The following is a 55,664-nucleotide window of genomic DNA, read 5'->3' on the forward strand; positions in this document are numbered from 1 at the left end:
AACCTCTTCCGACCCTGCGGCCGACGATCGCTGCGAACCTCGAACATCACAACCCCTGACACGATCAGGCGTTGCAACGATCCCTAGAACCCGAGCGCTATGCGTTAATAAGGGGCCCTTCCTTTCACCCCAGCAGGGTGTCGACCTCGGCTGCGGTGGGGGCGGTGGCGGGGCCCCGCCGGGTGACGGCGAGCGCTGCGGCGGCATTCGCCCGGCGTACGGCGTCGACCGGGTCGAGCCCCCGGGCGAGCGCCGCCGTGAAGGCGCCCACGTGGGCGTCCCCGGCGCCGTTGCTGTCCACCATCTCGACCGGGAAGGCCGGTACGACGACCGGCGCCGCACCCGGCAACACCAGTACGGCACCGTCCGGCCCGGTGCGGACCAGCACCCCGGCCCGTCCGGTCCGGGTGGCCAGCGCCGACGCGGCGGCACCCGGGTCGGCGAGTCCGGTCAGCAGTTCCGCCTCCCGCTCGTTGCAGCTCCACCAGTCGGCGCGTGCCAACGCCGCCGCCAGCACCGGCGCCGGTATCTCGGCGACCAACGGGCCGGGGTCGACCACGACGGTGATCGCCGGGCCGAGCGTCGGCAGCCAGTCGGCGAGCGCGGCACCGTTCGACGGGTAGGCCAGGCTGTAGCCGGAGACGTAGACGACGTCGCCGTCGCGCGCTGCCACCCGCGCCAGGTCGGCCGGGCCGAGCCGGGCCTCGGCGCCGAGGCTGGTGGCGAAGGTCCGTTCCCCGCCCGGTTCGACCATCGCGACACTGAAGCCGGTGTCGGCGTCGGGCGACGGCGGCTGGAGCAGTTCGATCCCGGCCTCGGCGAGTTGCTCCCGGGCCAGGTCGGCGAAGGGGCCGGTGCCGTGCGCCCCGGCGTACGCGACGGCCAGGCCCTGACGGGCGGCGGCGACCATCACGTTCAGCCCTCCCCCGGCGGTGATCCGGCTGCCCGTGGCGAGCACGTCACCGCCGGTCTCCGGGAGCCGGGGCAGGTACATCACCACGTCGATCACCACGTTGCCGGTGTGCACCAGCCGCCCGCCGCCGACGCCCGTACCCGGTCCGGTCGGGCTCTCCACCGCGGAGCCGGGCCGGACGGCACTCACGGCCGCACCGCCGCGCGCTCACCGTCGACCGCGGACTCACCGTCGACCCGCGCGCGCTCACCGTCGACCGGCACGGGCCCACCGTCGACCGGGTTGTCCGGTCGGTCGGCCTCCGACGCGGTGCCGAGCCGGCGGGCGCTCGCCGCCCCGAACAGCAGGTAGAGGGCACCGGCCACGACAAACGCGGCCACCCAGCCGAGCCCGTTGCGGCCCATCCACGAGTCGGCCAGCGGGCCGCTGAACCAGACGTCGGTGGCCGAGGTGGAGGCGGTGGTGAAGAGCAGGCCGACGACGATGCCGAGGAGCCAGGGCAGCACCGCCGACCAGCGGAAACCGCCCCGGTACCAGTAGACACCGGTCGCGGTGGTGTCCATCAGGCCACGGGGGTCGTACCGCCGACGGAAGATCATGTCGGCCAGGAAGACCGCGACCCAGGCGGTGATCGGTACGGCGAGCAGCGAGATGAAGGTGATGAACGGTCCGTAGAAGTCCCCGGCGATCAGCATGAAGTAGATGCCACCGGCCAGGGTGAGCACGATGTCCAGCCCGACGGCAACCACCCGGCGGGCCCGTACGCCCAGGGTGATCATCGTCAGTCCGGCCGAGTAGACCGACAGGTTGTTGGAGAGCAGCAGTCCACCGAAGGCGGCGAGCAGGTACGGCACCGCCATCCACGACGGCAGCATGACCTGGATCGCGGAGACCGGGTCGCTCGCCGAGGCGAGACTGCCGTCACCGGCCGAGAGCAGACCGCCGAGTCCGATGAGCAGGAAGAGCGGCACCCCGGCACCGACCGACGCGGCCGCCACGATCCGCCCGCCCGGTACGTGCCGGTGCTGGTAACGGGCCATGTCCGCGCCCGCGTTCGCCCAGCCGATCCCGGTGCCGGCGGCGATCACGCCGATCCCGGCGACCACGACGCTGACCGGGGCGGCCGGGGCGCTCGCCACCGCGTCCCAGTCCACCTTCGTGATCAGGAACGCGCCGACCAGGATGTTCAGCGCGCCGAAGAGGTACGTCGCCCACTGCTGGATCCAGACCAGGGTGGCGTGTCCGAGTCCGGAGACCACCAGGGTCAGCGCGACGAAGGCCAGCAGGCTGATCACGGTCAGTACGGAGTTCGAGCCGACCCCGAAGATGATGCTGATCAGGGCCAGCAACGCGTACGCGGCGGTGGTGGTGTTGACCGTCTCCCAGCCGACCCGGGACAGCCACGAGACCACGGTCGGCCCGTGGTTGCCCCGTGGGCCGAAGACCGCCCGGGAGAGGGTCATGCTCGGCGCCCCGCCCCACTTGCCGGCCACGCTGATCAGGCCGACCAGGGCGAACGAGCCGAAGGAGCCGAGCGCGGCGACGAGCAGCGCCTGCCAGATGTTCATGCCGCGCAGGGCGACCAGGGTCGCGCCGAGCGGCAGTCCCAGAATCGAGATGTTGGCGGCGAACCACACCCAGAAGAGCTGGCGTGGCCCGCCCGTACGCTCGTCGGCCGGCACCGGTTCGATGCCCCGGGTCTCGATCGCGCCGACCCGGTTGGCCTCGGCCGGAGCGGTTCCGGCCAGTTCGGTCGCGGACATCATTGTCCTGCCTTTCCCCTGCGGGTTCCGGCGTCGGCCTCCCGCCCCGGGTCAACGTCGTGACCGGGGTCGGCAGCCTGACGGAGGGCGAGCAGGTTGATCGCCATGTGGTGCAACGGAAGGTGGTTCACCGCGTCAACGGTTGTCAACGCGGCGGGTGGGAACGCCCCGACGCCGTGGACGGCACCGGCGACGGCCCCGACCATGGCGGCGATGGTGTCGCAGTCGCCGCCGAGGGAGGCGGCGAGCAGGACGGCCCGCCACGGGTCGTCCGGGTGGACGGCGAGCACGGCGAACGCGGCCGGCACCGACTCCTGCGTCGCCACGCTCGTGCCGACCAATCGGTAGATCAGTTCGGCCGCCCGTTCCGGCGACGAGCCCGCTACCAGACCGGTCGCCCACTCGATCCGGGCGCCGATGTCGGCGGCGGCGATCCAGTGCCCACGGCTGCCGGCGAGTTCCGCCGCGCGTACGGCGGTGGCGGTCGCGGCGGCGAGGTCGGCGCCGTCGAGCGCGGCGCTGACGGCGGCGGCCACGGCCGCCGCGCCGGCCAGCGCGACCCCGGTGTTGTGGGTCACCCAGCTCGCCTCGACCACCCGCTCCACCAGCAGGTCAAGGTCGTCCGAGGGTACGGCGAGACCGACCGGCGTGATCCGCATGGCGGCGCCGTTCGTGGTCCCGAAACGGCCCGCCTCCTCGATCGGGCGGCCGGCGGCAACTGCGGCGACAGCGGCCCGGGTGGAGGGGCCGAGCAGGTCCAGCGACCCCCGGCGCCGCATGTCGTCCTCCCAGGCGAGCAGTTGCGCGGCGAGGCGGTGGCCGTCGATCCGGCCGTCGCCGTCGAGCAGCAGCCGTCCCAGCAGCATCGCCTGTTCGGTGTCGTCGGTGACGGAGCCGGCCGGCATGTTCGGGGCGATCGGCTGGTCGGGCGGCCCCGGTTCGAAGCCGGTGAGCTGGCCGTACCGCTGCCGGATCCGCTCGCGCGGCAGTGACTGGGTCGGCATCCCGAGCGCGTCGCCGATGGCGAGCCCGGTCAGCGCGCCGACCGCCCGCGCTTCGCGCGTCACCGGCGTGGTCATGCCGACTCACCGCCGAAGCGCAGGTGCAGCCGGAACCGGTCCGGGTCGAGCAGGCTCTCGACGTGTTCGACCAGGTCGCCCCGGCGGTCCCGGCTGAGTCGCCGGGTGTGCAGCCAGAGCTTGCCGGCCGCGCATCCGAGCAGGTCGGCGTCGAGGTCGGTGGCCCGGGTCAGCTCCACCCACTCCTCGCCCCGGTCCGGCACCAGGCCGGCGTCGCGCAGGGCGGCGTAGAGCGAGCCGTCCAGCCCACGCTCGGGGAGTTTGCGCAGCTCACCGATTGCCGGGATGCGACTGCGCTCGATCGAGATGGCGGGTCCGTCGGCGAGTGAGCGGAGCCGGTCGACGGCGACGTACTCGGTGCCGGGCAGGTCGAAGCGGGCGGCGAGTTCGGGTTCGTGCACCAGTTCCAGCCGGAGCACCCGTACGGTCGTCGGCACGCCCTGTTCGGCGAGCGCGCGGGCCCAGCCGAGCCGGTCGTCGAGCGTACGTCCGTCGAAGGTGACAAACGAGCCCTTGCCGGAGTGGGTGGAGATCAACCCGCGCCGGCCCAGCTCGGTCAGCGCCTGCCGGACCGTGTTCCGGCTCACCTCGAACCGCGCGGCGAGCGCGTGCTCGCCGGGGAGTTGGGCGCCGTTGGCGAGCCGGCCGCCCCGGATGTCCCGGGCCAACTCGTCGGCGATCCGCTGGTGCTTGAGCCGGATAACCTGTCCAGACATGTCCAGGACGATAGCTCTGGCCTGCGCCGTCGACAACCGGAGCACCGGAGGTACGGATCATGGAAGCGAGCGGGCGGCGGGCCGGTCCGACGCCGTGGACAAGGTGATCCACACTCCAGCGCATGAGCGCTCCCGTCGATACCAGCGCCGGCCGGTCGGACCGCCGCGACCGGTTCCAGGCCCTTTTGCTCGTCGTCGCGGCGGCCGGGCTCGCCACGCTCTGGCTGGTTGCCGGTGGCTGGCGGCCGCCGGAGTCATGGCCGTTCCAGGCGCACCTCGCCCTGAGCGTGCTGCTGCCCTGGCTGCTGGTCTTCGGGCTGATGGGACTCGGCGTCTGGCTCCCGTCGCGTGCGAAACCGGCCGCCCTGCGGGTCCGCACCGACCCGGCCGATCCGGCCTTTGTCGCGCCGCCGCACCACCTGACGCTGGCGACCCTGGCGTCGGCACAACTGACCTTCGCGGCGGCCAACGCCGGGTCACAACTGATGATCTTCTCTGACGGCGACACCCCTCCCCTGTTCCGCGCCCTCATCCTGGTCACCTTCGCCGGCTCGGCGGCGCTGGCGGGGCTGGCGATCCGTCAGGTGGTGGCGATCATGCGCGACGGGATCCGGCTGGAGTTGCGTCCCGACGGGCTACTGGTGGTCGGCCTGCTCGGGCGGCAACGGGTGCCGTGGGAGGCGATAGCGGTCGGGCCATCGTCGACCGCCAGTCGCTGGAGCGCCAGCCCGATCGGCATCGGCCGACCGGACCTGGTCCGCAGCGGCCGTTGGATCAGGCTTTTCCCGCAGGTCCTGCTCCCACTCAACCAGTTGTGGGTACGCCCCGACTTCGTCACCAACGCGATCAACCATTACCTGTTCCACCCCGAGTTCCGGGCCGCCATCGGCACCGAGGCGGAGTACGGACGACTCCGGCAAGAGCTGGCCACGTACAGCAGTTGACCTGTTGATATACGGCTGTTCACCGGCCTGGTGGCGAGGATCACTTCACTTGGTAAAAGTTTGCAGGGCGCGAAAGTTTGCTCGTACGGTATCCGGGTGACCAGCGTCGACGAGGCCGCCACCGGGCGCCGGGACCGCAAGAAGCGGCAGACCCGGGACGCGCTGGCAGCCGCCGCGTTGCGCCTGGTCGCCGAGCGAGGGCTCGACCAGGTGACCGTCGAGGAGATCGCCGAGGCCGCCGACGTCTCCTCCCGTACGTTCTTCAACTACTTCTCGTCCAAGGACGAGGCGCTCATCGGTGACCCGGCGGTCGACAGCGCCCGGGTGCTGGCGGCCCTGCACGCCGCACCGCTGGAGGTGCCGGCGCTCGACGCCATCCGGCTGGCGCTGGCCGACATGATCGACGAGATGCAGGCCGACGCCGGCATCTGGGTGCTGCGGATGGAGGTCATCGCGCAGAACCCGGCGCTGCTGCCCCGCCTGGTGGCCAGCAGCACGGAGACCGAACGGGCGATCACCGGCGCGCTCGCCGCGCGTACCGGACTCGGGCCGGACGACGGCTATCCGGCGCTGGTCACGGCGGTCACCGGGGCCGCGTTCCGGGTCGCGATGATCCGCTGGGCGGCCAGCCGTGGCAGGCTTCCGCTGGCCGACCTCGTGGACGAGGCGTTCGGCGGGATCGCCGCCGGCCTGCCCGACCCCCGTTCCACCCCCTGACCCACCCCCACGGTTCCCACCCCGGTACGCGCGCCGGGGCCACCAACCCTGTTCCACAGTGAGGAAGCGTCGATGACCACAACCGCCGCGCCAGCCGACAACCCCGACGTCGGCGCCGACGCCGGCCCCGGTCGCATGTCCCCCCGGGAAGTGCTCCAGGCACTCTCCGGCCTGATGGTCGGCATGTTCGTGTCGATCCTCGCCTCGACGGTGGTGGCCAACGCACTGCCGCGCATCATCGCCGACCTGCACGGCAGCCAGACCGTCTACACCTGGATCGTCACCAGCGAACTGCTGGCGATGACCGCCACCGTGCCGCTCTGGGGCAAGATGGCCGACCTCTACAGCAAGAAGCTGCTCATCCAGCTCTCGCTCACCCTCTTCGTGGTCGGTTCGCTGATCGCGGGCTTCACCCCGAACGTCGAGGTGCTGCTGGTCAGCCGGATCGTCCAGGGCATCGGCGCGGGCGGCATGAGCGCGCTCGCCCTGATCGTGATGGCCGCGATGATCCCGCCCCGCGAACTGGGTCGCTACTCCGGTCTCTTCGGCGCGGTGTTCGGCGTCGCCACCATCGCCGGCCCGCTGATCGGCGGCCTGCTGGTCGACACCTCGTGGCTGGGCTGGCGCTGGTGCTTCCTGATCGGCGTGCCGTTCACCCTGCTCTCGATCTTCCTGCTCCAGCGCACCCTGCACCTGCCGGTCGTACGCCGGAAGGTCAACATCGACTGGTGGGGAGCCGCCCTCATCATCGCGGGCGTCTCCACCCTGCTGATCTGGTCCTCGCTCGCCGGGCACAAGTTTGCCTGGGGCTCCGGCTGGACCGCGCTGATGGTCGGCGGCGGGCTGGTGCTGCTGGCCCTGGCCGTCTGGGTCGAGTCGCGGGTGGCGGAGCCGATCATCCCGCTCAACATCTTCCGTAACCGGACCGTCTCGCTGGCCACGGTCGCGAGCGTGCTGGTCGGCGTCGCGCTCTTCGGCGGCACGGTCTTCCTGTCGCAGTACTTCCAGGTCTCGCTCGGCAAGTCACCGACCGTGGCCGGTCTGCTGAGCCTGCCGATGATCTTCGGTCTGCTCGTCTCCTCCACCGTCGCCGGCCAGCTCATCACCAAGTACGGCCGGTGGAAGATGTACCTGGTCGCCGGTGGCGCCATCATGACCGTCGGCATGGTGCTGCTCGGCACCATCAACGCCGACACCAGCGTGCCGATGCTCTCGGTCTACATGGCGGTGCTCGGCATCGGCGTCGGCATGCTGATGCAGAACCTGGTGCTGGCGGCGCAGAACGACGTACCCGCGCAGGAACTCGGCGTGACAACCTCGGTGCTGACCTTCTTCCGCAGCATGGGCGGCGCCATCGGCGTCAGCGCCCTCGGTGCGGTGCTGGCCAACCGGGTCACCTCGCTGCTCGCCGAGAAGCTCGGTCCGGCGGCCGACGGCGGCAGCGGCACCGCGGCCGTACCCGACCTGTCCCTGCTGCCCGAGCCGGTGCTGAGGATCGTGCAGGACGTGTACGGCACCGCCACCGCCGACCTGTTCCTGGTCGGCGCGCCGATCGCCTTCCTCGCGTTCATCGCCGTGACCTTCATCAAGGAGAAGCCGCTGAGCACGCTGAGCGGCACCGAACGGCTGGCCGAGGAGGAGAGGGCGGCGGCGACGCTGCCGGCGGCACACTGACCCGCGTACCCCCCGGAACAACGCGGCGGCCCGCACCTCCCATCGAGGTGCGGGCCGCCACGTGTACGGGCTTCCTACACTCGGGCGCATCCGGACACGTCGATGCCCCTGGGAGTCAGGTATGTCAACGTCCATCCGCCCTGCCGCTACCGGAATGCTCCTGCTCGGCCTGCTGACGAGCCTCGCCCTGGCCGGCTGCGCCGACACCGAACCCAAGGCCCAGGACCCGCCCACCGCCACGGCCGCCCCGAGCGCGTCGGCGACCACGCCCCCGAGTAGGGCCTCCTACACCGCGCTGCCGCCGTGCAACGTGCTGCCCGAGTCGATGCGCGGCACCTTCCAGGGCAACATCCTGATGATCGACAAGAAGCCGCAGTCCTCGGACGACTGGACCGAGGGGGTCTCCTGCCTCGGCCTGCTCGCCGGCCGGACCGAGGCGCTGACCACCACGCTCTGGCTCTTCCAGGCCGACTCGGGCACCGAGCCGGTCTCCGCCCTCGCCCGGACCGAAGCCGGCAACGGCGAGCCCGCCAGCGGCTGGGGTGACGAGGCATGGTGGAACCAGAACACCTGCTCGCTCACCATCCGGTACGGCAACCTCGTCGTCTCCTACGCCCAACGCGCACCGACCGAGGGCTGCCGTACGGACGTGGAACGGCTCGCCACCGCCTTCGCCGAGCAGCACCTGAGCCGGTGACCGGACCGTCCCGGCCCCGATCGGGGCCGGGACCGCGTGCTCAGCGGACGAGTGTGCCGACGAGGTCGGCGGCGTCGAGCAACTCGACCCGTCCCGCGTCCAACCGGGACCGACGCAGCGCGTACGCCCGCGCCCCCTCGGCCAGTTCCACGTCCCCGTCGACCAGGGCCGCGAAGCCCGGCAGCGGCAGATCCGACTCCACCACACGCTCGTCGAACAGGTGCTCGTCGGACCGGTGCTCGTCCGGCGGGCCGAACGCGGTCAGCCGGGCGGCGAACGCCGCCGCCGGCTCGGCCCGCCCGCGCCGGTAGCCGACCACCTCGCCGTTACGGTGACGTACCAGGACGGTGCCGGCCCGGCCCGCCGCGTGCCAGCAGGCCAACTCCCACACGCTGATCCGCCGGCCGCCGTCGAAGTAACGGTCGGCGGCGACCGTGAGCCGGCCGAGCGTACGCGAGTACCGGTACACCGAATGCTGGCCACCACTGCCGGCGAGCACCGCGTCGACCCAGCGCAGCCGGCCCTCGTTCAGGTCGATCAGGAGCGGGGTGGCGGTCCGGATCGCGCCGGTCAGGTCGAACCGCTGCTCGACCCGGCTCGGGTCGAACACCGCCCGGCCCCGGTCGGGATCGGCCATGAACCCGGCGAAGGCGTCGGTCATCGCGTCGAACGGCACGTCGTTGTAGCTGAACACCACCATGGTCAGGTAACGGATGCCCAGCTTGCGCAGGGCGACCACGTCCAGGTCGACAAACTCGCTCGCGCCGAGCGGGGCCGGTGCCGAGGTGAGGTCGCCGGAGTGCACGGCGGCGCGCTCGCCGAACTGGAGCCGGGTGTAGTCGCACCAACCGACAAATCCGCCTTCGGCGTCGTACATCGCCACCGACAGGTCCAGGTCGACCCGGGTGTCGGTCGGCTCGGTCCAGTGCAGGAACAGCCGCAGCACCCGGCCGTCCGGCAACGGCTGGCTGCTGCCGCGCGGCAGCCGTACCAGGGCGGACGACGCGGTCCGCTCGGCGAACGGGGCGACAAGATCGACCAGGCCGGCGTCGAGCAGGGCAACCTCGACGGGCGGCAGTTCGGCGGCCCGTCCGAGCAGTTCCCCGCTCAGCGTCGACTCGAGCGCGGCACCGAGGTCCGGGGCGAGTCGCGGTCGGTTGTCCGGCTCGGTCCAGAGCCGGGACCTGCCCCCACGCGGAAAATAGAGCCGGGTCCCGGCGGGCCAGGTCGCCGCGCGCACGGCACCGAGCGCGGCGACCAGCACCCCGGGCGAGACCGTACGCAGCGCGGTGCCGGCCGTCGCCAGCAGCGCCTCCGGATCGTCCGTACGGTAGGCGAGCTCGACCAGCCGACGGGCCAGCATCCCCGGGCGCCCGGCGAGCAGGTCGACCGCGGCACCGGTCTTGCCCGCGACGAGCGCCGTCTCGACCCGCGCCGCCCAGCCGGAGGTACGCAACCGGCCCCGGTACAGGCGCAGCACCGCCGGGTGCTCGGCGGCCACCCCGGCCAGCAGCCGGCCGAAGTCGGTGGTGGTGTCGACCGACGTGCCGCGCAACGTGGCGAACGCCGCCGCGACAGCCGGGTGCCGGGCCGCCCGCTCGTACGGGTGCAGGTTCTCGGCCAGCCGCAGCCACGCCTCCCCGTGCCGGTGCAGGTCCTCCACCAGCGCGGGGAGCGGGAGCGCGGCGAGCCGGCTCAGCAGGATCCGGCGCAGCCGACGGGACAGCGACGGGCGCTTCGGCGGTGCGGTGACCAGTCCGGGGTCACCGGCGCCGAGCACGTAGAGCAGGCGAAGCGCGTCGGTGGCCGTACCGATGTGGGCGTTGACCAGGTCGGGAACCCGGTCGGTGAGGCCCGGGTCGGCGACCAGCCGGCCGAGCACCATCGCCCGGGTCTCCCGGACCGGGATCCCGTCCGGCAGCCAACCCAGGTCGCCGTGTCCGACGTGGTCCAGCATCGCGCAGAGGTCGTCCCGGTCCTGCGGCGAGAGCGGCGTACGCCGAGCCAGCATCGTCGCGACCGTCCGGTACACCGACGCGTCGAGGTCGTCGACGAGTTCGAGCACCGCGAGCCGCCGCGCCGACGGCCGCTCGGTGCCGTCGCCCGCCGCCGCGCGGTCCTGCCCGCCGATCGCGGATGCCCGGTCGGGGTCATCGATCGCGGACGCCCGCTCGGGGTCGTCGCCGACCGGCCGAGCCAACCGCAGTGCCCGCTCCCGGCACTGCTCGCAGTCATCGTCGTCCAGGTTCTGCGGGAGCCGCTCCAGGAACGGATTGTCCAGGTCGATCCGCCCGTGGCAGATCGGGCATCCCGAGTAGTCACCGAGGTCCCAGCAGGCGACGCAGACCAGGTGCGCGCAGGGGTTGAGCAGGTGGACCGTGCCGACCTCCCCGCAGAGTACGCACGGCTGGCGCGACTCCTGGAGCAACAGCGCGAAGAGACGGTGGACGTACAGTTTGTAGGTGTCGTCGGGGACGCTGCGCGGGAAGTTACGGAACAGCGGTACGTGCGGCTTGTCCGCGCCGACGGTCGACTCCAACCCGGCGAGCAGCCCGAGTCCGATCGCGCCGAGCCGCTCCGCCTCCTGACCCGCGAGGTATCCGCGCAGGCGTGGCCCGATCAGGTAACCGAGGGCCAGCACGTCGGACTCCAGTGCCAGCAGGCCGTTGCGAAGCGGCACCGAGCGGCGCCCCGCCCGCTTGACCTTGCGTCCTCCGGCGAGCAACCCTGGCGCGACCAGGCCGGACCGCCGCAGCAACGCCAGCGCCACCGGGTTCACGGTGGCCTGCTTCTTTCCCGTCCCGACCACGACGGCCACCCCGACCACCCCTCCTCCGATGTAGACAGACGGCAGGTAGAACAACCCCGGGCAAGACAGCGCGAGGTAGACAAACGGCGAGGGCGGAGATCGGGCGCACTAGGTTTCCACGAAGAAGTTGGAAGAAGGAAGCACGCCCAGGAGCCGCCCTCGCCGTGGACCGGAACGTTACCGCCACGGCTTTCCCGTACGCATCCGGGTTTCCGGCCCCCACGAGGGCTGGACCTGGCCAACCACACTCCAGATCATGGCCGTGTCCAGGAGTGTCAGCGACGCTCGTCCGTCGGACGGTGGCGCGCTCACCGCCTGGCTGCTCCACGGCACGGTGGTCGCCCTCGGGCGGAATCATTTGTGCGTCGTGGCACTACTACTAGACCGGTGTTTTCGTCGTGATTTGGCGTAGAGTCATCTGAAGATGCACCACAAGCGCAAGGAGACGACGGTGTTACTGCGGTTTGAAGTCGCCAACCACCGGTCGATCAAGGACCCGGTGGAGTTGTCCATGATCGCGGTCGACGACGACAGGCCCGCTGCACGCTCCTTCGAATCACTCGCCGAGCGGGTGCTCACGGTCGCCGGCATCTACGGACCCAACGCGTCAGGAAAGTCCAACGTCATAGACTCTCTGGCCTGGCTCTCGATAGCCGTGGCGAGGTCTCTCCGCACCTGGGACGAATTCATCCCGCGCGACCCCTTCAAATTCGAACATGGCCCCGACGAGCCATCCTCTTTCGAGGTCGAAATGATGGTCAGTGGTGTCCGCTACTCGTATGCGCTCGAACTACGCAACACCGAGGTCGTATTCGAAGGCCTCTACAGCTACCCCGAGAAACGTCGGCGCTCACTCTTCGAGCGAGACGGAATGGACCTCCACTTCAGGCGAGGACTGGGCGGCCTGGCCGGGGTTCGTGAGTTGCTCACACCAACAACTCTCGCACTCTCCGCCGCGATGCGATTCGACCGCGAAGACGTCCGGGCGTTCGGGAGAACGCTCGCGAACATCGGCATTCTCGGACCCCGTTCCCGCCGGCCCAACCGCAGGCTCGATCCCGCCTGGCACTCCCCGACCAGATTTCACAGCACACAGAGGATGTTCTACAACGAGGTCGAGACAGAGGCGCCAAGCTCAGCGGCCACGCGGGGATCCGAGACGTATGATGACCGGGATGCCGCCCTGACCCTCCTCCGGTTCGCTGATCTCGGGATTGAGGACATCGAGGTCACCGAGGAACAGATCTCCAACGAGAATCTGCCGGGCATCACCGGATCACGTTTCCACCTCCGACTGATACATCGGGCCGCAGGCCAACAGGTCCCGTTCGAAATCGCCGAAGAGTCGGAGGGCACACAGACCTGGTTCAGACTGATCGGTCCCACGCTGCAGGCGCTACGAACCGGTCAGACGCTACTGTTCGACGAAATCGACGCCAGCCTCCATCCTCGGCTCTCGGCGAAGCTGCTCGAACTGTTCCAGGATCCCGAGACCAATCCGCGTAACGCCCAGCTAATCTTCACCACTCACGACACCAGCCTCCTCAACCACTTGAACCGGGACGAGGTGTGGCTGACAGAAAAGGGCCCCAACGCCGCCACAACCCTGACCGCGCTCGCGGAGTACGGTGGCGACAAGGTGCGACGCTCTCTGAACCTCGAAAAGGCATACCTCCAAGGACGGTTCGGCGCGGTGCCCGAGCTGGATCAACAGCTACTGCGTCGAGCCCTCGGCCTGACTCCAGAGGGGCGCTGATGGGGCGGGACCGCCACCGCAGGGGCAGTTCACTGAAACGAAAGGTCGCGATACGAAGTCCCCGTAGGACATTCGCCATCTTCTGCAAAGGCGAACGCACCGAACCCGAGTACCTCGAAGCGCTGAGGCGAGAACCCGCCGTTCGTGATGTGGCAGCCGTCGACCTGCGGATCGAGACCGACCATGGCGGCTCCGTACCGCTGACGCTCGTACGGATCGCCATGGAAGCGCAGGAACGGGCGCGTCGGGAGGAGGGCGAGGTCGACGAATTCTGGTGCGTGTTCGACGTCGAGTGGCCGAAGAACCATCCAGGGCTGCCGGAAGCATTGGCACTCGCCCAACGCCACGGCATCAAGATCGCCGTCTCGAATCCATGCTTCGAGCCGTGGCTCATCCTCCACCACAAGGCACAAGCGGCGTGGCTCGACAACAACGAGGCGCGGAGGCTACGCCGGTCCCTGGACGGTCAAGCGGCCAAGAGCCTGGTGGGCGCGGACTACATGGCACAACGAACCGTGGCGGCAAAGCGCGCGGCGGCCCTGGACCGCGCACACCAAAGAAGCGGCACCACCTTTCCACACGACAATCCGTCGTCCGGAATGCACCTGCTGATCACGGCCGTAACCGCCCTTCCCCCTGGATAGCTCGCGCCACCGGGGAAATCGCAAGCGGTCATCGGTATCGAACGTCGAGCCGACCCGTCGACCACGCGCACCCCGAGACCCCGTCCGGCGGAATCCAGCGGGATCTCTCGTCCGGACACTCAGGGTGCGCGTGGTTCGTTCAACGAGGGTCAGCCCAGTTCCTTCAGCTTCGCGGCCACCGCGTCGGCGAGCGTGGTGGTGGGGCGCCCGAGCAGGCGGGACAGGTCGTCGCTGGTGGTGAAGAGGTCACCCCGCTCGGTGCCGACCCGGGTGTCCGCGTAGATCTCGGCCAACGGCCGGGGCAGCCCGAACCCGACCAGCATCTCGGTGTACTCGCCCGGGGTGAGGTTGCGGTAGGCGATCGTACGTCCGGTCTGCCGGCTCACCTCCTCGGCCAGCTCGGGCAGGCTGAAGCTGTGGTCGCCGCCCAACTCGTACACCTTGTTGTCGTGGCCCTCGGTGGCCAGGACCGCCGCCGCCGCGTTGGCGAACTCGACCCGGGTGGAGAGGGAGAGCCGGCCGTCGCTGGAGGCGTCGACCAGCGCGCCGTGTTCGAGGGCCGGGCCGATGTTGTCGGAGTAGAGGTCGAAGTAGAAGCCGTTGCGCAGGAACACGAACGGGATGCCCGACTCCAGGATCAGCGCCTCGGTCATCTTGTGGTCGTCGGCGAGGGTGAGCTGACCGGTTTCGAGGTTCAGGAGGCTGGTGTAGACGATCTGCCCGACGCCGGCCGTACGGGCAGCGGCAACCACGTTGCGGTGTCCATCAGCCCGGTGGCCGGGCTCGGAGCCGGAGACAAACAGCACCTTGTCGGCGCCGGCAAACGCGGCGACCAGACTCTCGGGCTCGGTGTAGTCGGCCCGGCGCACCTGCACGCCCCGCTCGGCGAAGCCTGCGGCCTTCTCCGGGCTACGTACGGCGGCGACGATCTCCCCGGCGGGCACGCCGCGCGCCAGAAGATCCTCGATGACGATGGAACCGAACTTCCCGGTGGCCCCGGTAACGACGATCATGTGTAGCTCCTCGGGAGGATCAACATTGAGTTGCCTGCCAGGAAGCATGTACTAACTTTTCGAAAGTGCCGAGTAAAAGTGAGCACCTTCACTAACGACAGCGTTCGGGACGCGGCTACCGTTGTGCCCATGAATGACTCCACCCCTGCCGAGGACGGGTACGACGGCGACGACGCGATGATTGCCGACGTCTTCGCCCGCGACTGCTCGTCCCGGCGGATCGTGGAGAACTTCGCCGGCAAGTGGGGCATGCTCGCCCTGGCCGCACTGCACGAGGGGTCGTACCGCTTCAACGCCCTGCGGCGGCGGGTCGACGGGGTCAGCGAGAAGATGCTCGCCCAGACCCTCCAAGGGCTGGAACGCGACGGCCTGGTCCTGCGCCACGTGCAGACCACCATCCCGCCGCACGTCGAATACAGCCTGACCCCGTTCGGCGAAAAGGTCGCGGAGGGGATCGTCCGCCTGATACGGCTGGTGGAGACCGAGGTCAACAACACCAACCGCGGCTAGCACCCGCGTCCTACCGTGCGGGGATGCACATCATCCAGACGCTGTTCTACGCGCTACTCCTCGGGGTGTTCGGGCTGATCGCCCTCTACAGCGTGGTCCGATTCGCCGTACGTCACGCGCTCGAGGACGCCGACCGCCGCCGCGCCACCGAGCGCCGACAGAGCGGCTTCTGAACCCCGACACCCGCAACACCGCTCCGCGACACGGTTGTTAGGTTCCCGGATTGCCGATCATGACGGCGACGCGGTGACCACAGAGCTGTTCGAGGGGACACAATGGACGGTACGGACCAGCAGAAAATCTCCTGGCAAGAGGTCAAGCAGCAGCGCTGGGACGAGCGGTGGCCGGAATACGGCGCCGGCTACGGCATCGACGTCGGCCAGCCCGACGCCGACGGCGACGGCTTCATCTCCTGCACCAACATGTCCCGGGTCGACGAGGACGACGAGCGGCACCCGAGCGTGCTGATCGAACTGCACCAACCCGACGCCACCACCGACGGGTTCGGCTGGGGCCAGGTCATGCTGCCCTTGCAGGAGGCCCACCTGCTGCACCAGCGCCTCGGCCGCCTGCTCTACCAGGCCACCTACGGCGGAGAGATGGAGTAACGCCAGCTCACCGCCACCACCCCCGGGGGATGCAACCCTCGTCGTGGTCGGCGGGGAGCAGGCAGCGCCGGCCCGCGCCCAGGAACCGGTCACAGAAAACCCGATGATGTACGCCCTGCTCGTCCTCGTACGACACGGTGATCTCGCCCGGGTCGACGTGGGGCAGAATGCGCATCGTCCGCCCCATCACCCGGGCCAGACGCTGCGCGCCGGCCAGGTCGTGGGCGAGCAACGGCAGGCGTACGACAAAACGCTCCCGGTCGGCCATCAGTAGCGGTCCGAGACGTTTGCCGTACGCGATTGGCGCGACTGCCATTGCCGGAGCGCGGCCTTGACCCGGATGGTCTCGTCCCGGCTCTTGGCAAGATCGTCGTAGAGGCCGGTCAGGTCGGTGGCGACCCGGTCGAGGAACTGCTCCACCTCGTCCGGGTCGAGCCCACCCCGCCCGAACCACCCGACCGTGCGAAACCGCCGGCTCCGCACCTGCCACGGCCGCAACGGCGCGTACGCCGCCGACCGGTAGTGGGCTCCCCTGTTGGTCCGCTCCTGTCCGCGCCCACGGAACCGCGCCAAGAGGTTACGCATGCCTGTGCCTGCCTTCCGGTCGGGTTGATCTGGAAGGGGTGGCCCACCCATCCGCCGCGAACGGGCGGACCACCCCGCCCCACCACCGCAGCCTCGGGTCAGCAGTACGGCAGCAGGGCCGCTCATCGGCCATGCCAATCGAGCCCTCGGGACGTGGGCAGTAATCCGAATTCGCCCACGACCGGGGTTCGATCCTGCGTCTATACAGACAGGGGCACAGGGGCACAACCAGTCCGGGCCACGGGGGAACAAGACTCATGCGGTATGACCATCGATCCGCGCTCGCACACGCCGGTCTACGTGCAGCTCGCTGACCTGATCCGCGAGCGCGTCGAGTCCGGCGAGTTGGCGCCGGGCACGACGCTGCCGAGCGAGGCGCGGCTGACCCAGGAGTACGGCATCGGCCGCGAAGCCGTACGAATGGCGGTGTCGCTACTCCGCTCCGAGGGTCTGGTCAGCACCATCCGGGGCCACGGCACCCGCGTACGCGAGACTCCGGAACGCACCAAGGCTGAGCTGCCGGCAGGCGGGTCGGTGGTCGCACGGATGCCGACCGGTCGGGAGCGCCGAGACATGCAGCTCGATGAGGGTGTGCCAGTACTCGAAATCCGCCACCCAAAGGGCGATGTAGAGGTTCAACCAGGCGATCAGGTCGAACTAACCCGGCCAAAGAGCATTTAAACCAGACACTTGAGACCGTTACCGATCGCGGACCCACGGCAGCACTACCGCCCGGCGTCGGCGGTCGAGAGATTACGACCTTCCGGATCCGACCTCGGCCGAGGTGGCCGAGCCGCTGAGCGTACACCGCTGAAGCCGCCACGCATGTAACCGACACATCTACTTTGATAAGCCCAATGAGATCGCAGCCTACGAACGGATTCGAAGCAGCTCACCACACCGACCCTTGATTACGGAGGAGGCAACCCATGTACGGGAGACCCCCGAAATGCACGAGGGGCCGAGCTGCCGGCGGGCGGATCAGTGGTCGTATGGATCCCGAACGGCAGCGAGCACTGGAGCATGCAGCTCGGTGAGGGGTGAGGGCGGAACCCCACGTAGGGCACCGACCACGATCGTTCGCAGTTCCTCTCCACACAAGGGTCGGATGAGTCTCGGGCAGGAAGCAGCGGCGTCGATATCGCGTGTCGCAGATTCAAAAGAAACTTGGGGACATATACCTGTCGTCATCTGCCGCAGCGATGACGAACCGGTCAAGCGGGGCCGAAATATCTTCCTATCGTGTACTCGGACGCATCAATGTTCGATCGACCCCTCAACATTTCCGGACCCCCTTGCGGCAAATACATTAGAGGAGACCAAACGACATGACCTCTCGGCCGCCGGGACTCCCCAGACAGGACCAAAGGGAGTCCTTGCCGCACCACTCACTGGGGAAGAACGTGACCCAGAACAGACGCCACACTTCACCTAACCGACTTAGGAACGCCGCTCATTGACTGCCGAACAGGGCGCCCAGAATGACCAGACTGCGTAGGCACTGACCTCACGGCCTCCACCGATTCCTCGATGCCTGCGGAGGCCCAACCTTCGACGATAGAATCCACATCGGCGACCAACTGCTTCCAACTTGACAACTGAGCGACCGGACCGTTGCGATCCAGCCGCTCCAATAGCTGCTTGCGATTTTGATTAAATCTTTTCGCCAACCGGTCGCGCCGACGCCCCGCCACATCTGCAGCCCGCAACAAAGCGGACGCAAGAGTACTCTTGGGATCGGGCTGACTCTCAACCTCACGAGGTTTAGGCAGACCAAGATCGGCTTTCCCTCGGGGATTACCTGCGACAAGTCGAATGGCCGCCTCATCCAAAAGAAGCCAAGCCTCGGTCATCCGCACAGGAATTACGGGAACAATTTCTGGATTGGTCGCAAGCGACTCGACAGCATAACATATTTCCCGTCGACGCGCGTCGTAACCCGCATTGTCGGCGTCGCGGTGCACGACAACGAAATCGATGGCCTCGTCGGATAGCTTCTCCCCAGCAAGAAGGCGAGAGCGAACATCTTTTGGCACCTTACCCAAGAGCCCAAAATCAGGCTTCCTAAGGTGAACGGAAACCCCTCTGTCGAAAAACATCAGTTCCACAATATCGGCGATCGGCATGTCGGAGCTACCTTCGGCGACAAACAGGCCATTGAACGCAGCGGCGCTCATCCGAGCATCTCCAAGGGAAGCTGCAACTGCGCACCCTCGGGCGCAGCGAGATAGTAAACGACGTCAGCGCGAGTGAACACCGGCACGGGAGGCACAGCACGCCACGAGTTCGAGTAGGGAAGAAGCGACAACGCTCTCGTCACTTCACCCTCCTGCGTCCGATGAGTCTTTATATCCGCCAACAAGAGATCATCGGGATCACAGAGCTGGACAACACCCGGAGAATGAGTGTTAACTATGACCTGACGGAACGGATTAGCGTCGTCCGGGGGTTCGTTTGGATCCACCGCTAGGTCTTTGACCAGGTCGAGCATTGCGGGCAGATTAGCCGGGTGAATACCGTTCTCCGGCTCTTCCATGCACATTAGCCCAGTAAAACTGGGGTCTTCCAACAGAACACAAAGAGCCAAAAATCGCAAAGTCCCTTCAGATAAGGCCCTGGCAGGGAGACGCAAGCCACCCTTTTCTTGCAGAAATAGCGTAAACACTTCGCGCACCCTATCCAGCTCGACAGCCAGACCTTCTACGCCAACACCAACCAAATCCGAAAGTCTTCCGGCCACCCGGGCATAGACAGCCTCCGAGTCAACCCGCCCACTGATCGGGTCTTTCTCATTCGCAATCCGGTAAAGCGTGGCCGCCAAATGGCGGCCATCAACATCCAGGGAACGAGGATCAGTAAGGCTATCGGGCGCCCTAAGCGCCGAAGGTTCAAGTGCAAGGCGCCGCCAACTTTGCATCTCCCGCCGAGCGGCGAGGATTGTTGGGTAGTCATTTGTGGTAACCGTACTTAAAACAGTCCTTCCGGCACGGACCGCAGCACGTGGTTGTGGTTTGCCGAAGCTTCCACCATCACCGTGAACATTGATTACCGTGCCACCCTCTCGAACTTCCGTTGACAGAAAGGCGCCACCACGACGCTGACCCAGGACCACCGCGTTTCTAAAGTTCTTCACACTATGCCGGAACCGGATGTGCTTTGTAGCTTCCCCTCGATTTATGTGTCGCAGCTCTTCACCAAGAAGACTTAACCTTCCCACGCTCCCCTCCCCTTCGGGAGCCGAATAGCCGAGGGTCACTTCATAACGAAGGAACGTAGTAGTGGCTGCAGCCGAGGCCCCAAGATCATCTTCGACCACTGCGGGCACAATCATTTCTGCCGCTAACGTGATCTTACGTTGGTGGTCTCGATAGCCATCCCAGAAGAGGTCACGAGGATCGCCCCCGCGAACGCCGGATGCCCCACGAACCCGCTGCGATGATTCGACTAACGAATCAGTTGCCAGGTAGGAGAGAAACTCTATGGCGTCAAATATGTTGGATTTGCCGATGCCATTGGCACCAGCAATACATGTGAAGGGACCAAAATCCACCTGCACGTCTAGCAAGTTCTTAAAGCCTTGCACCTCTAGCCGGGTAAGCATGCCAGCAGCCTACCCACCCACAGGACGCTGGTACACGAGGTGGAGCCTAAAGTTGCGCTCAAGCGCCCACGACACCCACCGAGACGTTAGAGCTCAAGCAAGCAATCGCACAGAAGTCAGGCTGGTATCAGCCGGGCGAGGCCAGCCTCCTTGGCTGCTGCAAGACATTGGTCAGGTTGAGTCAGAGACGATCGCCTTGGCCCTACGACTCTGCACCACTTGCTACTGCCACCTCGCATCGTCTGTCTTGGGCGGTCGAGAGCGGCGACGCGCAGCAGCCGGGACAGCGGGTGGGCGTACGGGTGGTTAGGTTGCTTGGATGAATAAGCTGGGGCGGGGGATTTACGAGCACCTGATCACGTACGGGGTGGCTGGTCAGCTTGACGGGGTTGCGGCTGAGCTGGTGGAACGTACGGATCTTGATCCGGTGGACGCGCACGAGGTGTTGAGTCGGCATATTGCCGGGCTGACCGCTCGGGCGCTGCGGGCGGTTGGTGGCTCGGATCGGGAGAGTCTGGCTCGGCAGGTCGCGATGGCGAACCAGATCGCCGAGACGATCGCGGCGATCGAGCCTCGGGCGGTCGACGGCACCGACCGGGTGACCGACGTACACAAGCTGCTCACCGCCATCGCGGACCCGCCCGTCCCGCCGGCAAAGCCAAGTTTCCCCGTACGCCCGCGCACTCCACTCTCCAGCGGCGCGCTGCTGGTCAACGGGCGCCATCAGCCGCGCATCGGGCACGAGGTGGCGACCGAGATGGCGTCGGCCGACCAGGTCGACCTGCTCTGCGCGTTCATCAAGTGGTACGGGCTGCGCCTGGTCGAGCGCCCCCTCCGGGAGTTGATCGATCGTGGTGGTCGGGTCCGGGTCATCACCACCACCTACCTCGGTGCGACCGACCAACGGGCGCTGGACCGGCTGGTCGAGTTGGGTGCCGAGGTGAAGGTTTCCTACGAGACCAGGACCACCCGCCTCCACGCGAAGGCGTGGCTGTTCCGGCGGAACAACGGGACCAGCACCGCGTACGTCGGGTCTTCGAATCTCTCGAAGGCCGCGCTGGTCGACGGCCTGGAGTGGAACATCCGGGTCTCCAACATCGAACAGCCCTCGGTGATCGACACCTTCGAGGCGACCTTCACCGATTATTGGAGCGACCCGGCGTTCGAGGCGTATCACCCGGCCGAGGACGGCGACCGCCTACGCCGCGCGCTGCGCAACGAGCGCAGCGACGGCAGCACAGCCACCGAGTCCGACGTCGAGATCACGAATATCGACGTCCGGGCGTACGGATACCAGCGCGAGATCCTGGCCGACCTCGCCGCCGAGCGGCTGGTCCACGGCCGGCACCGCAACCTGGTGGTGATGGCGACCGGCACCGGCAAGACCATCGTGGCCGCGCTCGACTATCGCGAGCTGCGCCAGCGTGGCACGGTCGAGTCGCTGCTGTTCGTGGCGCACCAGGAACAGATTCTGCGGCAGAGCCGGTCGGTCTTCCGGCACGTGCTGCGCGACGGCAGCTTCGGTGAGGTGCTGGTCGGCGGCGAGCGGCCGACCCAGTGGCGACACGTCTTCGCCTCGATCCAGTCGCTGAGCCGGCTGGATCTCGACCCGACCCGCTACGACATGGTGATCGTGGACGAGTTCCACCATGCCGAGGCGCCAACGTACGCCAGGTTGCTGGAGCGGGTGCGGCCTCGCGTGTTGCTCGGGTTGACCGCGACGCCCGACCGGGCCGACGGCGGCGACGTACGCCGCTGGTTCGACGGACGCACGGCCGTTGAGCTGCACCTGTGGGAGGCGTTGGAGCGGCAGTTGCTGGCTCCGTTCCAGTATTTCGGGCTGCACGACGATGTTGACCTGTCGACGCTGGCCTGGAAACGCGGTCAGGGTTATGAGACCGCCGACCTGGACCGGGTTTTCACCGGCAACGATGCCCGCGCCCGCACGATCCTGCAAGCCGTACGCGACAAGGTCGATCTGGGCCGCATGCGGGCGCTCGGCTTCTGCGTCAGCATCGGGCACGCGGAATTCATGGCGGACTGGTTCACCAGGGCTGGTGTGCCCGCTCGGGCGGTGACCTCGCGGGTCGATGCCGCCGGTCGCCGCACGCTGATCGACGCCTTCAAAGCCCGAGAGGTACGCGTCCTCTTCACCGTCGACCTGTTCAACGAGGGTGTCGACCTGCCGATGGTCGACACGATCCTGATGCTCCGGCCGACCGAGAGTGCCACCATTTTCCTCCAGCAGCTCGGCCGTGGGCTGCGCCTGGACGACAACAAAGCGTGCCTGACCGTGCTCGACTTCATCGGTGGGCAGCACGCCAATTTTCGCTTCGACCTGCGCTGGCGTGCCCTGACCGGGATCAGTCGCCGGGCGGTCGAAGTCGCCGTACGCGAGGATTTTCCGACCCTGCCGAGCGGCTGCCACATCGAGCTCGACCGGGTGGCGAAGGAGATCGTGCTCGGCAACCTGCGCAACGCCCTGCCCAGCTCGACGAAGAACCTGACCGCGGAGTTGCGTCAGCTCGGTGACGTCAGCCTGGCCGAGTATCTGCACGAGACCGGGCTGGAGGTCGAGGACCTCTACCGGCGTAAGAGTTTGGGCGGCTGGGCCGGGTTGCGCCGGCTCGCCGGGTTGGAGACCGCCGCGCCCGGCCCGGACGACCGGGTGCTCGGGCCGGCGATCGGCCGGATGCTGCACCTGGACGATCCGGACCGGCTCGGTCTGCTCCGGCAGATCGCCGACGGCGAGACCCCCGCCCCCGGGCGGCTGGCCGACCTGATGCACCTCGGCCTCTGGGGGCCGAAGGTGGCGGCGTCGGAGCGGGAGCAGCGGTTGGCCCGGCTCTGGTCGCAGCACCCGGACCGACGGGCCGAGTTGGGGCAGCTCCACGACGTGCTGCGGGAGCGGATGCACCGGGTGGTCGGGCCACCCGCGTCGGCGGGTGTGCCGCTGCGGGTGCACGCTCGCTACAGCCGCAACGAGGTGTTGGCGGCGTTTGGCGTACCGGACCCGGCGTCGATGCGGGAGGGGGTGAAGTGGGTGGAGGCGGAGCAGGCCGACATCTTCTTTGTCACCCTGCTCAAGTCGGAGCGGCACTACTCCCCCACCACCATGTACGCCGACCGGGCCATCACCCCGGAGCTGTTCCAGTGGGAGTCACAGAGCACCACCTCGTCGGCGTCCCCGACCGGTCAGCGCTACGTCAACCACGCCAAGCGCGGATCGAGCGTGCACCTGTTCGTACGCGAGACCAAGGAACGCGACGGCGACCTGGGCGTACCGCCCTACCTGTACGCGGGCCCGATGACGTACGAGTCCCACACCGGCGATCGTCCGATGCGTTTCGTCTGGCGCCTGGAACGGGACCTGCCACCGGACGTTTTCCACGCTGCCCGGGTCATAGCGGCCTGACCAGTGCACAAAAACGCCACCCCCGCCACGTTCGGTACGTGACGGGGGTGGCGCTTGGTCGTACGGTCAGACGATGGTGCTGCGGCGGGTCTTGGCCGCGCTGTCGACGAGGTCCCAGATCATGATGGCGGCCATCCCGATGACGATGCCGCCAGCGAGGGTGGTCAGGTTGTCGCCCTGGGAGAACCAGTCGAAGTGGTCGACCAGGGCCGGGCTGAACAGTCGGTGTTCGAACAGCAGCCAGGCCACCGGCACCGTGAACGCCAGGGCGAGCAGGACCTTGACCCCGTAGAGCGGCCAGGTCCAGCGCCCGACGCGGTACTTGACGAACTCGAAGACTCCGCTGGCGGCCAGGACCGCGATGATGACCGGGAGCCAGGAGGTCCAGAGCGCCGGGTCGATGATCGGGATGTTGGTGCCGTCTGCGCTCTCGACCCACGACTGGAAGTGCTGGAGCACCAGGTAGCCGATGGTGAGGGCGAGCATGACCACTGAGGCGACGGTGTCGCTGAGGCTGATCTGGCGCTTGACCGGCACGTCGGGGAGCTGGTCGATGTTCCATCCGGGCAGGTCGAGTGTGGTGTTGGTGCGGTCGAGGATGGCGAAGACCAGGGTGGTCCAGAAGCCGATCTGGACGACCGTCTGGAGCGTGGCCCAGATGGCGGTGCCGATCGCACTGCCAACCGATCCTCCCTCGGCCGCGGTGACCACCGCGACCACGGTGCCGACGATCGCCGGTACGAAGCTGAGCAGCAGCCGCAACAGCCGTTCCCACATCAGGTAGTAGGCGGGGCCGATAAGCTGTAACCGGCGGTCGGCGTAGCGGGCGGCGAGCAGTGACGGGTTGCCGAGTTCGGTGAGGACTTCCCGTTCGGCGGAGGTGGGGTCCTGCCCGTTGCCGGCCCGGTCCTCGATCATGTCTTCGATCGAGCCGCGCAGTTCGGCGGCGATCTCGTCGCGTCGTTGGGCCGGGACCGACTGGAGGGTCGCGGCGAGGTAGCGGTCGGTGAGGGTGTTCATCGGTCGACTCCTTCGATCAGCCCGGTCATGGAGGTCTGGATGGCCGTGAGGTCTTCGAGGAGTCGGCTCAGGATCGCCTCACCCTCGTCACTGGTGCGGTAGAACTTGCGCGGCCGGCTCTCGTCGGTGTTCCACTCGCTCGTCAGCAGTCCCTGTTCTTCGAGCCGGCGAAGCAGGGGGTAGAGGGTGTTCGCGTCCACCGGGAAGCCGTGCTCGGTGAGGCGCTGGAGCAGTGCGTATCCGTAGCCGGGCTGTCGCAGCGCGACGAGGCTCGCCGCGACCACCGTGCCCCGCCGCAGCTCCTGGAGGTGCGTCCGCAGGATGTCATCACTTCCCATGCATCACACCATAGTGTGTGCCACACACCATTGTCCAGCACCACATCGTTAGCGCCGGACAGAGCATTGGGTCAGCGCCGAGCCAGCTCGACCGCCCGTTCCTGAACCGGCAGCTCACGACGGGTACGGACCGGGGAGAACCAGACCGGCAGGAACGCGGTCGCCATGAAGGCGGCGCCCACCCAGAGCGTGATCTGCACGCCCGCCAGCTCGCCGACCAGACCCGCCACGGCGGCACCGAGCGCCAGCGCCCCGGTGAGCAGGAACCGGAACGTGGCGTTCATCCGGCCGAGCAGATGGTCCGGCGTCATCCGCTGCCGCAGGCTCACCCCGAGTACGTTGTCCAGCCCGGTCTTGAACAGCGCCAACGCCCAACCTGCGGCGGCCAGCCAGAGCCACGGTCCCCGGTCGAGCAGCGGCACCAGCAACCCGGCCGGCGCCATGCAGATGCCGACCAGGCCGAGCGTGCGGCCGAAGCCGAGCCGGGCGGCGATCGGACCGGCGCAGCGGGCACCGACCAGCAGCCCGGCCCCACCCGCCGCCCAGAACAGGCCGAGCGCGCCGGCCGGCAGGCCGAGGTCGCGTACGAAGAGGATCGGCAGCATGGTGTTGACGATCTGCGAGCCGAGGTTGCCCAGCGCGGCGGTGAGCGCGAGGGCGCGCAGTTCCCGGTTGCCGAGGACGTGCCGCAGTCCGGCCCCGATCTGCGCCCCGAGCCGGACCCGCGACCGTGGTGCCGGCGGCGGAGGCGGCGTACGGCGGATGGCGGTGAGGCGCAGGGCGGAGGCCAGGTAGGCGAGCGACGTACCGGCCACGGCGAGCGGGGCGGTGAGCGACTGGACCAGCGCGCCACCGGCACCCCGCCCGGCGACGTTGCCGGCGGCGATCAGGCTCACCACGGCCGCGTTCGCCTGGACCAGGCCGTCCCGGCCGACGAGTTGCGGCAGCACGCTCTGCGAACCGACGTCGAAGAAGACGGTGGCGCCGCCGGCCAGTAGGACGACCAGGTAGAGCTGCCCGAGGGTGAGCGCGTCCAGCGTCCAGGCCAGCGGTACGGAGGCGAACAGCGCGGCTCGGGCCAGGTCGGCGACGATCAGCACTCGGCGCTGCCGCATTCGGTCCACCCAGGCTCCGGCGGGCAGTCCGATCAGGAGGAAGGCGATGGTGCTGAGGCTGGCCAGGGCGCCGACCTGTGCCGGGCGGGCGTCGAGGGCGACAACCGCGATCAGCGGTACGGCTACGTAGCCGACGCTGCTCCCGAGCTGGCTGAGGACGGTGGCGCCGAAGAGGACGCGGAAGTCGCGGACCCGCCAGGGTGAGTGGGCGTGCACAGAACGTCCGTTCGCTTGTTGGATTGATCGCGGCTCGGTGGATTGGTCCGGCTCAGGGCGACGCCGACGAGCACGATCGCCATGCCGGCGACGATGCGGAGGCTGAGCTGTTCGTCGAGGACGAGCGCGCCGAGCGCCACCGAGACGACCGGGAGCAGGTAACCGACGGTGGCAGCGGTGACCGGGCCCTCGGTGGCGATGAGCCGGGCGTTGAGGTGGAACGTGACTCCCGTACCCAGGGTGCCGAGCACGACGACCGCGACGATCGCGGTCAGGGTGGGTGGCTGCGGCCCGCCGGCCCCGGCCGGCAGGGCGATCGTGGTCAGGCCGGTGGCGGTGAGCAGTTGGGCGGCGGAGAGGGCGAGCGGTCCGGTCGGCCCTCCGGTCAGGTGACGGGCCATGTAGGCGAACGCGACCGCGTAGCTGGCCGCCGCGCCGAGCAGGAGCAGGGCGCCCCAGCTTGTCAACCCGGCCCGGTGCCAGGGGGCGAAGATCAGCAGGGTGCCGCCGAAGCCGAGCCCGAGACCGGTCAGCCGCAGCGGGTGGCGGTGGCGTTCGGTGCCGAGGGCGAGGCCGATCAGCAGGGACCAGAGCGGCGTGGTGGCGTTGAGCACCCCGGCCACTCCGGAGTCGACGGTCTGCTCGCCGACGCTGAACAGGAAGAACGGCAGCGCGTTGCAGAAGAAGGCGGCCACGACCAGGTGCGACCAGGTCCGGCGGTCGCGCGGCAGGCGCTGGCGGGCGGCGTACGCGAGCGCCAGCAGCACCCCCGCGCCGAGCGCGCAGCGGATGACGGTGATCTGGAGCGGGGTGAGCCCGCCACCGAGGGCGACCTTGATCCAGAGGAAGCCGGAACCCCAGAGCAGGGCGAGCACGGTCATCCGTACGAGGGTTCCGCGCGGGCCGCTGAGCACCGTTGCCTCCTGGGGTGTGGACCGGCATCCACCGTGTCCCGGAAGCAGGTGTAAGACAAGCGAAAAGATCCGAAGTGGGCGTTAAGCTGAGCTACATGCTTGACGTACGTCGGATGCAGTTGCTGCGCGCGGTCGTGACCAGCGGTTCGGTCACTGCGGCAGCCCGCGACCTGGGCTACACCCCGTCGGCGGTGAGCCAGCAGATGACGGTGCTGGAGAAGGAGGCCGGGATCGCGCTGCTGGAGCGGACCGGGCGCGGCGTACGCCCGACCGACGCCGGCCGGCTGCTGAACGCGTACGCGGCGGCGATCGGTGAGCAGGTCGCGCAGGCCGAAACCGCGCTCGCCGACCTGCGGGCGGGGCGGACCGGGCGGCTCTCGGTCCGCTACTTCGCCACGGCCGGGGCGAGCCTGGTGGCACCGGCGGTGGCCCTGTTCCGCCGCGCCCACCCCGGCGTACGGGTGGAGCTTCGCCTGAGTGAGCCGGAGGAGTCGCTCCCGGAGTTGAAGCAGGGCGGGGCGGACCTGGCGATCGTGGTCCACCCACCGGACCGGGTGACCGGTGACGGCATCCGCTTCGCGCACCTGCTCGACGACCGGTACGTCGCCGTGCTGCCCCGGGGCCACCGGCTCGCCGCGAAGCGGACGATCGACCTGGCCGACCTCGCCGACGAACCGTGGGTCGGCAGCGAGTGGCCCGGACCGTGCCTCGACGCCGTGCTCGGCGCCTGCGACTCGGCCGGCTTCCGCCCGGACTTCGTGGTGCAGAGCGAGGACTACGCCACCGCCCAGGGCTTTGCCGCCGCCGGGCTCGGCGTCAGCCTGGTGCCGGAGTTGGGACTCGGCAACCGCCACCCGGCCGTCGTCGTACGCAGGGTCCGCAACCCGGTCCCGGTCCGCGTCATCTACGCCGCCGTACGCGAGTCCTCCCCCGCCCAGCCGGCGCTGCAAGCCCTGCTCGACGCGCTACGACAGGTCACGACCGCTTCCAACGGTTGAGGGGTGGTGCTGGTACGCGCGGCGGGTACGGGGCCGGCGGCGCGGTCGCCGCCGGCCCCGTACCCGGTGGTCAAGCGTTGGTGATCGCGTTGGCGTGGATGGCCTGGTTCAGGTAGGCCGCCATGCCGGGTTTGATGTTCTCGTAGTACGCGGTGAACCTGGGATCGGCCAGGTACATGTCGGCCAACCCGGTGTGGGCCTCGTACGGGCACTCGTAGAACCACCGGGTGATGAGCTGGCGGTGCTCCTCGGCCAGCGCCATCGCCTGCGGGCCGTCGGCCGGGGCGCCCGAGTCCATCAGGGCGACAAACCGCTCGCCCCAGTCCGCGTTCTCCGCCTTGTTCCGCAGCCAGTCCTCCTTGCTGTACTGCCCCGCACGCCGGGCCGACTCCCGGTACGCCTCGGTGCCGCCCCAGCGCTGCTCGGCCTCGGCGGCGTGCTCGTCCGGGTCGAAGTCGCCGAAGACCTCGAACCGCTCCTCCGGCGTCAGTTGGATGCCCACTCTCCTCGCCTCCATCGCGAACTCGATCGCGGTCACCATCTCCCGTAGCCGGTCGATCCGGCCGGTCAGCAGCTCGTGCTGCCGGCGCAGGTGCTCGTTCGGGCTGGCCGACGGGTCGTCGACGATCACCGCGATCTCTTCCAGTGGAAACCCCAGCTCCCGGTAGAACAGGATCTGCTGCAACCGTTCCAGGTCGGCGTCGTCGTACCGGCGGTAGCCGGCGGGCGTACGGCCGCTGGGCGAGAGCAGGCCGATCTCGTCATAGTGGTGCAGCGTGCGTACGGTCACACCGGCGAACTGCGCCACCGCCCCTACCGAATACTCCACGGGTTCCCTCCCTTCCGAGAACCAGGCTCGCGCCTTCCGCTACGTGAGGGTCAAGCGGTTAGGAGGGGGCCCTTCCTATACAAAAAGCGATAACAAGGGGCCCTTCCTTACACATCGAGGGGTGGGCCGCCGTGGGTCCAGGGGGTTTCTTCGCGGGTGGGGAAGGTGCCTGGGGGGACGTAGCTGTCCGTTAGGGTGGTGTAGCAGAGGCGTTCGCCGATTTCGGGAACGGTGCCTGGTGGGGCGGTGAGGCCGCGGCCCATGCCGCCGGAGAGTTCGAGCACCACCTCGGTCTTTGAGCCGTCGGTGGTCGGGGTGACAAAGACGACCTTCGCCTTCTGGGTCGGGCGGGCCGGCGAGGAGAGCGCGGTGCCCGGCTGGACCAGCACCGGGTCGGTGGTGACCAGCATGATCCGGGGCCGCAGCACCGGGCGTTTGCCGGTGTCGTCGACCCGGTTCGGGTCGGCCAGGGTCACCTCGCCGACAAACGCCTCACCGGTCAACCGGTGGTCGGCCATCACCAGCGGATCGTCGTACGCGCGCTGGACGGCGTACGAGCTGAGGGCCCGTTCCAGCCGGTGCAACCGCTGCGCGGCGGCGACCGCCCCGTCGCGTCGGGCCTGCGGCTGGCCACCCTCGTCGAGGTGACGGGCGTAGTCGGTGAACGCGTCCCGGTCGGCGTCCCACCGGCCGGTGACCCTGGCCCCGGGAGGCAACCGGTGCAGCAGCGACAGTCCCCGCCACATCAGCCGCCAGGTCGGTTCCACCTGCCCGCGCAGCGCCCGCGTCATGGTCGCGTACGCCCGCTGCCGGGCCGGCTCGTCGTCGGCCGCGACCGCCGCCTGGTACGCCGCCATCAGCGGGGTGAGTACGTCGTTGTCGAACTCCGGATCGGTGGCCGGTCCGGCCGGTGGCCAGATCGACGGGTCCTCGGCCTCGGCGGCGGCCACCGCGCCGGTGACCCCCGGCGGCGGGTCGATCCAGCCGAGTTGGGCGGCCAGGCTCAGGTCCTCGATCCCGCTCTGCCCGGTCGCCCAGTGCAGCCCGAGCGCGTCGGTCATCGCCACCAGCAGGGACGAGCCGGGGTGCTCGGACCGTTCGGCGAGGAAGGTCAGCCAGCGCCCGACCAGCGGCACCGACGCGTCGACCGGGTAGTCCCCGTCGGTACGCCGGAACCGGGTGTTGCGGCCGAGCAGGCGCAGGAAGGTGATCCCGGCCTGGTTCGGCACCAGCACCTGCGGTGCATCGACGTAGCGGTAGCGCACGTCCCGGCCCCGGTCGATCGGCACCGACTCGGAAACGCCCCGGTGACCGTCCAGATAGGGCAGCAGCACGGTGCCGAACGCGGTGACGAAGTCGAGGCGCTGGTCCCGGTTACGGGGCTGCGGCACCACCAGCAGGCGTCCCCGCTCCGGCGCGGTGCCGACCAGCACCGCCAGCGGGGCGTTCGCCTCGCCGGCCATGGTGAGCGGCACCAGCACCAGTGGCCGCCGGGCGAGGTGCAGGTGCCGTACGGTCGCGATCGGCTGGGCCACCCCGGCGGCGAGCGCCTGGGCGCGGGCCAGGGCGGTGAGCGTACTCATGCCAGGGCCTCGGCGCGCAGGCGCGCGGCGGCGCGGAGCAGCGCGGCGGCCTCCGCCTGCCCCTCGGCGGGAGCGAGTTCACCGCTGGCGAGCGCGAGCACGGTCGGCACCCGCTCGACCCCGCCCAGCTCCTCCCGGACCGACCGGCCCAGGCTGCCGGTGTGGCCGCGCGCCTCGTGCCGGCAGTAGAACGCCAGCTCGCAACTGGCCAGACACTCCGGCGCGTACCGCGCCTCGACCACCTCCAGCGCGGTGGTCAGCGCGGCCGGCGGCCGGGTCGGCCGACCGCTCCGGTCGGGGGCCAGGTCGAAGGTGAGATCGGCCGGCAACGCGGCCACCAGCTCTTCGACCCGAGCCATCCGGCGCAACTGCCGGCGCAGGGTCGACAACTGCTTGCGTACGTCGACCAGGGCGGCCACCGGTTCGTTGGTGAAGTCACGCGGGCAGACCAGCAGTACGTCGTGCGAGACGATCTGCGGGTCGAGTCCCGCCTCGGTCAGCAGTTGCCGCATCGCGAGCACGTAGACCGCCGCCTGGACCGCGGCGGCCGAGACCTTGCTCGGGTCGGCCTGCCCGTCGATCACCGGGAACGACTTGATCTCGACCACGTGGAACCGGCCGTCGACCCGGAACGCGATCAGGTCCGGTTCGAGGTAGACCGGTTGTCCGGCGACCTCCAGCCGGAGCAGCGGATGATCGAAGATCAGCGCGTCACCGGCCGCCGGCTCCCCGGCCGCCTCGGCGAGCAGCCGTCGGGAGCGTTCGTACCGCTGCTCGTTGCTCTCGGCGGGGCCGCCGTCCTCGTGCTCGTCGTCGACGGCGGTGGCCGTACGCTCGGCCGGGCCGTCGCCGTCGAGGTCGGTGAAGGCCGCGTACGGGATCGGCAGGGCGAGCCGTTCGCGGAGCAGCCGGAGCAGTTCGACCCCGCCGTCCGCCTTGACCTGCGCCTCGAACGCGTTGCCCCGGGTGATGGCGAAGCGGGACTGGCCGAACCGGGCCGGGAAGCCGATGTGTTCGGCCAGGCGGGGCTTGTCGACCCCGGCCGCGTCCAGCACCGCCCGGCGGTGACAGCCGGGGTTGCCGGTGAGCGCGGCGATCGTCCGGGCGTTGTGGCGGCGGGGCGCGACGGCACCGCGCAGCCGCTCCAACCAGCGCTCGACCCCGGTCACCCGCTCGGCCCCGGCGATTTCGGTGGAATCCGGCATCGCAGCAGCGTACAAGTTCACCGCACGGCGTCCGGTGGGACGCTTCGGTCGACACGTTCACACTTCTTCCACGGCGGCGACACAACCCGACCCTCGGGTTGGCGCACCGGTCGGCCGATGGCGGAGGATCGCCGGGTGAAGACGTCGTACCCCGAGCGGCGCCGGCCGCCGACCCACCGGCTCGGACTCCTGGTCGCGGCCGCCGCGACGATCGTCGTCGGGACCGGCTGCACCGGCCCGGTGCCCGGCCGGCCGATCGTCCTGCCGGAGAACCGGCCGGCGGCCACCGGGATGCCCGGTTCCGGTCCCACGGACACGGCGGCGACCGGGGCGGTCGGCGCGCAGGGCGCGCCGACGGGACCGGGGACGACAGCGGGGCCGGGGACGACAGCGGGACCGGGGACCGGGACCGGGCCGGCGGGTACGGGTCGCTGCCCGGCGCCGGGGGTGTTGCTCACCGCCACCGAGACAAACGCGGCGATGGGGCTGCGGGCGATGGCGGTCGTGTTGTTCAACTGTGGCACCGAACCCTTCCCGTTGAACGGTTACCCGGTGGTCCGGGTGTTGGACGCGGAACGGAACCCGCTGCCCGTGACGATCGAGATCGGCTCCCGGACCGGGGAGGACCCCGGTCCGAGGGAGATCAAGGTGAATCCCGGTGGGACCGCCCACGCCCAACTGCGCTGGCGCAACACCGTCACCTTCGGCGACCCGACCCAGGGCGAGTACCTGGAGGTCGCGCCGGCCGCCGAGCAGCCCTCGCAGACCGTGCCGACGAGCGTCGACATGGGCACCACCGGCCGGCTGGAGGTGTACGCCTGGACCACCTCCTGACCCGTCGTCAGGCCGTCTCGGACGAGGCGGTGACCGGCCGTCGTGGGGCCGGTGGCGTCAGCGCCAGTGGTTGTCGTGGCGGAGGAAGAACTCGTCGCGTTCCTCCTGGCTCGCCCCGGCCATCCCGGGCAAATCCTCGAAGTAGCTCTCCCGGGGCGCACCGGGCGAGAAGTGCAGCAGCATCGAGGCCGGCGCACCCGACTCGTTGCGGAACCCGTGCAGCCCGCCCGCCGGTACGTGCACCCAGTCCCCCGGGGCGGTGTCGATCCAGCGGGTGCCGTCGTAGATGCGGATCGACCCGGCGAGGACAAAGAACGACTCGGAGATCGAGCGGTGGAAGTGCGGCCCCGGTCCGCTCGGTTCCGGCCCCATCTCCCAGCGGTAGAGGCCGAACTGGCCGAAGGTCCCCGCGCCGGTGGCAAGGTAGTGCACGGTGTTGCCGTTGGCGTAGGTCAGGTCCGGCTCCTGGTCGGCCGGACGGTAGCGGGCGCTGACCTCGCCGTCGGCGCCGTCGTAGACCGGCTCCGGGTAACTCATGCTGATTCTCCTCGCTGGTGGGACCTGGGACGGTAGCAACGGGGTCAGACGAGATTGCGGTACCGCCACATCTCGGCGGCGACGAGCGGCGCGAGGTAGAGCCAGCCGGTCGCCCCGTCCGGGCCCGGACCGTGGTGCGCCACGATGTCGCCGACCCGCCGCCCGGTCAGCGGCAGCCAGCGGGCGAGGTCGTGCTCGTAGACGCTGTGGCACTCCTGCCGCCGACGGTCGATCTCGGAGCTGCGCAGCGACGACCGGACCGTGGCGACCAGCACCCAGCAGGACGCCTCGCCGCTCCAGCCGAGCCAACTGATCCCGATCGGGCCGTAGTCCGAGCGGCGCAGCCCCAGTTCCTCGCGCAACCCGCGTTCGGCCAGCCGGAAGAAGTCCTCCTCGGCGCCCGGCTCGTCGCCGTACTTCATCGACTCGTTGATGCCGACCGTCCACTGGCCGGGAAACGTACGTACGGCGAGCGAGCGGCGCAGCGCCAGGAAGGTCCCCTCGGTGCTGATCACGGAGACCGCCATGCTCACCATGGTCGGCGGCACCGCCTCGGCGAACCCGACAACACCGGCGCGCATCGACGTGTCGAGCCGCTCCGCCAGCACCGGGTCGGTCGCCACCAGCTCCTTTGCCGCCAGGCACTCGGCGTACCGGCTCTCGGCGATGGTGACGGTGAGGTAGCGCGCCTGCGGGTGCTCACCGTTGTCGACCTCGATGTGCGCGACATAGCCGGTGGCGCCCCGGTCACCGCCGCGTTCGAAGGTCTCCACCTGCCGGTCCCAGCTCGGACCGGAGAGCAGGTGTTCCCGGTCGAGCCGCCCGGCGAACGACGTACGCAGGGTCGCCGGGGTGAGCGGCCGATCCTTCGACCAGGTGACGAACGGCGTGAGCGTCTGCGCCCGGGGGTCGTGCTCGCGTACGGCACGCGGCAGGGACCGCCGGTCCAGCATGGCCGGAAGCCGTACGGTGCCGTGCTTGACCATGTCGTAGACCAGGTTGGTGAGCACCCCGAGCAGGATCGCCCCGGCCGTTGCCAGCACCCATCCCATCGGCCGCCTCCAGGGGGGTCAGACGCTTGTGGTCGTCGTCTTGTTGACGGCGTGCCGGTCGATCAACGCGCGGTTCGGCGTGGCGAGCCGGGCCTGGTCCGGATCGAGGAAGTCGATCAGGGCGATCAGCTCGTGCTGCATTCGTACCAGGCGCATGTTGCCGTCGTAGTCGGCGTTGGCGATCACGTCCACATCGGCCCGGAGCCGGGTGAACCAGGACGCGAACCGGGAGTCGGTGTCGAGCCGTTCACAGAACTCGGCGTAGCCCATCGACTCGTAGCGGCTCCCGGTGCCATCCTCGTCGCGTACCAGCAGCAACTCGCCGATGGCCCGTTGTTGGCCGCGGAAGAGGCGCAACTGGGCCGGGGTGTCCAGCGCGGCGGCGATGTAGGTGATCCGGTCGAGGAATCCGAAGAAACGCTTGTTCCGCTCGACGTCGCCGAGATCGAGGAACTGCTGGTCCCGACGGATGATCTCGACCCAGCAGAGGTACTCCGCCAGCACGTACACGGTGTAGTCGCGGGTGTAGCGCTCGTCGTCCGGGTCGCCGCAGTGCAGAAAATCGGTGAGAAACCCCGGCCGTACGGCGTTGAACAGCCGACCCTGGAGCGCGTGCGCGGACCAGAGCAGGGGTTCGCGATAGCGGCTGAGCAGTTGTTCGGCCAACTCGGCCTTGGTCTGCCGGTGCCGTTCCTCCTCCAACCGGTACTGCAGAACCGTCACCCGACGCGCCGAGATCGTGGTGAACAGGACGCTGAGAAGCGAGACGACCGCCGATCCGATCGCGATGAACACCTCTGGTTGCACGGCGGACAGCCTGCCCGACCGGAGGCGTCGTGTCGACCCGGTCCCGGCGGTTATCGGATCACGGTCGTGAACTTTCCCACCACCGGGCGGGGGCCGGCGCGGTCGGGCTTCCGGACGAATCGAGGGCGGTCTAGTCTGTGCGATTCACGCCTGCCCCGCGAAGCCGTTCGACGCACTCGTCGTACCCAATCTGAGCTGCGGAAACGGTTCCGACGGCGGACCGGCGCGGCGGCCGGGCCGCCGACCGCCCGGCCCGGCGTGACGACCATTGCCGGGCCGATCTGATCTTCGTCCGAAAGATGGGGCTCGACACGATCCGGAAAACGGGTAATCCTGGCCCGATGTCGCTTTGGTTGCACGAGCTGTCGGAGGCGGAGCACCGCATCCTCAACCCGTTCACCCACGAGAAGCTGATGCTTCTCGGGGCGGCCAGCCGTGTCGGTCCACAGACCAAAGTCCTCGATCTCGCCTGCGGCAAGGGCGAGTTGCTCTGCCGCTGGGCACAGGGATACGGCGTCCGCGGGCATGGTGTGGACATCAGCGAGGTGTTCCTGACCGCCGCGAGCAAGCGCGCCGCTGAACTGGGTGTCAGTGACCGGATCAGCTTCCAGTACGGCGACGCCGCCGAGTACCGGGCCGAGCCGAGTGGCTACGACGTGGTCTCCTGCCTCGGCGCCACCTGGATCGGCGGTGGCCTGGCCGGCACCATCGAGCTGATGCGTCGGGCCGTCCGCCCGAACGGGCTGCTGCTGGTGGGCGAGCCGTACTGGATCGACCCGCCGCCGCCCGGCGCGTACGCGGCGTACGGGTTCGGGGTGGACGACTTCACCTCGCTCGGCGGCACCCTGGACCGGTTCGAGGCGGCCGGCACCGACCTGGTCGAGGTGGTGCTCGCCGACGCGGACAGTTGGGACCGTTACGTCGCCCAGCAGTGGTGGACGCTGACCGAGTGGCTGCGCGCCTACCCGCACGACCCCCGGGCCCCACAGGTACGCGAATTCCGGGACCTGTCCCGCCGCTGGCATCTCGAGTACGGCCGACGCTACTTCGGCTGGGGCGTCTTTGTGCTCCGGCCGAACCTCGCGACGATCCGCTAGCCCGCGGATCGACCGGGTCGGGGCGGTCCGGGCCACCCCGACCACCACGCACTCCACAGTGGTCGGTCACTCTTCGTGTTCGGAGTGGTGGGACAACAGACAAACCGGAAACGCGCATCGGACATGACGCGCCTCTTCTCTGCCGCTCGGGCTGACCGTGATCCACAGTCATTGGCGGAATAGTTGTCCCGGTGAGTGCAATTTGCGGCGCGCGGCACCACCGACGGTGTCGTGTGACCCGGACACTCCCTCGAACCTGCTGCACGTCGGCACCACGTCGCAGCACGGGCGGTGGCCGGCGTCGGGCGACCGACGCCGGCCACCGCAGCACCCGTACGGCACAGCCGCCGCGTCGTACGGCCCCGGACCGGCCGGACTCGCTCCGTTCGGCCCCGGACCGTCCGGCGCCGGTCAGCCGAGCATGAGGTAGCGGGTGACCACGCCGGCCGCGGCGGTCACCGCCTCGCGTACGGTGGCCGCGGCGTCGACGATGCCGGCGTCCCGGGCCACCACGTAACGCCCGCCCGCCACGTCGAAGGTGACCCCGGGACCCCGGTACCACAGGTCCTCCGGCACCCCGGTCGGGTCTCGCCCGGCATTGCGCAGCAGTTCCTCGAAGGGCGCCGGCAACGCGTCGACGACCAGGGCGTAGCCGAGCGCCTCGTCGTCGCCCCGCTGCCGGGGCACCGGCACGGTGGACCGATCGGCGAGCCGGCGGTGTACGCCGAGCAGCGCCGCCCCGCCACCGGCCACCAACCCCCACTCGACCGCCACCTTGGCGTTGCGGACCGCGTGGTCGACCTGGCGGCGACGGAGCCGCTGCTGCTCGGCGCTCACCTCGCCGACCTTGATCACCGCGACCCCGCCGGCGGCCCGTGCCGTTCGGTCCGACGGGTCGGGCGTGGCGAGGACAACCGCCTCGCCCCGGGTGGTGACCACCCGCCGGGCCCGGCCCAGCGACCGCGTCGTGGCGCCGTCGAGACCCGCGCCGGGCCTGCTGTCGAGCACCGTCGCACCGGTCAGCGCGGCGAGGTCCGCCAACACCTCCGCCCGCTGCTCGGCGGGCCAGGGCAGGGTGACCGCGACCGGGGCGTGCCCCCGAGCCTTCGCCTGGACCAACGCCCCCAACGCCGCGTCCCGGATCTCGTGCGCGAAGACCGCCAGCGGCCGACCCTCCCGCTCCACCGCCGTGAGCAACGGCAGCAGTTCCTCCGCGCCCAGGATCCGGTCGTTCACGATCAGGACGTACGGCTCGTCGAGCACCGCCTCGCCCTCCTCGGCGTCGGTGACGAAGGCCGGCGAGACGTGCCCCGCTCGCAGGCTCATCCCCTCGGTAAGCTCCAGCTCCAGCCCGAACAGGTTGCTCGCCTCGACCCGGATCACCCCGTCCCGGCCGACCCGGTCGACCGCCTCGGCAACCAGGTCGCCGACAAGTTCGTCACCGGCGGCGATGGTGGCGAGCGCACGCAACTCCGCCCGGGTGCGTACGGGCACCGCCAGGCCGGCGAGTTCCACCGCCACGTCCCCGACGGCGGCGGAGATCCCCCGGCGCAGCCCCACCGGGTTGGCGCCGGCCCGCAACGCGGCGGAGGCGGCGTCGAGCATGGACTGGGCGAGCACCACCCCGGTGGTGGCACCGTCGCCGACCCGGTGCCGGATGCCCTCGACCAGCTCACGCAGGTAACCGGTGCCGAGCCCGTCCCGGGTGTCACCGACGTCGGGCGGCCCGTCCGCTCGGGTCGAACGCCCGGCGGTCAGCAGCCGGACGATGCCGGCGGCGTCCGCCACCTCGTGCAGTCCCCCGCGCTCGTCCTCCACCAGCATCCGCCGGCCGAACGGCCCGTACGTGCGCCGGATCAGGTCGGCGCCGGCCCGGAAGCCGCGCGCCACAATCGCCTGGTGCTGGTTGTACGAGGTCACCGGGGAGCGGGACCCGGCACCCAGACCGCCAGCCGAGCCGATCCTGTCCGCGCCGATCCCGCCCGGAGCGATCCCGCCCGGCACCATCCCGTCCGTGCCGATCCCCTCCGTGCCGGAGACGACACCGTTCACGCCTGGGGCGGCGCCGTCCACGCCGGACGCGATGCCGTCCGCGATCCGGGCGACCGGACCCGGGTCGACCATGCTCCCGTCGACCGGAGCCGGGCCGATCGGATCCAGCTCGTCGGGGGCGCGGGCGAGCGCGGTCGTGCCGGTGGCGGTGAGGCTGGCGGCACGCGGCGACCCGGGCGGGACGGTGGCGAGGTAGATGTGCGGTTCGGCGTTGTAGGCGCTGTACTTCGGCTGCTGCTCGGGCCGGCGGCGTACCACACCGTCGTGCACGAACCGGAACAGCTCGTCCACCCCGACCAGGCCGTCACCGTCGAGGTCGGCCGCGCCGGTGACCAGCCCCTCGATCAGTACGTCGGTGAAGATCGAGCCCCGGGGTGCCGAGGCGACCAGTTCGCCGGACTCGAACGCGTACTCGTAGCTGTCGCAGGCGCTGAGCACGACGTACCCCCGGCCGACCTGGAGGTCGAGTGCACCCTGCGGGGCGCTCTTGAACCCCTCGGCGAAGGCCCCGGCGAAGCAGCAGTCGAGGATCAGCACCCGGGCCGCCGCCCGGCACGCCTCGAACTGCTCGTTCACGAAGGACCGGGAGATGGCGGTGCTCGCCGGCCGGGTCCGTACGGTGTCGGAGGCGGCGAAGTAGAGCCGGTGGTAGGGGTCGACGATGCCGTGGCAGGAGAAGTAGAGCAGCACCAGGTCGCCGTCGAGCCTGTCGGTCAGCAGGTCCTCGATCGCGGCGCGTACCTCACGCTCCGGTGCGTCCCGCAGGGTGCGCACGGTGAAGTTGCCGATCGCCGGGTCGGCGAGCACGGCGGCGAGACGCCGTACGTCCTGCTGCGGTGCCCGCAGCCGGTCCAGCGAGGGGTCGGCGTACTCGCCGGTCGCGACCAGCAGGGCGTACCGGCCTGCCGGTGACCTAGTCGACACCGGAGCCGACACCCCGCCGGGCGTTGGCCGGCTCAGGTGCCACAACCGGCTCGCATGCCACGCTCGACTCGACTGCCATGCCCGGCTCGGCTGACACACCGGCCTCGACTGCCATGCCCGGCTCCGCCCCGGCCAGCCGGCCCGGCGGGGCCACCTGATCGGGCGAGGTCACCTGATCGGGCGAGGCCACCTGATCGGGCACGGCCACCTGATCGGGCACGGCCACCTGATCGGGCACGGCCACCTGATCGGGCACGGCCACCTGATCGGGCACGGCCACCTGATCGGGCACGATCGGGTCGGATCCGACCGAGTCGACCGGGTGGGTCGGATCGGGTTCGGTCGGGTCGGGGCCGGCGAGCCAACGGGCGACCGCCCGTTCGGTACGGTCCGACGGGTCGACGACGGTCAGCGTACGAGTGCCGTCCCGCAGGACGATCCGGCGTGCGGCGCCTCGGCGTACGAAGGAGATCACGATCCGGGTGAGCGCGGCGAGGGTGGTCGCCGAGAAGGCGCCGGTGATGGCGAGTTCGGCGAGCGAGACGGCCTCACCGCTCTTCCGGCCCGCGCCTGCCGCCGCTTCCGCGCGTCCGGTGCCGCTGCCGGTGGCCGGATCGGGGGCCCGGCCGACCGTTAGACCGGTTCCGTCCAGCAACTCCCGCATCAGCGCTGTCGCGGCCTCGGCGTCGGCCCGATCGCTGTTCGCCATAGGGCCGCTGACCTGCAAAGACAGTTCTCGACCCGACGACATGTTCCACATACAGTAATTATCTCGTAACTATGCGTGATCCGATAGGGGGGCGGGACTTGCCGTTCGCCCAAGATCGAGCTAGCGGCACCGGAGCCGGCCAGCACGACGGCCAACACGAGGGACATCCAGGTCGTCGCCCGAGCGTCCGGAGGTGCCGGTGGTGGACACGGACGCGCCGGCCGGTGCGGGTCCGGTCCCAGCGGGCACAAGGAAATGCCCGGTCGGATTCCGGGGCCGGATGGTCACGGACCACGCGTTTGGGTCACTATCGCTGCATGCCCACTGCTGACGAGCACCAGCGGCCGCCGGCCGGCACCGTCTACGGCTCTCCGGACCCCGGCCCCGGTGCCGCCGGACCGTCGGGCGGCACCGTGTACGGCGCCACCACCGCCGGGACCGCGACTCGCCGGTCGAGCCGGGACCGGCTGCTGACCGTGTCGTACGTCGTCGGCGGCGCTGGCGTACTCCTCGGTCTGGTGCTGGCCACCGGCGTCCTGGTCGGCGGCGGCGACGGCGGTGACCAGGCGGCGGGGCTGCCCGCTCCGGTCTCGGTCAGCGGCGACCCGTCGGCGGAGCCCGGCGCGGGCGCCGACGGCGGCACCGGCTCGGTGCCGCCGCCCAGCCCCACCGAGCCGCCCAGCCCCACCCCGCCGGCGATCCCGGCATGGACGTTCCGCTCGGTCGCGTCCTCGTTCTGCCTCGCCCTGAGCGACGGCGGAGCCGAGGTACGTCAGGTCGTCTGCGCCGCCTCGCCGAACCAGCAGTGGCGACCGACGCCGGTGGTCGGCGACCAGATCAGCCTGGTGAACGTGGCCACCGGCCAGTGCCTGGAGGTGGCCGACGCCAACCGCGACGACGGCGCCCGACTCCGCCCGGCGGTCTGCGACGGCAGCCTGGAACAGCAGTGGCGGACCCCCGGATCGGGCAACGGGCAGACCCCACTGATCAACATCAACAGCGGACGCTGCCTGGACGTGCCGACCCAGACACTCGACCAGCCCGACACCGGGCTCCAGCAGTGGGGGTGCCACGGCCGGAGCAACCAGCAGTGGACCGGGCAGCCGGGCTGACCCCGGCTGCCCGGCACCCACCCGGATCCGTCGGTCCGGGGTCAGCCGTCGCTGGGGCGCAGACGCCAGGCGCGCGGGGCCGTCGCCACCGCCGGCTCCGGTTCGACCGGCACCGGCTCGGGCTCACGGCGCTTGAGCATCAGCGACAGCACGGCCGCACCGATCGCCAGCGCGCCGGCCACGTACCAGGCCAGGGTGTACTCGCCGAGGCGGTCCCGGACGAAGCCCGCGCCGGTGGCCGCGATCGCCGCACCGATCTGGTGCGAGGCGAAGACCCAGCCGAAGACCACCGGCCCCCGGTCGCCGAAGTACTCCCGGCACAGGGCCACCGTCGGCGGCACCGTGGCCACCCAGTCGAGCCCGTAGAAGACGATGAACACCAGCATGGTCGGGCCGGTGGTGTCGGCGAACAGGCTCGGCAGCACCAGCAGTGAGAGCCCGCGCAGCCCGTAGTAGGCGGCGAGCAGCACCCGGCTGTCCACGCGGTCGGTCAGCCAACCGGACGCGATGGTGCCGACGATGTCGAAGAGGCCGACCAGGGCGAGCAGCCCCGCCGCCGTGGTCTCGGCCACCCCGTGGTCGTGCGCGGCCGGGATGAAGTGCGTGCCGACCAGGCCGTTCGTGGTCGCGCCGCAGATCGCGAAACCGCCCGCGAGCAGCCAGAACGCGCGACTACGTACACCCGTGCGCAGCCCGGACAGGGCCCGCGAGGCGGCACCCGGTCCGCCGGCCGCCGGCTGGGGCCGGACCACCTCGGTGCCGCCGTACAGCGGCAGGCCGAGGTCCGCCGGATGCTCCCGCAGGAAGAAGACCACCAGCGGTACGACCAGCAGCGCCGCCGCCGCGACCACCAGCGCGGCCACCTTCCAGTTGTACGACTGGACCAGGTTGGCGAGCACCGGCAGGAAGACGAGCTGACCGGCGGCACCGCCTGCGGTCAGCACCCCGGTCACCAGTCCCCGGCGCTTGACGAACCAGCGGCCGGTGACGGTGGCCACGAAGGCGAGCGCCATCGACCCGGTGCCGAGCCCCACCAGCACGCCCCAACAGGCGATGAGCTGCCAGCTCGCGGTCATGAACACGGTCAGTCCGCTGCCGGCGGCGACCAGCAGCAGGGCTCCGGTGACCACCCGGCGGATGCCGAACCGTTCCATCAGCGCGGCGGCGAACGGCGCGGTGAGGCCGTAGAGGAGCAGGTTGACCGACACCGCCGCCGAGATCGTCGCCAACGGCCAGCCGAACTCCGCGTGCAGCGGGTGTAGCAGAACCGACGGGGTCGCCCGGAACCCGGCCGCGCCGACCAGCGCCACGAAGGCGACGGCCGCGACGACCCAGGCGGGGTGGAACAGGCGCGAAGATTTCACGACCGAAGTCTCGATCACACCGGGTGGCCCGACGAGTGGCCGGAGAGCCATCATGCGCAAGAATTGGGCCATGCCACCGCCCCAGCACCGGATCGCCGTACTCGCTCTCGACCATGTCGTCGGTCTCGACCTCGGGACCCCGTCACAGGTCTTCGGCACCGCCCGCGACGGCGACGGCAATTTGCTCTACTCGATCGACGTCTGCACCCCCGGCGGCCGACCGGTACGCAGCGCCGCCGGCTACCAGGTGGTCCCCGACCACGGGCTGGAGCTGCTGGAACGGGCGGACACCATCGTCCTGCCCGGAATCCACGACGGTCCGGCACTGACCGAGGGCACGCTCGACCCGGAGGTGCACCGGGCGTTGAACGCCGCCTACGACCGTGGTGCCCGGATCATGTCGATCTGTACCGGCGCCTTCGCGCTCGCCGCCGCCGGGCTGCTCGACGGCCGCCCGGCGACCACCCACTGGGCGTACGCGAGCCGGTTCCGCCGCTGGCACCCTCGGGTCCAGCTCAACCCCGAGGTGCTCTTTGTCGACGACGGCCGAGTGCTCACCTCGGCCGGGGTGGCCGCCGGCATCGACCTCTGCCTGCACGTGATCCGCACCGACCACGGCAGCGCGGTGGCGAACCGCTCCGCCCGCCGCTGTGTCGTCCCGCCGTGGCGCGACGGTGGCCAGGCGCAGTTCATCGAGCGCCCGGTCCCCCGGGTCTCCGACGCCAGCACCGCCGGAACCCGGCAGTGGGCGCAGGAGCGGCTGCACGAGGCGCTGACCCTGCGCCAGCTCGCCGGCCACGCCAGCATGAGCGTACGGACCTTCACCCGACGGTTCCGCGCGGAAACCGGCCTCAGCCCGGCGCGCTGGCTGCTCCAGCAGCGCACCGACCACGCCCGACTGCTCCTGGAGACGACCGACCTGGCGGTGGACCAGGTGGCCCAGCAGTCCGGCTTCGGTACGGCCTCCGCCCTGCGCCAGCAACTGCACCAGAGCATCGGCGTCTCCCCGACCGCCTACCGCCGTACCTTCCGGCACGCGATCCTCGACTGAACCCGCGATCCTCGGCTGAACCCGACGCGGCGGGACAGCCGCTCCGCCGAAGTCCCGGGGCTGCCCCGGAAGGGCCGCCCCGGGAAGCGGTCAGGCGCAGGGGACGCCGTTGAGGGTGAAGGCGGTCGGTGACGCGTTCGTGCCGCTGCTGCTGCCCAGGAAACCGAAGGTCACCGAGGCGCCCGGAGCGATCACGCCGTTCCAGTTGGCGTTGCGGGCGGTCACCGTACCGTCCTGCTGGCTGCCGCTGGAGTTCCAGAACGTACCGGCCCGCTGGGTGCCGGCGAAGGACCAGATCAACGTCCAGCCGTCGATCGGCTCGGTGCCGGTGTTGGTCACGGTCACGCTGGCGGTGAACCCGGTCCCCCACTGGGAGTCCACCCGATAGTCGACCGCGCAGGCCAGCGCCGGGGGCAGGGCGGCGAAGGAGACCCGGTGCAGTTGACCGGGCAGGTCGTTGGCCAGGTAGATCTCGCCGGCCGCGTCGACCCCGAGGGTGGTCGGCTGGATGGTCAACTCGCCGAGCGCCCGGGTGGCGTACGCCCCGCCGTCCGGCCGGATCGCGAACGCCGTACCGGAGCAGTAGTCGGTGGCCACGTACGTGCCGGTGGCGATGTCGGCGTACTGCCGGCCCTGGTAGACGTGCCCGCCGATGATGGCGCAGCCGTCGACCGAGGTCCGGTAGGTGAAGACCGGTTCGACGAAGCTCGCCCCGGCCGGGCAGCGGGCCGGGTTGAAGACCTGGGTACCCTCCCGGCAGGACCAGCCGAGGTTCGCTCCGGCCCGGCCGGCGGGCAGGTGGTCGACCTCCTCGAAGGTGCCCTGTCCCACGTCGGCGATCCAGAGTGACCCGTCGGCCGGGTCGAAGGAGAATCGCCACGGGTTGCGCAGCCCGTACGCCCAGATCTCCGGCCGGGTGTTGGCCACCCCGACGAACGGGTTGCCGGCCGGCACGCAGTACGCCAGCGGCGCGCAGGCCCGCCCCACGTCCAGCCGGAGGATCTTGCCCAGCAGGGTGTTCAGGTTCTGCCCGGTGTTGAGTACGTCGTCCGCGCCCCCGCCGTCGCCGAGACTCCAGTAGAGAAAGCCGTCCGGGCCGAAGGCGAGCTGCCCGCCGTTGTGGTTGCCGAACTCGGCGTGCGGCTGGGTGAGCAGGATCTGTTCCCGAGTGGCCGGCACCGGGCTCTGGTTGGCGGTGTCGAGGGTGAACCGGGACAGGGTGAGGGTGCCGTCGGGCAGGCTGGTGTACGCGACGTAGAGCGCCCGGCTGGTGGCGAAGTTGGGCGAGGTGACGATGCCGAGCAGGCCACGTTCGTTGCCGGAGACCGAGACCCGGTCGCTGATGTCGAGCAGTGGCGTGGCGGCGAGGCCGGTGTCGGGGTGGTAGACGCGTACGGTGCCGGGTTTCTCCGTGATCAGCAGCCGGCCGCTGCCGTCGTCCGGTGCGAAGATCGCGGTCGGCCGTTGCAGGCCCGAGGCGACCTGGGTGGTGCCGACAGTGAGCCGGTCGAGCGGCACGGCCGCCGCGTCGACGGTGGCCGGCGCGACCGCCGCCGTCCCGGTCCGGGCGTCGTCGCGGGCGGCGGCGGGTGCCCCGACCAGGGCCAGGGGCAGGAGTACGGCGATGGCCCCGACCGCACCGAGCCGACCAAAGGATTGACGTCGCAACATATTCACTCCCATCAGTTGACAGGAACGTAATGCCGGCCCGGCGATCCAGAATGGACTTCCCGGTACGTGGAAACGCTCCCACAAACCTCCCGCAACACGGGATCGAGCAATCGGGCAAGAAGGGTCAGAGCAGGTGTATCCGCTCGGTACCACCGTCAAGGTTCCGCACGACGAGGTGTCCGCCGCCGCGCTCCATCAGCTCCAGGACCAGGTTGTAGACCACCAGCGCCCGGTTGATCGTGTCCGTCTTCGTGTCCCTGGTCCGCGCGCATGCCGTGTTCAGGGCGTCGACAGCGCGTGGGATGAGGTTCACCGTCACCTTGACCAGCGCCGCCCGGTCCGGATCGGTCACGCGACTGCCCGCCCGTCGGCGGCCACCCGTCGCCCTGCCTCCGCAGGCACGGCGCCCCTGCCGGCCCGGATCTCGACCGCCCAGGCCAACTGGGCGCACCCGTCCGGGGTGCACTGGTAGCAGGTCCCGGGCCGCCACGCGTTACCGCCGGGCTGGTGCTGCCGCCAGGTCAGATCCGCCGCGCCCCTCAAGGTGGCCGGGTCGGTGCCCTCGTCGTTCCGGCTCACCGCGCCGCCCTCGCCCGCTCGATCGCGCAGACGCGCACGTAGCCGCCGTAGCAGTCCCGGTGCCCCGGCCGATACGAGTCCGTACACGTCGACAGGTGCGCCCAGACCCAGACTTCCAGCTCACCGTCGCGGGTACGCGGATCATCACCGTCGATGGCAACCACGCGGAGTGTGGTCGCCTCCGGGGCCGGAGCACCGGCGATGTTCCACTCGCCGGGCTGGAGGTGGAGGAGGGTGCCGGCCGGCACCCGGACGACACCGGGGATCACGACCGCACCGCCTGCCGCTCGGCGGCCAGCATCTCCGGGTCGGCGACGATCAGGCGTGCCCACGCCAACCGGGTGCACCGCCCGGCCGGGAACGCCGGGCAGAGCCGGCATTCCTCGCCACCCTCGTGCGCGGCTACGGTCGCCCGCGCGTTGCCGAGCATCGCCGGCCACACCGACCGAGGCATGATCGTGAGCCGGTGTTGGTCGACAGCGCTCATCGCCGCCGCCGTGTCCAGCGGAAAACCCCCGCGTTGTGCATCATCCGCAGCAGGGGCAACGGAACCTCGGTCCGCACGGCCGACCGGCCACGCGCCAGTGGCGTGAAATACCAGCTCATCATCGCGGTCCACCTCAGGGACGGTGTGAAGGTGGCAGCGCGGCAACCGTCCCTGAGCACCGCGCCCCCACGCGCCGGGACGGAGCACGAGCCCCGGCGCGATCAAGGGGCGCAGTCAGCGGAGACGATCCGCCGATGGGAGCCGCCGACTGCGCCTGCTCATCGTTACGGCCGTGAGGCAATGGTCACCAGGAGCTACCTGTCCGGTAGCTGTCCGGCGATCGCCGGACAGGGCTCGTCAGCCCCTTGTTCCGGCCAACGCCTGCCGGTACTCCATCGTCCACTCTGCGTCCCGCTGGTCGTCCGGCAAGCTGTCCAGCCCGGCGCGGAGATTGTCCACCGCCTCGGTCGTGTTACCGAGGGCCAGGTACGCCAGTCCGATGCCCATCCGAGAGAACGTGGTCGTCAGCCAGTACGCGGCGACCGGCGGGCTTTCCACGTCGGCAGCGGTGGTGAGATCGCTCGCCGCGCCAAGCAGGCGGCCGGCGGTGGTCCGGTCACCGAGCAGCGCGTACCCGTGCGCGGCCTGGACCGCGTCACCGATCCGCTGCAACGCGGTCGCGCCCGGTGTGTGGTACGCGGCCAGGAAGTGCCGCACGATGCCGCGAGGGTTTCCGCGCTGGCGTTCCAGATAGCCCCGGAAGTTCTCAGCCTGCGCGGCCAGAAGTCCGGAGTCGACCGCGTCGGCCTGCTCCAGGGCCTCGGTCAGCACCCTCACCGCCTCCTGGTCGTTGCGGGCCTCGGCGTGCAGCCAGCCGACGAACTGGGTCCACTCGGCGGCGACGGCGTGCAGCTCGGGGGCGTGGGGGCCACGAGCCTGCGCGGCGAGATCCAGGACGTTGCGCCACTGCGGCACCGCCCACGGCAGCATCATCGGGGCAGGGAGTACGTCGTCCAGTCGCCGCTGTTTGGCCAGGGTTTCGGAGAGCAGGTGAACGGCGGTGGCGTCGAGCCGAGTGGGCCGGTCGATCACGTACGCGAGCCGGTGATCATCGTCCGGCGTGGTCACGATCGGTGCGTCAACGACCAGGCTGGCGAGCATCCCGCCGGCTTCCAGGGCGTCGTCCAGACGGCGGGCGGTCCCGGGTGTTGGCCGACACCGACCTGTTTCAAGATCGTGAATGTAGCTCTTGCCGTGGTGCACGAGGTCACCCAGGGCACGTAGGGACAGTCCACGGGCGATGCGCAGCTCGTGTAGGCGGGTCGGGAATCGTGGGTCGACGATGGGCACGGTTGGCATCGGTGCTCCCTGGTAGAGGACCGGGCGGCGCTCCTCCGGGCCTCTACCACCGACGGACCGCCACAACGGACAGTACCTTCATCGAGCCCGTGCGTCACAAGGCGGTGTGCTGGCGTACGGGCGTCGCGACGGCAGCCCCCGTACGAGGGCGAGGATGATCGGCCACGGCGAGCGGGACACGATCGTCGACGGTCCGTCCCCGGACGGCGATAGGCTCCGGCGATGAGCGACTACTTTCAGGTAGCCACGGCAACCGAGACGCGCGCCGAAGCAGTCGACCTCGCGCAGTCCGCCGTAGCGGCACGACTGGCCGGCAACGCCCAGGTGACCGGTCCGGTCGTCAGCGTGTTCTGGCACCTCGGCGAGCAGGGCACCGGCGAAGAGTGGCGGCTGCTGCTGTTCACCACCGCCGACCGTTACGCCGACCTGGAGGCACACCTACTGAAGCGCCACCCGTGGAGCAACCCGCAGATAATTGCCACCCCGATCGTCGCCGGGTCTCGGGAGTGTCTGGAGTGGCTCCGACAATCAGTCGACGCCGCTGGGTCCACTCCGTTGCCAATGACGCGCAGCGGTCGGGTGGCCGGCGGTGCGAGTCAGGTGTCCGTCGATCGGTGAGGCCGGTGCGACTCGTACGCATCCCGAAGGTCCCGCGCCTCACGAATCCCGTACGACTCGACCGCCGTCAACACCTCGGTCGCCCGCCACCAGTTCGACGGCACCACGCGGCCCGAGGTGATTGCCTCGGTCGCGACAACACTGGCTTCGTCCGGCCGTTCGGCGGCCAGCAGCGCCAGCCCCAGGTCGAGGCGAGCGGAAGCCGCTCGACGTGGCCGGGCAGCCCGGTCGAGATCAGCGACGATCCTCCGGGCGTACTCCTCCGCCGCCGGATCACCAGACCACGCCAACGTCGTCGCCGTGTACGACAACGCCTTCGCGGGGTCGTACTGGTAATGGTGTTCCGGCCGGTCCGGGGTCCGCAGCGGACCCACCAGACGGGCGACCTGATCGAGTGCCCGCCGAGTCTCACGCTGGTCGCCCATTCGCGCCCATGCCCGACCGGTCTGGGCGGTCGCCTGGATGTGAGCGGAGCTGCCACGCGGCGCGACCGCCTGCGCCTGCTCGGCCAGGTCGAGAGCCCGCCGGTAGTCCCCGACCGTTAGGACATCCCACGCCCGGGTCTCCAGTGCCCAGGCGCGGATTTCGGGGTGGTTGACGTGCTCGCCAAGCCGCTCGGCGGTGAGCAGGTAGGCGGCGGCGGCCCGCCCGTGCCGCAAGTCGATGTGCAGCGTCGCCCGCAGCAGGGCGAGCCAGCCGGCGGCGACCAGCAGCCGGCGCTGCTGGTGCAGGCTGGATCGTTTTCGCAGCGCGACGCCGATCCGCGCCAGGTGGTCACGCACGCCCGGCAGCAGATTCGCCGGGGGTGTGGTGGCGTAGCTGCTCGCGAGATCGTCAACGGCGACCTCGAACCGGTCCACCAGTTCTGAGGTGATGTCGCTGGCGTCGAGCAGGGAAGCCAGTTCGAGTGCCTCATCCTCCCCGCGAATCGCTTCCGGTGCCGACGTGCTGGCCAAGGCAACCAGGTGACCGTGGGCACCGAGGAGGGCATCGAGGTGGCGTGCGGTGTCGACGGTGGCCTTCTTACGCCCGCTCTCCAGCTCCTGAATATGGCTCTTGCCCCGGTGCGCCAGGTTGGCGAGACCACGGATGGACAAGCCACGAGCGAGTCGGTGGCGGCGCAGACCTTCGCCGAACGGTGAGTCGTTCACGATGCCATCCCAGGTAGAGGACTGGGCGGCGCTCCGCCGGGCCTCTACCCCCGACGGACCGCCACGACGGACAGTCCGTCAACGAGCCCGTGCGTCACGAGGCGACCTATTTGGCGTACGCCGATCGAGCTTCGTGGGTCCGAGACCGGGGGGCCAACCGGCGAGCGACCGCCGTCCGAACGGGATCTCGCCGAGACGTACGAGCGCGACTGCCGGCCCGAAGTTGTCAGTGGTACCACGCAGACTAGTACGCATGTTCGAGACCCGCCTGCAACCCACGGACACCCACGCTGCCGAGATCCGGCATTACCCTGTCGTCATGACCGTGTCCGCTCATGACGTTGCCGCCGCTATCCGCGACCGACTTCCTGACATCGGCGCGAAGAAGCTTCACAAACTGCTGTATTACTGCCAGGGACACCACCTCGCCGCATTCGGTACTCCCTTGTTCAGCGAGACGATCTCCGCATGGGACATGGGTCCGGTCGTGGGCTCCCTCTGGTACGAGGAGAAGCAAGGGCTGACCGCTCCGCGCGCCGAATTGAGCAATGGCGAACTGAACACCATTGGTTACGTGATCTCCCGCTACGGCAAGCTCACGGGCAATGACCTGGAGAGGCTGACGCACGCCGAGACACCGTGGCAGACGGCCAACCGGGACCGGCTTCCCCGCGACAGCGCACGCATCGACCTGGCTGTTTTGCGGGAGTACTTCACCACGGAGGGTGCCGCCGGTGACGACGATGACCTCCCAGTTGACTCCGACGAGATCCGGTCGATCCTGAAGGAGGCCGAGGCGCGTCAGGGCAGAACCCCTCGCCCAGACGACATCGACGCCCTCAGGGCCCGCGTGGGGCGGATGCGAGCCGAGTTGGGCCGTAGTGCCTGACGGGCACGGGCTGTGGAAGCTGGCTGGGTTCGAAGAAGCATTCGAACAGTGGCTCATCCGGGAGTCCCCGTCAGCGGATGTCAGCCTCGCGGTCGCCGAATGGATGCTGTCCCGCGCCGAGGATCCCTACGAGGGCGCCCGCCGCGAGCCCGGGTTCCCGGACCTCTGGACGGCCCGCATTCGCGGCACGGCCGAGGGAAGGCGGACAAAGTTCAACATGGTGCTGTGCACGTTCCGTGTCCTCGAACCCGAGCACGTGGTGTCCTGCGACAACTTCGCCACCCTCGGCTACCCCGTCTGACACAGGCAACGAAGGTGATTCGACCGGCGACGGTTCCGGTCAGCCGCCGGTCGCGCCACGCAGGGCGCGTAGGTCGTCGGTGTGGGCGGGCAGGTGCACCCGGCGGTGGATGTCCAGCGTCCGTCCCCAGGGCAGGGCCTCGTCGATGTCGAGCCGGGCGCCCTCCCGCATCCGGGTCTGGACAAGCGTGTCCACCCCGTCGGTCACCCGCTCGACCATGGCGCAGAGCTGGTCGCTGGTGGCACGCAGCCGGGTGGCCAGGCCGTCCAGTCCGCCGTACCGGGTGACCAGCTCGTCGAGCTGGGGGCGGTGGATGGTGTCGATCTCGTAGTAGACGTACGGCGAGCCGGCCAGGACCGCCTCCGTGGCGGCGGCGAACAGCTCGTCGTTGGCCACCAGGTGGGCGAGCACCTGCTCGGCGCTGAGCGCGTCACCGGCCGGCGGGCCGAACCCGCCCGCCTCGGCCTCGCCGAGCAGTTCCTCGTACGCCCGACGCAGCCCGGCCGTCTCCATCTCCCGAGCTTACGGCCGCACCACCGGGCTCCGGGGCAGGTTGCGCAGGCCCCGCCCCGGAGCACCCGGCAGGCGTCAGCGGCGGCGTCCCCGACGGGAGCGCAGGTAGTCCGCGACGACGTACTGGCCCAGGTCGTCGGTGGAGGGGGTGAAGACCCGCCCACCGCAACGCTTGGCGACCGCGTCGACGAACCGGCGCAACCCGGGGTCCTCGCCGAGCATGAACAGGTTCATCGTGGTGCCGTACCGGGTCAGGGCGTCGACCTCGACCACGGTGGCCTCGATGGTCTCCCGCAGCGGCGGCCAGTTGAAAACCGCCTCGCCGTCGTCCGGGTCCAGGTGCGCGGTCGGCTCGCCGTCGGTCACCACCAGCACCACCGGTTCGCTGCCGGCGTGCCGCCGCAGGTGCCGGCCGGCGAGCCGCAACGCGTGCTGGAGGTTGGTCCCCTGCACCATGTCCGGCTCGACCGCGGCCAACTCCTCCCGGGAGAGCGCCGCAGCCTCCCGGCCGAACCCGATGATCTGTAGCGCGTCCTGCGGGAACCGGGTCGCGACCAGGTGGGACAGGGCCAGCGCGGTCTGCTTCATCGGACCCCACCGCCCCTCCGAGATCATCGAGAAGGAGAGGTCGACGCAGAGCGCCACCGCCGCCGAGGCGCGCCGCTCGGTCTCCACCACCTCGAAGTCCTCGACCGCGAGCTGGACCGGGACTCCGCCGCCGCCCCGGGTCACCGCGCGGGCGACCGTACGCACCACGTCGAGCGGCTGCTCGTCGCCGTACTGCCAGGCCCTGGACGCCCCGGTGACCTCGCCGGCCGCGCCGGCCGCGCGCAGGTCGTGTTCGCCGCGCCGGCCGGAGCCGAGGTCGGCAAAGACCCGGCGCAGCGCGGTCCCGCCGAGCCGGCGCAGTGCCTTCGGGCTGAGCGTCAGACCCTCGGCGTCCCGCGTCACCCAACCCTGGCGGCGCAGCTCGCGTTCCAGGTCACGCAGGCGCCGTACGTCGTCGGCCGCGTCCCGGCCGAGGTTGCGCCGGACCGCCTCCACGTCCACGTCGTCCAGCGTGCCGCCCGGGTGCTCCTGGCCGAGCTGCTCCAGCAGGTCGTCCAGCTCGGCGATCTCGGCCAACACCCCGGTCGCCTGCCCGTAGTCGAGCGGCTGGTCGCCCCGGACCCGTTCCCGCCGGTCCCAGGCCAGGTCCGGCCGGAGCCCGCGCAGGTTGTTGTCGAGGGCGGCCATCTGCTGGGCCAGCTCGGGGCCGAGCGCCGACTCCATGAGCTGGGACAGCTCCGCCCGCTGCCGGTCCGAGAGCGAGCGCATCAGCCGCTCCCCGGCGGCGGCCCGCCGGGCCAGTACGTCCACCAGTTCCTCGGTCGAGCCGGGCTGCTCGGGAAAGAACTCACCGTGCCGGCGCATGAACTCGGCGAAGGCGTCGGTGGTGTCCTCGCCCCGACCGTGCCGGGCGAGCAGGTCGTTCAGGTCACCCATCATCTCGGCCAGGCGCTGGCGGGCCGCCGGGTCGGCGGCCGACGAGCGGAGCGCGTCGCGCATCCCGGCGAACCGCTGTTCCAGTACGTCGCGCTGGAGCCCGTCGAGGATCTGCTGGTACGCCTGCCGGGCCTCGTCGCTGGCCCACTGGTAACCGGTCAGCTCCTCCACCGCGCGGGCGGTGGAGTTGGGCAGGTTGTCGAGCACCGCCTCGGCGAACCGGGCGTTGTTGTCGTCCCGGCCGCGCAACTCGTCCCGCTCGGCGGCGAGCGCCTGGTCGAGCAGGGCCTGTGCCCGGGTGACCGCGCCGTCGAGGTTGCCCCGGCGCATCGCCTCCCGACGCTGCCGCCGGGCTCGGGCGAGCAGGTCGTCGAGACCGGACCCGCCGTCCGGACCCCGACGCAGCAGCGACCGCAGGGCGTCCCGGAGGCTTCCACCGGCCAGCACCTCGGCCCCGACCGAGTCGACCGCGGCACGCACGTCGTACGGCGGGGCGAGCGGGTCCGGTCCGCCGCGCCAGGAGCCGTACCGGAACCGGTTTCCGCCGGGCAGGTCAGCGCGGGTCATGGTTAGGCCCGTCCGCCGGCCGCACGGCCGCCCTCCGGGTTGCGTCCGCCGTACCGGGTCCGGCCGTCCTCGGTCACGTCCTTGGCCAGCCGGCGGGTCAGGTGCAGTCCTTCGAGCACGAACTCGATCCCGGCGGCGGCCTCGCCCGGGGTGGGCGCGTCGCCGAGCCCGAGCCGGTCCAGCGCCTTGGCCAGCCCGGGAACGGTGCCCACCTGACGCAGCAGGTCGGCGGTGCCGACCAGTTCGCCGGTCTCGATCACGCTGCCCTCGGCGACCAGGTTGACGAAGCCGGACAGGTCCAGCCCGGCCAGCCGGTCCCGGAACGTCTCGGCGGTGGCGGTACGCAGCAGGTGGCCGAGGATCTCCACCTCGCGTCCCTCCTCGCCGCTCTCGAACTCGACCTTGCCGCGTAGGGTGCTGGTGACCGAGACCGCGTCACCGACCCGGGCGACCGGGGCACCGGAGCCCTCGGCCTCCGGGCCGAGCAGGCTGCCCCGGCGCAGCGCGGCGGCGGCCACGGTCTCGGCGGCGGCGATGGCGAACCGGGCCGAGACACCCGAGCGGGGGTCGACCGACGGGGACTCGCGTACGGCGCGGGCGAACCGGGCGAGCACCTCCAGCACGTGCTCCGGCACGGTGGCGACCAGTTCCGCCTCCTGCCGGATCAGCTCCAGCTCCAGCTCCAGGTCGAGCGGGTAGTGGGTACGCACCTCGGCGCCGAACCGGTCCTTGAGCGGGGTGATGATCCGGCCCCGGTTGGTGTAGTCCTCGGGGTTGGCGCTGGCCACCAGGAGCAGGTCCAGGGGAAGCCGGAGCTGGTAGCCACGAACCTGGATGTCGCGCTCCTCCAGCACGTTGAGCAGCGAGACCTGGATCCGTTCGGCGAGGTCGGGCAGTTCGTTGACGGCGAAGATGCCCCGGTTCGTACGCGGCACCAGCCCGAAGTGGATCGTCTCCGGGTCACCGAGGGTGCGACCTTCGGCGATCCGGATCGGGTCGACGTCGCCGATCAGGTCACCGACGCTGGTGTCCGGGGTGGCGAGCTTCTCGCCGTACCGCATCGAGCGGTGCAGCCAGGCCACCGGCAGGTCCTCACCGGCCTCGGCGACCAGCCGGCGGCTGGCCGGGGTCAACGGATGCAGCGGGTGCTCGTTGAGGACCGAGCCGGGCAGCACCGGGGTCCACTCGTCGAGCAACTGGGCCAGCCCCCGGATCAGCCGGGTCTTGCCCTGGCCGCGCTCGCCGAGCAACACCAGGTCGTGCCCGGCGAGCAGGGCCCGCTCCACCTCGGGCAGCACGGTGTCCTGATAGCCGACGACGCCGGGGAAACGCTCCTCGCCGGCCCGCATCCGGGCCAGCAGGTTGTCCCGCAGCTCCTGCTTGACGGTGCGGTAGCGGTGACCTGCCGCGCGCAGCTCTCCGAGCGTGCGCGGCAGGTCGGCCGGCGGATTGGGCGGCAACTGGGAAATCTCCGTCACCTGCAACACGCTAGCTCGCTCCGCCGTCAGCCGTCAGGGCTGACGATGATCTCCGACGGGACGGTACTCACCCGCCGACCGGGAATACGGCCCATCCCGCCCCGGCGCCCCGCCGACCGGCAGCCCGTCGCCCGGCTCCCGGCGCCGGAGGTGGTAGGCGAGTGCGGCGGCGCCGAGGGTGACGCCCCAGAGCGGCCAGAGCAGCGCCGGGAGCACGGCCAGGTTGAGGTCGGCCACCATCGACCAGAGGTCCGGCACACTGAACAGTCCGATTCCGGCCGACGCGACCAGGGCCGCGACCAGCGTGGCCGGCACCACCGCCAGCATGACCGGCACCCGCCGCCCGGCGAGTCCGACCATCCAGCGCGGGAAACGCTCGCCCCAGGGCCGGATCAGGCCGACGGTCAGCACCGCGCCGAGCACGGCGAAGGCGGCGAGCCCGGCGCCGGCCCAGACCGCACCGGTCTCGCGCAGCTCACGCATCTCGGCGTCGGTCATGCCGAGCCCGATGTCGAACACCCAGGCGAACCGGGTCACCGCGTAGAGCACCGGGATGACCGCCGCGATCCAGGTCACCCACCGGCCCCAGCGGGCCGCCGACGCCGCCGTGGTCCAGCCCGCACCGGCAGTGCCGGCCCCGTCGGAGCCAGCCCGGGCGGCCGTACGCGAGCGCCAGGCGAACAGGGTACGGGCGAGCAGCAGCCCGCCGGCAACGGCCCAGATCTTGTTGATCATGGGCCAGTCGAAGATCTCCGAATACTCGACCGGTGGCCAGCCGAACGGGGCACCGACAACGAGCATCGGCAGGTAACCGGCGAGTGCCAGCACCTGCATGTCGGGGACCACCAGCACCAGCAGCCCGACCGTGGCCCAGCCGTAGCCGAGCAGGAGCGTCCGGGTCAGCCCGTGCGGGCGTACCGCTCGGGGGCCGGTGATCGCGAGGGCGAGCGCGGCGGTGAGGAACCCGACCGCGGTGAAGACCGGCGCCCCCGTGGCGTCGGTCAGCAGCCGCAGCAGGTTCGAGTCGTTGCGCGGGTGGTCGGCCCCGTACGGGTAGCCCCGCCCGGTGATGGTCCAGCCCAGCGCGAGCAGGCCGTAGAGGGCGGCCCAGACGGCGGTCAGGTAGCCGGCGTACTCCGGCCACCAGCCCGGTCTGGCCCTTGGCGGGTGGATCGTCCCGGTCATCGTGGTTCCTCTCGTCGAAGGTGTTGGTGTCGCCCAACCACCTTCGCGAGCGCGGTGCCCGGTAACCTCCCGTGTCGGGGTGAACCGTCTCCCCCGCCGGAGGGATACCGTCCGGGTCAGTCGGCCGCCGGGGTGACAAAACCCGACTCGTACGCGGCGATCACCGCCTGCGTACGGTCC

At 70.3% G+C, this 55,664-nt stretch carries 54 protein-coding genes (1 of these 54 running past the window's edge); 19 read left to right on the plus strand and 35 right to left on the minus strand.

The window, feature by feature from the left end:
- Nucleotides 1–124 precede the first annotated feature (124 nt).
- The 4 genes from ACI2K4_RS11010 to ACI2K4_RS11025 are packed head-to-tail and all read right to left on the minus strand — an operon-like array spanning nt 125 to nt 4,471.
- Nucleotides 125–1,102: a PfkB family carbohydrate kinase gene (locus tag ACI2K4_RS11010; protein WP_404510325.1), complete on the minus strand. Its 978-nt coding sequence runs from the start codon at nt 1,100–1,102 to the stop codon at nt 125–127.
- Nucleotides 1,099–2,679 (minus strand): purine-cytosine permease family protein, encoded by a 1,581-nt coding sequence (locus ACI2K4_RS11015; protein WP_404510326.1) that lies wholly within the window; start codon nt 2,677–2,679, stop codon nt 1,099–1,101. Before ACI2K4_RS11015 ends, ACI2K4_RS11010 begins: the two co-directional genes overlap by 4 nt.
- Nucleotides 2,676–3,755 (minus strand): ADP-ribosylglycohydrolase family protein, encoded by a 1,080-nt coding sequence (locus tag ACI2K4_RS11020; protein WP_404510327.1) that lies wholly within the window; start codon nt 3,753–3,755, stop codon nt 2,676–2,678. Before ACI2K4_RS11020 ends, ACI2K4_RS11015 begins: the two co-directional genes overlap by 4 nt.
- Nucleotides 3,752–4,471 carry a GntR family transcriptional regulator gene (locus tag ACI2K4_RS11025; RefSeq protein WP_404510328.1) on the minus strand — a complete coding sequence of 240 codons (720 nt, stop codon included), beginning with the start codon at nt 4,469–4,471 and terminating at the stop codon, nt 3,752–3,754. Before ACI2K4_RS11025 ends, ACI2K4_RS11020 begins: the two co-directional genes overlap by 4 nt.
- 122 nt (nt 4,472–4,593) lie before the next feature.
- Here ACI2K4_RS11025 and ACI2K4_RS11030 point away from each other — a divergent pair, with 122 nt between their 5' ends.
- From ACI2K4_RS11030 to ACI2K4_RS11045, 4 genes are all read left to right on the plus strand, one after another.
- Nucleotides 4,594–5,415, plus strand: coding sequence for a PH domain-containing protein (locus ACI2K4_RS11030; protein WP_404510329.1), 822 nt, complete (start codon nt 4,594–4,596; stop codon nt 5,413–5,415).
- Nucleotides 5,416–5,511: 96 nt separating this feature from the next.
- Complete coding sequence (locus ACI2K4_RS11035) at nt 5,512–6,132, plus strand: TetR family transcriptional regulator (RefSeq protein ID WP_404510330.1); 621 nt, start codon at nt 5,512–5,514, stop codon at nt 6,130–6,132.
- A 72-nt stretch (nt 6,133–6,204) separates the two neighbouring features.
- On the plus strand, nt 6,205–7,806 hold the full coding sequence (locus ACI2K4_RS11040) for an MDR family MFS transporter (protein WP_404510331.1): 1,602 nt from the start codon (nt 6,205–6,207) through the stop codon (nt 7,804–7,806).
- Nucleotides 7,807–7,927: 121 nt separating this feature from the next.
- Nucleotides 7,928–8,503, plus strand: coding sequence for a hypothetical protein (locus tag ACI2K4_RS11045; protein ID WP_404510332.1), 576 nt, complete (start codon nt 7,928–7,930; stop codon nt 8,501–8,503).
- Nucleotides 8,504–8,543: 40 nt separating this feature from the next.
- Here the strand turns inward: ACI2K4_RS11045 and ACI2K4_RS11050 are convergent, their stop codons facing one another.
- Entirely contained in the window at nt 8,544–11,312 is a 2,769-nt protein-coding gene (locus tag ACI2K4_RS11050; protein ID WP_404510333.1) for an MXAN_6230/SCO0854 family RING domain-containing protein, read from the minus strand.
- A gap of 424 nt (nt 11,313–11,736) precedes the next feature.
- Here ACI2K4_RS11050 and ACI2K4_RS11055 point away from each other — a divergent pair, with 424 nt between their 5' ends.
- Entirely contained in the window at nt 11,737–13,068 is a 1,332-nt protein-coding gene (locus ACI2K4_RS11055; protein WP_404510334.1) for an ATP/GTP-binding protein, read from the plus strand.
- Nucleotides 13,068–13,712: an RloB family protein gene (locus ACI2K4_RS11060; RefSeq protein ID WP_404510335.1), complete on the plus strand. Its 645-nt coding sequence runs from the start codon at nt 13,068–13,070 to the stop codon at nt 13,710–13,712. Before ACI2K4_RS11055 ends, ACI2K4_RS11060 begins: the two co-directional genes overlap by 1 nt.
- Before the next feature lie 149 nt (nt 13,713–13,861).
- On the opposite strand, the gene ACI2K4_RS11065 is transcribed toward ACI2K4_RS11060, so the two are convergent.
- A complete protein-coding gene (locus ACI2K4_RS11065) occupies nt 13,862–14,725 on the minus strand; it encodes an SDR family oxidoreductase (RefSeq protein WP_404510336.1) in 864 nt (287 codons plus the stop codon).
- A 129-nt stretch (nt 14,726–14,854) separates the two neighbouring features.
- On the opposite strand from ACI2K4_RS11065, the gene ACI2K4_RS11070 reads away from it, so the two are divergent.
- The 3 genes from ACI2K4_RS11070 to ACI2K4_RS11080 all read left to right on the plus strand — a co-directional run bounded on the left by ACI2K4_RS11070 (nt 14,855) and on the right by ACI2K4_RS11080 (nt 15,843).
- A complete protein-coding gene (locus ACI2K4_RS11070) occupies nt 14,855–15,235 on the plus strand; it encodes a winged helix-turn-helix transcriptional regulator (RefSeq protein ID WP_404510337.1) in 381 nt (126 codons plus the stop codon).
- A 23-nt stretch (nt 15,236–15,258) separates the two neighbouring features.
- On the plus strand, nt 15,259–15,408 hold the full coding sequence (locus tag ACI2K4_RS11075; protein ID WP_404510338.1) for a hypothetical protein: 150 nt from the start codon (nt 15,259–15,261) through the stop codon (nt 15,406–15,408).
- Nucleotides 15,409–15,510: 102 nt separating this feature from the next.
- Entirely contained in the window at nt 15,511–15,843 is a 333-nt protein-coding gene (locus tag ACI2K4_RS11080; protein ID WP_404510339.1) for a hypothetical protein, read from the plus strand.
- Between the two features lie 7 nt (nt 15,844–15,850).
- On the opposite strand, the gene ACI2K4_RS11085 is transcribed toward ACI2K4_RS11080, so the two are convergent.
- Together ACI2K4_RS11085 and ACI2K4_RS11090 are read right to left on the minus strand one after the other, a co-directional pair.
- Nucleotides 15,851–16,111 (minus strand): hypothetical protein, encoded by a 261-nt coding sequence (locus tag ACI2K4_RS11085; protein WP_404510340.1) that lies wholly within the window; start codon nt 16,109–16,111, stop codon nt 15,851–15,853.
- Nucleotides 16,111–16,428 (minus strand): DivIVA domain-containing protein, encoded by a 318-nt coding sequence (locus tag ACI2K4_RS11090; RefSeq protein WP_404510341.1) that lies wholly within the window; start codon nt 16,426–16,428, stop codon nt 16,111–16,113. Before ACI2K4_RS11090 ends, ACI2K4_RS11085 begins: the two co-directional genes overlap by 1 nt.
- Nucleotides 16,429–16,692: 264 nt before the next feature.
- On the opposite strand from ACI2K4_RS11090, the gene ACI2K4_RS11095 reads away from it, so the two are divergent.
- Nucleotides 16,693–17,109 (plus strand): GntR family transcriptional regulator, encoded by a 417-nt coding sequence (locus tag ACI2K4_RS11095; protein WP_404510342.1) that lies wholly within the window; start codon nt 16,693–16,695, stop codon nt 17,107–17,109.
- 746 nt (nt 17,110–17,855) lie between these two features.
- Here ACI2K4_RS11095 and ACI2K4_RS11100 read toward each other — a convergent pair.
- Complete coding sequence (locus ACI2K4_RS11100; protein ID WP_404510343.1) at nt 17,856–18,605, minus strand: hypothetical protein; 750 nt, start codon at nt 18,603–18,605, stop codon at nt 17,856–17,858.
- On the minus strand, nt 18,602–20,029 hold the full coding sequence (locus tag ACI2K4_RS11105; RefSeq protein ID WP_404510344.1) for an AAA family ATPase: 1,428 nt from the start codon (nt 20,027–20,029) through the stop codon (nt 18,602–18,604). Before ACI2K4_RS11105 ends, ACI2K4_RS11100 begins: the two co-directional genes overlap by 4 nt.
- Before the next feature lie 319 nt (nt 20,030–20,348).
- On the opposite strand from ACI2K4_RS11105, the gene ACI2K4_RS11110 reads away from it, so the two are divergent.
- On the plus strand, nt 20,349–23,444 hold the full coding sequence (locus tag ACI2K4_RS11110) for a DUF3427 domain-containing protein (protein ID WP_404510345.1): 3,096 nt from the start codon (nt 20,349–20,351) through the stop codon (nt 23,442–23,444).
- Between the two features lie 66 nt (nt 23,445–23,510).
- Here ACI2K4_RS11110 and ACI2K4_RS11115 read toward each other — a convergent pair whose 3' ends face one another.
- From ACI2K4_RS11115 to ACI2K4_RS11130, 4 genes are all read right to left on the minus strand, one after another.
- Nucleotides 23,511–24,464 carry a permease prefix domain 1-containing protein gene (locus tag ACI2K4_RS11115; RefSeq protein WP_404510346.1) on the minus strand — a complete coding sequence of 318 codons (954 nt, stop codon included), beginning with the start codon at nt 24,462–24,464 and terminating at the stop codon, nt 23,511–23,513.
- Complete coding sequence (locus tag ACI2K4_RS11120) at nt 24,461–24,802, minus strand: PadR family transcriptional regulator (protein WP_404510347.1); 342 nt, start codon at nt 24,800–24,802, stop codon at nt 24,461–24,463. The genes ACI2K4_RS11115 and ACI2K4_RS11120 overlap by 4 nt, the downstream gene beginning before the upstream one ends.
- Nucleotides 24,803–24,873: 71 nt before the next feature.
- On the minus strand, nt 24,874–26,133 hold the full coding sequence (locus ACI2K4_RS11125) for an MFS transporter (protein ID WP_404510348.1): 1,260 nt from the start codon (nt 26,131–26,133) through the stop codon (nt 24,874–24,876).
- On the minus strand, nt 26,040–27,047 hold the full coding sequence (locus tag ACI2K4_RS11130) for a DMT family transporter (RefSeq protein ID WP_404510349.1): 1,008 nt from the start codon (nt 27,045–27,047) through the stop codon (nt 26,040–26,042). Before ACI2K4_RS11130 ends, ACI2K4_RS11125 begins: the two co-directional genes overlap by 94 nt.
- A gap of 95 nt (nt 27,048–27,142) precedes the next feature.
- Here ACI2K4_RS11130 and ACI2K4_RS11135 point away from each other — a divergent pair, with 95 nt between their 5' ends.
- Nucleotides 27,143–28,045: a LysR family transcriptional regulator gene (locus tag ACI2K4_RS11135; protein WP_404510350.1), complete on the plus strand. Its 903-nt coding sequence runs from the start codon at nt 27,143–27,145 to the stop codon at nt 28,043–28,045.
- Nucleotides 28,046–28,115: 70 nt separating this feature from the next.
- Here the strand turns inward: ACI2K4_RS11135 and ACI2K4_RS11140 are convergent, their stop codons facing one another.
- The 3 genes from ACI2K4_RS11140 to ACI2K4_RS11150 all read right to left on the minus strand — a co-directional run bounded on the left by ACI2K4_RS11140 (nt 28,116) and on the right by ACI2K4_RS11150 (nt 31,662).
- Entirely contained in the window at nt 28,116–28,874 is a 759-nt protein-coding gene (locus ACI2K4_RS11140; protein ID WP_404510351.1) for a MerR family transcriptional regulator, read from the minus strand.
- Between the two features lie 107 nt (nt 28,875–28,981).
- Entirely contained in the window at nt 28,982–30,457 is a 1,476-nt protein-coding gene (locus ACI2K4_RS11145; protein WP_404510352.1) for a hypothetical protein, read from the minus strand.
- A complete protein-coding gene (locus ACI2K4_RS11150; protein WP_404510353.1) occupies nt 30,454–31,662 on the minus strand; it encodes a hypothetical protein in 1,209 nt (402 codons plus the stop codon). Before ACI2K4_RS11150 ends, ACI2K4_RS11145 begins: the two co-directional genes overlap by 4 nt.
- 135 nt (nt 31,663–31,797) lie before the next feature.
- On the opposite strand from ACI2K4_RS11150, the gene ACI2K4_RS11155 reads away from it, so the two are divergent.
- Nucleotides 31,798–32,496, plus strand: coding sequence for a DUF4232 domain-containing protein (locus ACI2K4_RS11155; RefSeq protein ID WP_404510354.1), 699 nt, complete (start codon nt 31,798–31,800; stop codon nt 32,494–32,496).
- A 57-nt stretch (nt 32,497–32,553) separates the two neighbouring features.
- Here ACI2K4_RS11155 and ACI2K4_RS11160 read toward each other — a convergent pair whose 3' ends face one another.
- The 3 genes from ACI2K4_RS11160 to ACI2K4_RS11170 are packed head-to-tail and all read right to left on the minus strand — an operon-like array spanning nt 32,554 to nt 34,892.
- On the minus strand, nt 32,554–33,033 hold the full coding sequence (locus tag ACI2K4_RS11160; protein WP_404510355.1) for a cupin domain-containing protein: 480 nt from the start codon (nt 33,031–33,033) through the stop codon (nt 32,554–32,556).
- Nucleotides 33,034–33,077: 44 nt separating this feature from the next.
- Nucleotides 33,078–34,085: a hypothetical protein gene (locus ACI2K4_RS11165; protein WP_404510356.1), complete on the minus strand. Its 1,008-nt coding sequence runs from the start codon at nt 34,083–34,085 to the stop codon at nt 33,078–33,080.
- Nucleotides 34,086–34,103: 18 nt separating this feature from the next.
- Nucleotides 34,104–34,892 (minus strand): hypothetical protein, encoded by a 789-nt coding sequence (locus tag ACI2K4_RS11170; RefSeq protein ID WP_404510357.1) that lies wholly within the window; start codon nt 34,890–34,892, stop codon nt 34,104–34,106.
- Between the two features lie 341 nt (nt 34,893–35,233).
- Between ACI2K4_RS11170 and ACI2K4_RS11175 the strand changes: the two genes are divergently transcribed.
- Nucleotides 35,234–35,989 (plus strand): SAM-dependent methyltransferase, encoded by a 756-nt coding sequence (locus ACI2K4_RS11175; protein WP_404510358.1) that lies wholly within the window; start codon nt 35,234–35,236, stop codon nt 35,987–35,989.
- Nucleotides 35,990–36,400: 411 nt separating this feature from the next.
- Here the strand turns inward: ACI2K4_RS11175 and ACI2K4_RS11180 are convergent, their stop codons facing one another.
- Complete coding sequence (locus tag ACI2K4_RS11180; RefSeq protein ID WP_404510359.1) at nt 36,401–38,965, minus strand: TCP-1/cpn60 chaperonin family protein; 2,565 nt, start codon at nt 38,963–38,965, stop codon at nt 36,401–36,403.
- A complete protein-coding gene (locus ACI2K4_RS11185; RefSeq protein WP_404510360.1) occupies nt 38,955–39,674 on the minus strand; it encodes a hypothetical protein in 720 nt (239 codons plus the stop codon). The genes ACI2K4_RS11180 and ACI2K4_RS11185 overlap by 11 nt, the downstream gene beginning before the upstream one ends.
- A 317-nt stretch (nt 39,675–39,991) precedes the next feature.
- Between ACI2K4_RS11185 and ACI2K4_RS11190 the strand changes: the two genes are divergently transcribed.
- Nucleotides 39,992–40,786, plus strand: a complete 795-nt coding sequence (locus ACI2K4_RS11190) for an RICIN domain-containing protein (protein ID WP_404510361.1) — start codon at nt 39,992–39,994, stop codon at nt 40,784–40,786.
- Nucleotides 40,787–40,827: 41 nt separating this feature from the next.
- Here the strand turns inward: ACI2K4_RS11190 and ACI2K4_RS11195 are convergent, their stop codons facing one another.
- Complete coding sequence (locus ACI2K4_RS11195) at nt 40,828–42,150, minus strand: MFS transporter (RefSeq protein WP_404510362.1); 1,323 nt, start codon at nt 42,148–42,150, stop codon at nt 40,828–40,830.
- Nucleotides 42,151–42,202: 52 nt separating this feature from the next.
- Between ACI2K4_RS11195 and ACI2K4_RS11200 the strand changes: the two genes are divergently transcribed.
- The gene (locus tag ACI2K4_RS11200; RefSeq protein WP_404510363.1) at nt 42,203–43,201 is read left to right on the plus strand and encodes a GlxA family transcriptional regulator; all 999 of its coding nucleotides are present in this window, start codon (nt 42,203–42,205) and stop codon (nt 43,199–43,201) included.
- Nucleotides 43,202–43,291: 90 nt separating this feature from the next.
- Here ACI2K4_RS11200 and ACI2K4_RS11205 read toward each other — a convergent pair whose 3' ends face one another.
- The 6 genes from ACI2K4_RS11205 to ACI2K4_RS11230 form a co-directional block, all read right to left on the minus strand.
- Entirely contained in the window at nt 43,292–44,872 is a 1,581-nt protein-coding gene (locus tag ACI2K4_RS11205; RefSeq protein ID WP_404510364.1) for a PQQ-dependent sugar dehydrogenase, read from the minus strand.
- 124 nt (nt 44,873–44,996) lie between these two features.
- Nucleotides 44,997–45,224, minus strand: coding sequence for a hypothetical protein (locus ACI2K4_RS11210; protein ID WP_404510365.1), 228 nt, complete (start codon nt 45,222–45,224; stop codon nt 44,997–44,999).
- On the minus strand, nt 45,221–45,451 hold the full coding sequence (locus tag ACI2K4_RS11215) for a hypothetical protein (protein WP_404510366.1): 231 nt from the start codon (nt 45,449–45,451) through the stop codon (nt 45,221–45,223). The genes ACI2K4_RS11210 and ACI2K4_RS11215 overlap by 4 nt, the downstream gene beginning before the upstream one ends.
- Nucleotides 45,448–45,720, minus strand: a complete 273-nt coding sequence (locus tag ACI2K4_RS11220) for a hypothetical protein (RefSeq protein ID WP_404510367.1) — start codon at nt 45,718–45,720, stop codon at nt 45,448–45,450. The genes ACI2K4_RS11215 and ACI2K4_RS11220 overlap by 4 nt, the downstream gene beginning before the upstream one ends.
- The gene (locus tag ACI2K4_RS11225) at nt 45,717–45,938 is read right to left on the minus strand and encodes a hypothetical protein (RefSeq protein ID WP_404510368.1); all 222 of its coding nucleotides are present in this window, start codon (nt 45,936–45,938) and stop codon (nt 45,717–45,719) included. Before ACI2K4_RS11225 ends, ACI2K4_RS11220 begins: the two co-directional genes overlap by 4 nt.
- A 357-nt stretch (nt 45,939–46,295) precedes the next feature.
- Nucleotides 46,296–47,297: a helix-turn-helix domain-containing protein gene (locus tag ACI2K4_RS11230; protein ID WP_404510369.1), complete on the minus strand. Its 1,002-nt coding sequence runs from the start codon at nt 47,295–47,297 to the stop codon at nt 46,296–46,298.
- Between the two features lie 222 nt (nt 47,298–47,519).
- On the opposite strand from ACI2K4_RS11230, the gene cutA reads away from it, so the two are divergent.
- Nucleotides 47,520–47,915, plus strand: coding sequence for a divalent-cation tolerance protein CutA (cutA, locus tag ACI2K4_RS11235; RefSeq protein WP_404510370.1), 396 nt, complete (start codon nt 47,520–47,522; stop codon nt 47,913–47,915).
- Here cutA and ACI2K4_RS11240 read toward each other — a convergent pair.
- A complete protein-coding gene (locus ACI2K4_RS11240; RefSeq protein ID WP_404510371.1) occupies nt 47,894–49,066 on the minus strand; it encodes a multiprotein-bridging factor 1 family protein in 1,173 nt (390 codons plus the stop codon). The two genes, cutA and ACI2K4_RS11240, sit on opposite strands and share 22 nt — an antisense overlap.
- Before the next feature lie 253 nt (nt 49,067–49,319).
- Between ACI2K4_RS11240 and ACI2K4_RS11245 the strand changes: the two genes are divergently transcribed.
- Both ACI2K4_RS11245 and ACI2K4_RS11250 read left to right on the plus strand, forming a co-directional pair.
- Nucleotides 49,320–49,955, plus strand: a complete 636-nt coding sequence (locus ACI2K4_RS11245; RefSeq protein WP_404510372.1) for a Panacea domain-containing protein — start codon at nt 49,320–49,322, stop codon at nt 49,953–49,955.
- On the plus strand, nt 49,948–50,256 hold the full coding sequence (locus ACI2K4_RS11250; RefSeq protein ID WP_404510373.1) for a hypothetical protein: 309 nt from the start codon (nt 49,948–49,950) through the stop codon (nt 50,254–50,256). The genes ACI2K4_RS11245 and ACI2K4_RS11250 overlap by 8 nt, the downstream gene beginning before the upstream one ends.
- 39 nt (nt 50,257–50,295) lie before the next feature.
- Here the strand turns inward: ACI2K4_RS11250 and ACI2K4_RS11255 are convergent, their stop codons facing one another.
- From ACI2K4_RS11255 to ACI2K4_RS11275, 5 genes are all read right to left on the minus strand, one after another.
- Entirely contained in the window at nt 50,296–50,769 is a 474-nt protein-coding gene (locus ACI2K4_RS11255) for a hypothetical protein (RefSeq protein ID WP_404510374.1), read from the minus strand.
- A 75-nt stretch (nt 50,770–50,844) separates the two neighbouring features.
- Nucleotides 50,845–52,821 carry a hypothetical protein gene (locus ACI2K4_RS11260; RefSeq protein ID WP_404510375.1) on the minus strand — a complete coding sequence of 659 codons (1,977 nt, stop codon included), beginning with the start codon at nt 52,819–52,821 and terminating at the stop codon, nt 50,845–50,847.
- 2 nt (nt 52,822–52,823) lie between these two features.
- Nucleotides 52,824–54,299 carry a sigma 54-interacting transcriptional regulator gene (locus ACI2K4_RS11265; protein ID WP_404510376.1) on the minus strand — a complete coding sequence of 492 codons (1,476 nt, stop codon included), beginning with the start codon at nt 54,297–54,299 and terminating at the stop codon, nt 52,824–52,826.
- 33 nt (nt 54,300–54,332) lie between these two features.
- Nucleotides 54,333–55,484, minus strand: a complete 1,152-nt coding sequence (locus tag ACI2K4_RS11270; protein WP_404510377.1) for a hypothetical protein — start codon at nt 55,482–55,484, stop codon at nt 54,333–54,335.
- A gap of 116 nt (nt 55,485–55,600) precedes the next feature.
- On the minus strand, nt 55,601–55,664 hold the 3' portion of the coding sequence (locus tag ACI2K4_RS11275) for a response regulator (RefSeq protein WP_404510378.1). The gene runs 590 nt beyond the window's last position; the window shows 64 of its 654 coding nt (coding positions 591–654); its start codon lies off the right edge, out of view — the gene reads right to left on this strand; its stop codon occupies nt 55,601–55,603.

The organism is Micromonospora sp. NPDC050397 (assembly GCF_044901685.1).
Classification (GTDB): Bacteria; Actinomycetota; Actinomycetes; order Mycobacteriales; family Micromonosporaceae; genus Micromonospora_G.

Excerpts from the sequence above, each read along its gene's own strand:
- ACI2K4_RS11185 (WP_404510360.1), bottom strand. The coding sequence starts at position 39,674 with ATGGCGAACAGCGATCGGGCCGACGCCGAGGCCGCGACAGCGCTGATG.
- ACI2K4_RS11060 (WP_404510335.1), top strand. The coding sequence starts at position 13,068 with ATGGGGCGGGACCGCCACCGCAGGGGCAGTTCACTGAAACGAAAGGTC.
- ACI2K4_RS11205 (WP_404510364.1), bottom strand. The coding sequence starts at position 44,872 with ATGTTGCGACGTCAATCCTTTGGTCGGCTCGGTGCGGTCGGGGCCATC.
- ACI2K4_RS11230 (WP_404510369.1), bottom strand. The coding sequence starts at position 47,297 with ATGCCAACCGTGCCCATCGTCGACCCACGATTCCCGACCCGCCTACAC.
- ACI2K4_RS11090 (WP_404510341.1), bottom strand. The coding sequence starts at position 16,428 with ATGCGTAACCTCTTGGCGCGGTTCCGTGGGCGCGGACAGGAGCGGACC.
- ACI2K4_RS11065 (WP_404510336.1), bottom strand. The coding sequence starts at position 14,725 with ATGATCGTCGTTACCGGGGCCACCGGGAAGTTCGGTTCCATCGTCATC.
- ACI2K4_RS11115 (WP_404510346.1), bottom strand. The coding sequence starts at position 24,464 with ATGAACACCCTCACCGACCGCTACCTCGCCGCGACCCTCCAGTCGGTC.
- ACI2K4_RS11030 (WP_404510329.1), top strand. The coding sequence starts at position 4,594 with ATGAGCGCTCCCGTCGATACCAGCGCCGGCCGGTCGGACCGCCGCGAC.
- ACI2K4_RS11105 (WP_404510344.1), bottom strand. The coding sequence starts at position 20,029 with ATGCTTACCCGGCTAGAGGTGCAAGGCTTTAAGAACTTGCTAGACGTG.
- ACI2K4_RS11075 (WP_404510338.1), top strand. The coding sequence starts at position 15,259 with ATGCACATCATCCAGACGCTGTTCTACGCGCTACTCCTCGGGGTGTTC.
- ACI2K4_RS11015 (WP_404510326.1), bottom strand. The coding sequence starts at position 2,679 with ATGATGTCCGCGACCGAACTGGCCGGAACCGCTCCGGCCGAGGCCAAC.
- cutA (WP_404510370.1), top strand. The coding sequence starts at position 47,520 with ATGAGCGACTACTTTCAGGTAGCCACGGCAACCGAGACGCGCGCCGAA.
- ACI2K4_RS11150 (WP_404510353.1), bottom strand. The coding sequence starts at position 31,662 with ATGCCGGATTCCACCGAAATCGCCGGGGCCGAGCGGGTGACCGGGGTC.
- ACI2K4_RS11095 (WP_404510342.1), top strand. The coding sequence starts at position 16,693 with ATGACCATCGATCCGCGCTCGCACACGCCGGTCTACGTGCAGCTCGCT.
- ACI2K4_RS11225 (WP_404510368.1), bottom strand. The coding sequence starts at position 45,938 with ATGAGCGCTGTCGACCAACACCGGCTCACGATCATGCCTCGGTCGGTG.
- ACI2K4_RS11160 (WP_404510355.1), bottom strand. The coding sequence starts at position 33,033 with ATGAGTTACCCGGAGCCGGTCTACGACGGCGCCGACGGCGAGGTCAGC.
- ACI2K4_RS11260 (WP_404510375.1), bottom strand. The coding sequence starts at position 52,821 with ATGACCCGCGCTGACCTGCCCGGCGGAAACCGGTTCCGGTACGGCTCC.
- ACI2K4_RS11020 (WP_404510327.1), bottom strand. The coding sequence starts at position 3,755 with ATGACCACGCCGGTGACGCGCGAAGCGCGGGCGGTCGGCGCGCTGACC.
- ACI2K4_RS11045 (WP_404510332.1), top strand. The coding sequence starts at position 7,928 with ATGTCAACGTCCATCCGCCCTGCCGCTACCGGAATGCTCCTGCTCGGC.
- ACI2K4_RS11190 (WP_404510361.1), top strand. The coding sequence starts at position 39,992 with ATGCCCACTGCTGACGAGCACCAGCGGCCGCCGGCCGGCACCGTCTAC.
- ACI2K4_RS11145 (WP_404510352.1), bottom strand. The coding sequence starts at position 30,457 with ATGAGTACGCTCACCGCCCTGGCCCGCGCCCAGGCGCTCGCCGCCGGG.
- ACI2K4_RS11025 (WP_404510328.1), bottom strand. The coding sequence starts at position 4,471 with ATGTCTGGACAGGTTATCCGGCTCAAGCACCAGCGGATCGCCGACGAG.
- ACI2K4_RS11245 (WP_404510372.1), top strand. The coding sequence starts at position 49,320 with ATGTTCGAGACCCGCCTGCAACCCACGGACACCCACGCTGCCGAGATC.
- ACI2K4_RS11100 (WP_404510343.1), bottom strand. The coding sequence starts at position 18,605 with ATGAGCGCCGCTGCGTTCAATGGCCTGTTTGTCGCCGAAGGTAGCTCC.
- ACI2K4_RS11135 (WP_404510350.1), top strand. The coding sequence starts at position 27,143 with ATGCTTGACGTACGTCGGATGCAGTTGCTGCGCGCGGTCGTGACCAGC.
- ACI2K4_RS11200 (WP_404510363.1), top strand. The coding sequence starts at position 42,203 with ATGCGCAAGAATTGGGCCATGCCACCGCCCCAGCACCGGATCGCCGTA.
- ACI2K4_RS11255 (WP_404510374.1), bottom strand. The coding sequence starts at position 50,769 with ATGGAGACGGCCGGGCTGCGTCGGGCGTACGAGGAACTGCTCGGCGAG.
- ACI2K4_RS11165 (WP_404510356.1), bottom strand. The coding sequence starts at position 34,085 with ATGGGATGGGTGCTGGCAACGGCCGGGGCGATCCTGCTCGGGGTGCTC.
- ACI2K4_RS11080 (WP_404510339.1), top strand. The coding sequence starts at position 15,511 with ATGGACGGTACGGACCAGCAGAAAATCTCCTGGCAAGAGGTCAAGCAG.
- ACI2K4_RS11270 (WP_404510377.1), bottom strand. The coding sequence starts at position 55,484 with ATGACCGGGACGATCCACCCGCCAAGGGCCAGACCGGGCTGGTGGCCG.
- ACI2K4_RS11085 (WP_404510340.1), bottom strand. The coding sequence starts at position 16,111 with ATGGCCGACCGGGAGCGTTTTGTCGTACGCCTGCCGTTGCTCGCCCAC.
- ACI2K4_RS11120 (WP_404510347.1), bottom strand. The coding sequence starts at position 24,802 with ATGGGAAGTGATGACATCCTGCGGACGCACCTCCAGGAGCTGCGGCGG.
- ACI2K4_RS11040 (WP_404510331.1), top strand. The coding sequence starts at position 6,205 with ATGACCACAACCGCCGCGCCAGCCGACAACCCCGACGTCGGCGCCGAC.
- ACI2K4_RS11055 (WP_404510334.1), top strand. The coding sequence starts at position 11,737 with ATGCACCACAAGCGCAAGGAGACGACGGTGTTACTGCGGTTTGAAGTC.
- ACI2K4_RS11110 (WP_404510345.1), top strand. The coding sequence starts at position 20,349 with ATGAATAAGCTGGGGCGGGGGATTTACGAGCACCTGATCACGTACGGG.
- ACI2K4_RS11175 (WP_404510358.1), top strand. The coding sequence starts at position 35,234 with ATGTCGCTTTGGTTGCACGAGCTGTCGGAGGCGGAGCACCGCATCCTC.
- ACI2K4_RS11070 (WP_404510337.1), top strand. The coding sequence starts at position 14,855 with ATGAATGACTCCACCCCTGCCGAGGACGGGTACGACGGCGACGACGCG.